This window comes from Streptomyces sp. APSN-46.1, from assembly GCF_022815725.1.
Taxonomy (GTDB): domain Bacteria; phylum Actinomycetota; class Actinomycetes; order Streptomycetales; family Streptomycetaceae; genus Streptomyces.
Window position 1 is genome coordinate 1 of record NZ_JALGRF010000017.1, and the last position, 57,023, is coordinate 57,023.

Below are 57,023 nucleotides of genomic sequence, written 5' to 3' on the forward strand. Positions count from 1 at the left end.
CCCCCGAACCCCGGCTCCGCCGGGCACCGGGCTCCGCCCGGACCCGCGCCTCAAACGCCGGCGAGGCTGGATGTGGCCGGCGAGGCTGGATTTCGGTCGGGCTACGCCGGGGTTTGGCTCTGGAGGGCCACCGAGAGTTCGGCCGCGACGCCCTGGAGGATCGGGACGATCGAGTCGGTCAGGGCCTCGGTCACGCGGCCCGCCGGGCCCGAGATGGAGATCGCGGCGGCGGTCGGCGAGTTCGGCACCGAGACGGCGAGGCAGCGGACTCCTATTTCCTGCTCGTTGTCGTCGACCGCGTAGCCCACCTTGCGGACCTGCTCCAGGGCCTCCAGGAAGCCCTCGGGCGTGGTGATGGTCTTCTCCGTCGCGGCCGGCATCCCGGTGCGCGCCAGGAGCGCCCGTACCTCGTCGGCCGGGGTGTACGCCAGGAGCGCCTTGCCCACACCGGTGGAGTGCGGCAGCACCCGGCGGCCGACCTCGGTGAACATGCGCATGGAGTGCTTGGACGGCACCTGGGCGACGTAGACGATCTCGTCCCCGTCGAGCAGGGCCATGTTCGCCGTCTCGCCGGTCTCCTCGACCAGACGGGCGAGGTAGGGGCGGGCCCAGGTGCCGAGCAGCCGCGACGCCGACTCGCCGAGGCGGATCAGGCGGGGGCCGAGGGAGTACCGTCGGTTGGGCTGCTGGCGGACGTAGCCGCACGCCACGAGGGTGCGCATCAGGCGGTGGATGGTCGGCAGCGGCAGACCGCTGGCGGCGGAGAGCTCGCTGAGGCCGACTTCGCCCCCGGCGTCGGCCATGCGTTCGAGCAGATCGAAGGCGCGCTCAAGGGACTGGACACCACCGCTGGCGGCGGTGGGCTTGGCGGAAGCGTCGGTGGTGCTGGCGCTGGACGTCGGCACGGCGCGGTCCTTTCGGTGCTGGCAGGCAAGGGAGCAGCCTACCGGTCGGTCGGCTTCGGCCCTAGAGCCGGGGCGATGCCGTCCCCGCCGGTCAGAGGGGGTCTGTCCGGGTGGTGGACATCCCGGGGAAGTTACCCTCCCGATCCCCGGTGGTGATAGCTACATTCTGGATAGTGAAATCTTAATTCCATCTCGTGGAAACATCCAATGGCGGTGAGTGCGTGTCAGTGGTCCGTCCGGGCGCTCTTGACTGGCCCCGGATCGGCGTGAAGACTCCGTCAACAGAACGTTGAATTTCGCTCTGTGGAAGTAGATGGGGAGGTTCCGGTGGCCGACGTGGCTGTGGAACTGGTACTGCGCTCGACGCGCGTCATCACCCCCGAGGGGACGCGCGCCGCTTCGGTGGCCGTCGCCGGCGGGAAGATCACGGCCGTGCTCGCCCACGAGGCCGAGGTACCGGCCGGAGCCCGGCTGGAGGACTTCGGCGACGACGTCCTGCTCCCCGGCCTGGTCGACACCCACGTCCACGTGAACGACCCGGGCCGCACCGAGTGGGAGGGCTTCTGGACGGCCACCCGCGCCGCCGCGGCCGGAGGCATCACCACGATCCTCGACATGCCCCTCAACTCCCTGCCGCCGACCACCACGGTCGACCACCTCCGCGTCAAGCAGGAGGTCGCCCGTACCAAGGCGCACGTGGACATCGGCTTCTGGGGCGGCGCGCTGCCGGACAACGTCAAGGACCTGCGCCCGCTGCACGACGCCGGCGTCTACGGCTTCAAGTGCTTCCTGTCGCCGTCGGGCGTGGACGAGTTCCCCCAGCTCGACCAGGAGCAGCTGGCCACCTCCCTCGCCGAGATCACCGGCTTCGGCGGCCTGATGATCGTGCACGCCGAGGACCCGCACCATCTGGAGTCCGCGCCGCAGAATCCGGGCCCCAAGTACGCCGACTTCCTGGCCTCCCGGCCCAAGGACGCCGAGAACACCGCGATCCAGAACCTGATCGACCAGGCCAGGCGGCTGAACGCCCGCGTCCACGTCCTGCACCTGTCGTCCTCCGACGCGCTGCCGCTGATCGCCGCCGCCAAGGCCGAGGGCGTACGGATCACCGTCGAGTCCTGCCCGCACTTCCTCACCCTGACCGCCGAGGAAGTCCCGGACGGCGCCACCGAGTTCAAGTGCTGCCCGCCCATCCGCGAGGCCGCGAACCAGGACCTCCTGTGGGACGCGCTCGCCGACGGCACGATCGACTGCGTCGTGTCCGACCACTCGCCCTCCACCGCGGACCTCAAGACCGGCGACTTCGCCACCGCGTGGGGCGGCATCTCCTCCCTGCAGCTGGGGCTTCCGGCGATCTGGACCGAGGCGAAGCGGCGCGGCCGCACCCTCGAAGACGTCGCCCGCTGGATGTCCGCCGCCCCGGCCGCGCTGGCCGGTCTGGCGCAGAAGGGCGCGATCGAGGTGGGCCGCGACGCCGACTTCGCCGTCCTGGCCCCTGAAGAAACGTTCACTGTGGATCCGGCCGAACTCCACCACCGCAACCAGGTCACGGCGTACGCGGGCAAGACCCTGCACGGCGTCGTGAAGTCCACCTGGCTGCGCGGTACGCAGATCGCCGACCACGGCACCCCGACCGAGCCCACGGGCCTCCTCCTCGAAAGGCAGAACTGACAGTGGCGATTGAATCCTTCACCGGCAACGCGAACCCGTACGGAGGCGGCGACCCGTACGCGGACTACCGTACGGCCGAGTTCCCGTTCACCCAGTACGCGAACCTCGCCGCCCGTGAGCTGGGTGCCGGTGTCATCGCCGCCAACGACGAGTTCTTCGCCCAGCGCGAGAACCTGCTCATCGCCGAGGCCGCGCACTTCGACCCCGAGCACTTCGGCCACAAGGGCAAGGTCATGGACGGCTGGGAGACCCGCCGCCGCCGCGGCGTCTCGGCCACGCAGCCCTGGCCGACCGCCGAGGACCACGACTGGGCGCTCGTACGCCTGGGCGCCCCCGGCGTCATCCGCGGCATCGTCGTCGACACCGCCCACTTCCGCGGCAACATGCCGCAGGCCGTCTCCGTCGAGGGCACGTCCGTCGAGGGCGCCCCGACGCCCGAGGAGCTCCTCGGCGACGACGTGAAGTGGACGACCCTCGTCCCGCGCACCCCCGTCGGCGGCCACGCGGCCAACGGCTTCGAGGTCACCGCCCCGCAGCGGTTCACGCATCTGCGCGTCAACCAGCACCCCGACGGCGGCATTGCCCGCCTGCGCGTCTACGGCGAGGTCCTGCCCGACCCGAAGTGGCTCGACGCCCTCGGCTCGTTCGATGTCGTCGCGCTGGAGAACGGCGGCTCGGTGGAGGACGCGTCCAACCGCTTCTACTCCCCGCCGACCAACACCATCAACCCGGGCCGCTCCCGCAAGATGGACGACGGCTGGGAGACCGCCCGCCGCCGCGACAACGGCAACGACTGGATCCGCTACCAGCTCGTCGCCGAGTCCGAGATCCGCGCCGTCGAGATCGACACCGCCTACCTCAAGGGCAACTCGGCCGGCTGGGCCTCGCTGTCCGTCAAGACGGGCGAGGCGGGCGAGTGGACCGAGTTCCTGCCGCGCACCCGCCTGCAGCCCGACACCAACCACCGCTTCGTGCTGGACGCCCCGGCGGTCGGCACGCACGTCCGGATCGACATCTTCCCGGACGGCGGCTTCTCGCGCCTTCGGCTCTTCGGCTCGCTGACCGAGACCGGCGCGGCCTCGCTCGCCGCCCGCCACCAGGAGCTGGGCGGCTGACGGTCCCCCGCACTCACGCGCCGCAGACTGCCGGCCCCCGGGGCCGACACCTCTGGGGCGCGCGGCCCGAAGGGGCGCACCGCTCGACGGTGCGCCCCTTCGGCGTATGCGGTGACCACCGCTCCCGGCGGAGGCCGGCCCGGGGCGCCGCCCCGGACCCCACCCGCACGCCCGGCGAGGGCTACGCGGCGTGGCCTCCGTCCACCGAGAACTCGGCGCCCGTGATGTAGCCGGCCTCCGATCCCGCCAGGAACGACACCATGGCCGCCACCTCCTCCGGCCGGCCGAAGCGGCCGAGCGCCGTCATCTCGCTCTGCGGGCCCGCGTAGGGGCCGTCGGCCGGGTTCATGTCGGTGTCCACCGGGCCCGGGTGGACGAGGTTCGCGGTGATCCCGCGCCCGCCCAGCTCCCGGGCGAGGGCCTTGGTCAGCCCGCTCAGCGCGGCCTTGCTCATCGCGTACAGGGTGCCGCCGGGACCGGGGACCCGCTGGGTGATGCAGCTGCCGACGGTGACGATCCGGCCGCCGGGGCCCATCCGGCCGGCCGCGGCCTGCGCCGACAGGAACGCGCCCCGGACGTTGACCGCCAGCACCCGGTCCACGTCCGAGAGCCCCAGCCCGTCCAGCGGCCCGAGCACGCCCACCCCGGCGTTGTTGACGAGGACGTCGATCCGCCCGAGGCCGCGTACGGTCTCCTCCACCGCCAGGGCGGCGTCCGCCGGGACGCCCGCGTCCGCCCGTACGGCCAGGCCCCGGCGCCCGAGGGCCTCGACCTTCCCGACCACCTCCGCCGCCGCCCGCGCGTCGTTGACGTAGGTGATCGCGACGTCCACCCCGTCCTGCGCCAGCCGCAGGGCGGTCGCCGCCCCGATGCCGCGGCTGCCGCCCGTCACCAACGCCACTGTGCCGTTCATGGTGTTTCCTCTCGTTGTCCCCGGCAGATCGTTTAGATCGTTGCGAGTTCAATGAAAGCGGGGGCGGTGCAGGGGCGCTGGCGGGAATCGGACGTCGCGTTCGCGCGCGCCGCACCGATGAGTTCGGCCCGGCCCGGGAGTCTGAACCCGTGCAGGCACGATCGCCAAGAAGGAGCGCGGAGCCATGGGCAAGCTGACCCTCACCACTTTCCTGACCCTCGACGGTGTGATGCAGGCCCCGGGCGGGCCGGAGGAGGACCGCAGCGGCGGGTTCGCGTACGGCGGCTGGGTCGTGCCGTACGCCGACGAGGGGATGGGGGAGTTCGTCACCGAGGTCTACAGCCGGACCCAGGCGTTTCTGCTCGGGCGCCGGACGTACGAGATCTTCGCCGGGTACTGGCCGCAGCACGACGACCCCGCCGACCCGGTCGCGGGTGGGCTCAACCGGCTGCCGAAGTACGTCGCCTCGACCACCCTCAAGGAGCCGTCCTGGGGCCCGGCCACCGTCATCGACGGGGAGCAGCTCCAGAGCGAGATCGTGCGGATCAAGGACGCGATGGACGGCGAACTCCAGGTGCACGGCAGCGGGCAGCTGGCCCAGTGGCTGCTGGCCCGGGACCTCATCGACGAGCTGAACCTGCTGGTCTTCCCGGTGTTCCTGGGCGCGGGGCGCAAGCTGTTCCCGACGGGCGGGCTGCCGACGGCCTGCGAGCTGACGGGCCACCGCACCACCTCCAGCGGCATCGCCATCCACACGTACCGCCCGACCGGCCGGGCCACGTTCGGCAGCTTCGCGGACTGACCGGCAAGACCGGCAAGACCGGCAAGATCGTCCTCCGGTACGGTGAGGCCGCACACGTGCGAGCCGCCGATGTCTCCACCTCCCGCTTCCGCCGATGGAGACCCCGGTGACGCCAACCGCCCTCGCCGTCCCGCCCGCTGTCCCGCCCGCCGCCCCGCCGCGCGGCGCATGGGCCGATCTGCCCGTCCTCGCCGTCGCCGTCGTCTGGGGCGGCAGCTACCTCGCCGCCAAGGGCGTCACCACCGCGCACACCGTCATCGCGGTGCTCGTGCTGCGGTTCGGCCTCGTTCTGCCCGTCCTCCTCGTCGCCGGGTGGAAGCAGTTGCGGGCGCTGCGTGCCGCCCAGCTGCGCGGCGCCGCCCTGCTGGGCCTCGTCCTCGGCGGGATCTTCCTCCTGGAGACGTACGGGGTCGTCCACACCTCCGCCACCAACGCCGGGCTGATCATCAGCCTGACCATGATCTTCACCCCGCTCGCCGAGGCCGCCGTGCGCCGGACCCGGCCCTCCGCCGGGTTCCTCGGCGCCGCCGCCGTCTCCGTCGCCGGCGTCGTACTCCTCACCCAGGGCGCCGGGTTCACCGCGCCCGGCTCCGGCGACCTGCTCATCCTCGGCGCCGCCCTCGCCCGCACCCTGAACGTGCTGCTGACCGCCCGGATCAAGGCCGTCCAGGACGCCGACTCCCTCTCCCTCACCACCGTCCAACTCGGCGGCGCCCTTGCCGTCTTCGCCGTACTCGCCGCCCTGCCCGGCACCGGCGACAGCCCCTGGGCCGCCGCGGCCGGTTTCGGACCCGCCGAGTGGGCCGGGCTCGCCTTCCTCTCCGTCTTCTGCACCCTGTTCGCCTTCTTCGTGCAGACGTGGGCCGTACGCCGTACCTCGCCCTCCCGCGTCAGCCTCCTCCTCGGCACCGAACCCCTCTGGGCGGCCGCCGCCGGCATCGCCATCGGCGGCGAACACCTCGGCGCGGCCGGCTTCGCGGGCGCCGCGCTCGTCCTCGGCGGCACCGCCTGGGGCCGCCGCGCCGCGGCCGGATGACCTGAGCGGTCTCGGCACGAGCACGAGTGACCGGAAAACGCCGGTTCCAGCACGGAACCGCCGCCGTAATGTAGCCGCATGCCACAACCGGACATCAGCGCGAACGACGCGGACTTCCACGCCGACCCCTACGCCTTCTACGCCCGGCTGCGCGCGGCGGGTCCGGTGCACCACGTCGAGGTCTCGGCCGCCGAGTACGCCGCACCCACCTTGCTCGTCGTCGGCTACGAAGAGGCCCGCCGGGCGCTCAGCCACCCCGGTCTGTCGAAGGACTGGAACAGCAGCGGAGTCCTGCCGGGCGTGGCGGCCACCGTGGCCAACAGCAACATGCTGGAGACCGACCCGCCGCAGCACACCCGGCTGCGCCGCCTGGTCGCCCGCGAGTTCACCACCCGCCGCGTCCAGGCCATGCGCCCCCGCGTCCAGCAGATCACCGACGAACTGCTCGACGCGATGGCCGCCCGCCCGCAGCGCACCGCCGACCTGATCAAGGCCCTCGCGTTTCCGCTGCCCATGACCGTCATCGGCGAACTCCTCGGCGTGCCCGACCTGGACCGCGAGCGCTTCAGCTACTGGTCCAAGGAGGTACTCGCGCCCACCTCCCTCGCCCCGAGCACCACCGCGCACCAGAAGCTCGGCGACTACCTCGCGGAGCTCGTCGAGGCCAAGGCCAAGGCCCCCGGCGAGGACCTGCTCAGCGCCCTCATCCGGACCAGGGACGAGGACGGCGACGCGCTGTCCTCCAAAGAACTGATCGGGATGGCCTTCCTGCTGCTGATCGCCGGCCACGAGACCACCGTCAACCTCATCTCCAACGGCACGCGCGCCCTGCTCGCCCACCCGGACCAGCTGGCCGCCCTGCGCGCCGACTACGACGGCCTGCTCGACGGGGCGGTCGAGGAGATGCTCCGCTACGACGGCCCGGTGCAGAACACCACCTACCGCTACGCCCGCGAGGACATGGAGCTCGGAGGCACCGCCATCCCGGCCGGAGCCACCGTCCTCGTCTCGCTGGCCGGCGCGGACCGCGACCCCGAGCGGTACGAGAACCCCGAAGCCTTCGACATCCGGCGCGCCCCGCAGGGCCACCTCGCCTTCGGGCACGGACTGCACTTCTGCATCGGCGCCCCGCTCGCCCGGATGGAGGGGCGCATCGCGATCCGCGGCCTGCTGGAGCGCTTCCCGGACCTGGCCGAGGACCCGGCCGGGGGTCCGCCGACCTGGATCGGGGGCAGCCTGATCCGGGGCGTGACCCGGCTGCCGGTGCGCTGGTAGCCGTACCCGATGGCCATGAACGGCAGGCCGGACTCACAGGTCCGGCAGTTCCTCCATCAGGACCCGGCGTCGCTCCCGCCGCGACAGCTCGCAGGCCTCGGCCACGCGGAACGCCGCCAGGGCCTCCCGGCCGTCGCACGGGTTGGGGCCCTCCCCGCGCACCAGCCGGACGAAGGCCGCCAGCTCCGCCCCGTAGGCGGGGGCGAACCGCTCCAGGAAACCCGCCCACGGCTTGCTCGCCGGGGGCGGGCCCTGCGGTTCGGTCGAGGCGATCGGCGTACGGTCGTCCAGCCCGGCGGAGACCTGGTCCAGCTCCCCGGCCAGCTCCATGCGCACGTCGTACCCGGCGCCGTTGCACCGCGTACCGGTACTGGTCACCAGGGTCCCGTCGTCCAGCGTGAGCACGGCGGCGGCCGTGTCGATGTCACCGGTCTCCCGGAACCGCGGCGGACCGGCGTCCGACCCGGCCGCGTACACCTCCGCCACCTCGTGCCCGGTCACCCACCGGACCATGTCGAAGTCGTGGACCAGGCAGTCCCGGTACAGCCCCCCGGACGTCGCCAGATACGCGGCGGGCGGCGGAGCCGGATCGGCCGTCATCGTCCGTACGGTGTGCAGCCGCCCCAGCGCGCCCGAGCGGACCAGCTCCCGCGCCGTCCCGTAGCCCGCGTCGAAGCGGCGCATGAAGCCCAGCTGGAGCACTCCGTCGGCGGCGGCGACCTCGCGCACCACGGCCAGGGTCCGCGCCAGGTCCGGGGCCAGGGGCTTCTCGCAGAACACCGGCAGCCCGCCCCGTACCGCCCGCACGACCAGCTCGGCGTGGGCCTCGGTGGAGCAGGACACGACCACCGCGTCCACGCCCCAGGTGAAGATCTGGTCCACGGAGGGCGCGGCGGTGGCCCCGAGCCGGTCCGCGAGCCGCACCGCCCGCGCCGGATCGGCGTCGGCGAGCAGCAGCGAGCCCGCCTCCGGGTTGCGGGCCAGTGCCGCGGCGTGGAACGAGCCGATCCGGCCCGTTCCGATGAGCCCGATGCGCATGCACTCAACCTGGCCCCGACCGGCGGGCCTGTCAATCTGCCCGGCTGCACCACGTTGGCCGTGTTGGCCGGGGTAGCCGTGTTGGCCGTGTTGGCCGTGTTGGACGTATTGGCCCCGATGAGCTCCCCTGGTCCGCTGTGGCGGATACTGGGCGGCTGGAACCGGAATGACCGCTTTGATATCAGTGGCACGTACAACGAGGGAAAGGCACGGCGACGTGGCTAGGGTTCGGACAGGGGTACGCGTCGTCGGCGCCGTGCTCGCGGCGGTACTGGGAGCCTCCCTCGCGGGATGCAGCAGTACGGGCGGCAAGCGCGCCGAGGAGCGGGCGAAGGCCGCCGAGGCGGGCCGGCCCGCCGTGTCCACCCCGGAATGGACCTTCGCGATGGTCACCCACGCGGGCGATGGGGACACCTTCTGGGACATCGTGCAGAAGGGCGCCAAGGAGGCCTCGGCGAAGGACAACATCAACTTCGTCTACTCCCACGACGACCAGGCACAGCAGCAGGCCCAGTTCGTGCAGAACGCCATCGACCAGAAGGTGGACGGGCTGATCGTCAGCCTCGCCAAGCCCGAGGCCCTCAAGGACGTCATCGCCAAGGCCGTCAAGGCCGGCATCCCGGTGGTCACGGTCAACTCCGGATCCGCCCAGTCCGCCGAGTACGGGGCCCTCACTCACATCGGCCAGGACGAGCAGATCGCCGGCGAGGCCGTCGGCACCGAGCTGACCGGGCGCGGCAGGAAGAAGGCCGTCTGCGTCCTGCACGAGCAGGGCAACGTCGGCCACGAGCAGCGCTGCGCCGGAGCGAAGAAGACTTTCGGCGGCTCCATGGAGAACCTGTACGTCGAGGGCACCAACATGCCCTCGGTCCAGGCGGCCATCCAGGCGAAGCTCCAGGCCGACCCGTCCATCGACGCGATCGTCACCCTCGGTGCCCCGTTCGCCCCGACCGCCATCAAGGCGAAGGACGCGGCGGGCAGCAAGGCCGAGGTGGACACCTTCGACCTCAACGAGTCCGTGGCCCGCGACCTGAAGTCCGGCGCCCTGGGTTTCGCGGTCGACCAGCAGCCCTACCTCCAGGGCTACGAGGCCGTGGACCTGCTCTGGCTCTACCGCTACAACGCCGACACCCTCGGCGGCGGCCGCCCGGTGCTCACGGGGCCGCAGATCGTCACCGGCGCCGAGGCGGCCAAGCTGGAGGAGTTCATCAAGCGGGGCCGGCGATGAGCGCACCCGTCCTCGCCCCGGCGGACGAGCGGCTCGCCCCCACCTCACTGCCGCGGCGCCTCCTCGGCCGCCCCGAGCTGGGCGCGGTCGTCGGCGCGGCCGCCGTGTTCGTCTTCTTCTCCTTCGCCGCCCCCACCTTCCTCCAGGCCTCCAGCCTCAGCACGATCCTCTACTCGGCCTCCACCATCGGGATCATGGCGGTCCCGGTCGCCCTCCTGATGATCGGCGGCGAGTTCGACCTGTCCGCCGGCGTCATGGTCACCAGCTCGGCGCTGCTCAGCTCCATGGTCAGCTACCAGATGACCGCCAACGTCTGGGTCGGCGTCCTGGTGTCCCTGCTGGTCACCCTGGCGATCGGCTTCTTCAACGGGTTCATGCTGACCCGCACCAAACTGCCCAGCTTCATCATCACGCTCGGCACCTTCCTGATGCTGACCGGCCTGAACCTGGGGTTCACCAAGCTGATCAGCGGCTCGGTCTCCACCAAGTCCATCGCCGACATGGAGGGCTTCTCCTCCGCGCGGTCCCTCTTCGCCTCGCAGTGGAACATCGGCTCGGTCACCCTCAAGGTCACCGTCCTGTGGTGGCTGGCCCTGGTCGCCGTCGCCACCTGGATCCTGCTGCGCACCCGCGCCGGCAACTGGATCTTCGCCGTGGGCGGCGGGGCGGACGCGGCCCGCGCGACCGGCGTCCCGGTCGTGAAGACCCGTATCGGCCTCTACATGGGCGTCGCCCTGTGCGCCTGGATCTCCGGGCAGCACATCCTGTTCTCCTTCGACGTCGTCCAGTCCGGCGAGGGCGTCGGCAACGAGTTCCTCTACATCATCGCGGCCGTCATCGGCGGCTGTCTGATGACCGGCGGCTACGGCTCCGCCATCGGCTCGGCCGTGGGAGCCTTCATCTTCGGCATGACCAGCAACGGCATCGTCTACGCCCAGTGGAACCCGGACTGGTTCAAGTTCTTCCTCGGCGGGATGCTGCTGCTGGCCACGCTGCTCAACGCCTGGGTGCGCAAGCGGGCGGAGGCGAAGTGAGCACCGACATGACCGCGAACACGACCGCGGAAGCGACCGCCCTGGTGAAGCTGACCGGGGTCAGCAAGTACTACGGCAACATCCGCGCCCTCCAGGGCGTCTCCCTGGAGGTCTCGTCCGGCGAGATCACCTGCGTCCTCGGCGACAACGGCGCGGGCAAGTCCACCCTCATCAAGATCATCGCGGGGCTGCACCGGCACGACGCCGGCACCTTCGAGATCGAGGGCCGTGAGACCGCGCTCGCCAATCCCCGCGCGGCCCTCGACCACGGCATCGCCACCGTCTACCAGGACCTCGCCGTCGTCCCGCTCATGCCCGTCTGGCGGAACTTCTTCCTCGGCTCCGAGCCCACCAAGGGCCGCGGCCCCTTCCGCCGCCTCGACGTCGAGCTCATGCGCGAGACCACCCGGGCGGAGCTGCTCCGCATGGGCATCGACCTGCGCGACGTGGACCAGCCCATCGGCACCCTGTCCGGCGGCGAGCGGCAGTGCGTGGCCATCGCCCGCGCCGTCCACTTCGGCGCGAAGGTCCTCGTACTGGACGAGCCCACCGCCGCCCTGGGCGTCAAGCAGTCCGGCGTGGTCCTCAAGTACGTCGCCGCGGCGCGCGACGCGGGCCTCGGGGTGGTGCTGATCACCCACAACCCGCACCACGCCTACCTGGTCGGAGACCGGTTCGTGCTCCTCAAGCGCGGCACCATGGCGGGCAGCCACACCCGCGACTCGATCACGCTCGACGAGCTCACCCGCCAGATGGCGGGCGGCTCCGAGCTGGACGAGCTGAGCCACGAACTGGAGCGGGTGGCAGAATCAGGGGACACCCACACCACGGACAGGGACGACAGGACTCGATGAGCGGTTACCGGGACTTCACGCTCGCCCACCGGGGGGCGGCGCGAGGCACCGTCCTGCGGACCGTCGGGACCCGTGAGCGCCGGTCGCACCTGACCGCCCCGCGCGTCCCGACCGTCGGCATCGACATCGGCGGCACCAAGGTGATGGCCGGTGTCGTCGACGCCGACGGCATCATCCTGGAGAAGATCCGCGCCGAGACCCCGCACAAGTCCAAGAGCCCAAAGGTGGTCGAGGACACCATCGTGGAGCTGGTGCTGGACCTGTCCGACCGCCACGATGTGCACGCCGTGGGCATCGGCGCGGCCGGCTGGGTGGACGCCGACCGGTCCAGGGTGCTGTTCGCCCCGCACCTGGCCTGGCGCGACGAGCCGCTGCGCGACGCCCTCCAGTCGCGGCTCGCGGTCCCGGTCATGGTGGACAACGACGCCAACACCGCCGCCTGGGCCGAGTGGCGCTTCGGCGCCGGGCGCGGCGAGGACCACCTCGTCATGATCACACTGGGCACCGGCATCGGCGGGGCCATCCTCGAAGGCGGCCAGGTCAAGCGTGGCCGCTACGGGGTGGCCGGTGAGTTCGGCCACATGCAGGTCGTCCCCGGCGGGCACCGCTGCCCCTGCGGCAACCGGGGCTGCTGGGAGCAGTACAGCTCCGGCAACGCCCTGGTCCGCGAGGCCCGCGAACTCGCCGCCGCCGACTCCCCGGTCGCGTACAACATCATCGCCAAGGTAGGCGGCAACGTCTCGGAGATCACCGGGCCGCTCATCACCGAGCTGGCCCGCGAGGGCGACGCCATGTGCGTCGAGCTCCTCCAGGACATCGGCCAGTGGCTCGGCGTCGGCATCGCCAACCTCGCCGCCGCCCTGGATCCGTCGTGCTTCGTCATCGGCGGCGGCGTCAGCGCCGCCGACGACCTGCTGATCGGCCCCGCCCGGGACGCCTTCCGCCGCCACCTCACCGGCCGCGGCTACCGCCCCGAGGCCCGTATCGCCAAGGCCCAGCTCGGCCCGGAGGCCGGCATGGTCGGCGCCGCCGACCTCGCCCGGCTCGTCGCCCGCCGCTTCCGCCGCGCCACGCGCCGGCGCGTCGAGCGGTACGAGCGCTACGCGCGGCTGGGCCGCCGCGACGTGGCCGGCGCCACGGAATCCACGGACGCCAAGGAGCACGACGACCAGTGACCCCGCCCCGACTGCCCCGTCAGGCCTCCGCCCCCGAGGGGGGCGGCACGCCGCCGACCCCGGCCGAGGACCGCGGGCGCGTGGTCCGGCGCCGCTGGATCACCGCGATCATCATCCTGCTGCTCGTCGGCGTCCCGGCGGGCTACCTGCTCGTGTCCGCCCAGCAGAGCCGCGAGAGCGGCCGTGACAAGGCCGCCAAGATCGGCGCCGTCCACGTGCGCCCGGCCTGGCCCTCCGCGGTCCAGCGCAGCATCTACGAGGTCCCGATCCCGGACGAGGCCTGGCGGGTCGGGTACCTGGAGACCAACAACTGGCACACCAGCCGGCTGTTCACGGAGTTCACGGTCACCGCCCGGGATCTGGACGCCTTCCTCGCCGACGTCGGGACGAGCCGCGCCGAGCTGACCCCCGGGGCTCCCGGGGACACCATCTCCGCGCACGACGCGAGGGTCGCGGGCTGGACGTGGCCCCCCGGCACCACCGTGTCCGCCGTCACCCTCGAACAGCCCGATCCGCGCCCCACCCGGGACATCGTGGTCGACTTCAGCGGCCCCAACCCCCGGGTCTACGTGGTCTCCACGGCGACCCCGTAGCCCGCGACCCCGTAGCCCGCGAGGCCGCAGCCCGCGAGGCCGCTTAGCCTGGGATCATGAAGCTCACCAAGCGGCTGCACTCCTGCGTCCAGCTGGAGAAGGACGGGCGCGTGCTCGTCATCGACCCGGGCGCCTTCAGCGAATCCGACGCGGGCCTCGGGGCGGACGCCCTGCTCGTCACGCACGAGCACCCGGACCACTTCGACGAGGGCCGGCTGCGGGCCGCCCTCGACGCGAATCCGGCCACCGAGCTGTGGACCCTGCGCAGCGTCGCCGGGCAGCTGGCCCCGGCCTACCCGGGCCGCGTCCACACCGTCGGCCACGGCGACACCTTCACCGCCGCCGGCTTCGACGTCCAGGTGCACGGCGAGCTGCACGCCGTCATCCACCCGGACATCCCGCGGATCACCAACGTCGGCTACCTCGTCGACGGTTCCCTCTTCCACCCCGGGGACGCGCTGACCGTGCCCGAGGCCCCCGTCGACACCCTGATGCTCCCGGTGCACGCGCCGTGGAACAAGATTGCCGAGGTGATCGACTACCTGCGTGCGGTCAAGCCGCGCCGGGCCATCGACATCCACGACGCCTACCTCTCCGACCTCGCCCGGCCGATCTACGACACGGCCCTGGGCGCCCTGGGCGGCGCCGACCACGGGCGGCTCGCCGCCGGGGGCACCGCCGAGCTCTGACGGCGGCGCCGGGTCGCTGTCAGTGCCGGGCGGTAGGTTGGTAGGCATGCGTATCGCCACGTTCAACGTCAACTCGATCACCGCCCGGCTGCCCCGTCTGCTGGCGTGGCTGGAGAGCACCGGCACCGACGCCGTGTGCATCCAGGAGACCAAGTGCTCCGCGGAGCAGTTCCCGTACGCCGAGCTGCGCGAGCTGGGCTACGAGGCGGCCGTCAACGCCACCGGCCGGTGGAACGGCGTGGCCCTGATCTCCAAGGTCGGCCTGGAGGACGTGGTCACGGGCCTGCCGGGCGGGCCGGACTACGAGGGCGTCCAGGAGCCCCGGGCGATCTCGGCCACCTGCGGCGGGGTGCGCCTCTGGTCGGTGTACGTGCCGAACGGCCGTGAGGTCGAGCACGACCACTACGGCTACAAGCTGGACTGGTTCCGCTCGCTGACCACCGCCGTCGCGCAGGACGCGGCGGGTCCGCGCCCGTTCGCGGTCCTCGGCGACTTCAATGTGGCCCCGACCGACGAGGACGTCTTCGACCCGGCCGTGTTCGCGGGGCTCACCCACGTCACTCCCGCCGAGCGGGCCGCCCTGGAGGCACTGCGGGCCGCCGGGCTCTCCGACGTGATGCCGCGCCCGCTCAAGTACGACCGCCCTTACACGTACTGGGACTACCGCCAGCTCGCCTTCCCCAAGAACCGGGGCATGCGCATCGACCTGGTGTACGGCAACGAGGCCTTCTCCAAGGCCGTCACCGACGCCTACGTGGACCGCGAGGAGCGCAAGGGCAAGGGCGCGTCGGACCACGCCCCGGTCGTCGTGGATCTGGATCTCAGCCGCTGAGACACCGCTAGGACACCCCTGGGCCCAGCGGCCCGGTGGAGGCCGCGCCGGTTCAGGCGCGCCCTGTGGCCAGCGGCGGATCCTGGTGCGAGGCTGGGCGGTATGAACATCCCCTTCCTGGACAACTGGCTGAACCGGCGCGAAACGGAACGGGGTGCGGGGCTGGCCGCCGCCCTCGCAGACGATCCCGAGGGGATCAACGAGTTGTTCTCGGAGTGCGAGATGCTGCGTGCCCAGGCCCGGGCGGCCGGGCTCGAACTCGACGAGAGCCCTGCCTCGTTGGAGGCGCTCGACCAGCTGATGCCCCGCTGGCGGCGGGATCCCGAGGCGGTGCCCTGGCTGGGCAACGACGCCGGTTTCTACCTCGGGACGGTGATCGTCCGGACCATTCCCGGAACCGGCTGGCAGGTGTGGCCGAACGGCCAGCCGGTGATCCGGCTGGCCTCGGGGCGCGAGCTGAACGTGATCGAATCGGGGGTGTCCTGGGCGATGACCGGATCCCCCGAACTCTGTCAGGCCTACGCGGAGGCCTCCGAAGGTTAGGGAGTGTCCCGTGAGGAGGCTTTATATCCCTTTTACGCGTGTCGTCGGGAAGTCCCGTTCCGCGGCTGGATAGTTTGCGCTGACCTCGGCACTCCGACAAGTGGGCAGGGCAGCGCATGGCCGTCGATCCGTTGATCGAGCTGCGGGACGTCAACAAGCACTACGGGGCGTTGCACGTCCTCCAGGACATCAACCTCACCGTCGGCCGCGGCGAGGTGGTGGTGGTCATCGGCCCCTCCGGCTCCGGGAAATCGACCCTCTGCCGGGCCATCAACCGCCTGGAGACCATCGAGTCGGGCACGATCCTGCTCGACGGCAAGCCGCTCCCCGCCGAGGGCAAGGAACTGGCCGCGCTGCGCGCCGAGGTCGGCATGGTCTTCCAGTCCTTCAACCTCTTCGCCCACAAGACCGTCCTCGCCAACGTCTCCCTCGCGCAGATCAAGGTCAGGAATCGGAAGAAGGACGAGGCCGAGAAACGCTCCCGGCAGTTGCTGGAGCGCGTGGGCCTCGCCGACCAGGCCGACAAGTACCCCGCCCAGCTCTCCGGCGGCCAGCAGCAGCGCGTCGCCATCGCCCGGGCCCTGGCCATGAACCCCAAGGCGCTGCTGTTCGACGAGCCCACCTCCGCCCTCGACCCCGAGATGATCAACGAGGTGCTGGAGGTCATGCGGCAGCTCGCCCGTGAGGGCATGACCATGGTCGTGGTCACCCACGAGATGGGCTTCGCCCGCTCCGCCGCCAACCGCGTCGTGTTCATGGCCGACGGGAAGATCGTCGAGGACCGGACCCCGGAGGCCTTCTTCTCCGCCCCCGAGAGCGAACGGGCCAAGGACTTCCTCTCCAAGATCCTCAAGCACTGAGGGGGGGCCCGATGAAGACCGAGGCCGTCGAAGTCGCCCCCGCCGGACGGCGGACGGTGGTGCTGCCGGGCCGGTAGCGGCTCCGCGGAGCCGACCCGCCCGGCAGCAGCCGCGGATCACTGCTCGCGCAGCGGCACCGAGACGTACGAGGGATCGGTGCGCGGCGAGGAGAAGGTCAGCTGCGCGCCGGTGGGGTTGTGCTCGATGTAGAGGGGATCGACGGTGTCGATGACCAGGGCCAGCCGGTGGCCCGCCGGCACGTCGTAGGCGGTGGAGAAGAGGTCCAGGTCCACACCGAAGGCCTGCCCGGGGGTCTTCCCGTGGAAGGTGTACGGGGCGTTGCTGACCAGCTTGCCGATGCCGAGCGGGCCGACGTCGTAGAGGTACGCGACGAAGGTGCCGTCCCCCTTGGTGGGCGTGACGGTGGTGTGCAGCCTGGCCGTGCCCCGGACCCGGCGGGCCTCGTCGTAGCGCTCCGACTGCCAGACGGCGGCGAAGGCGCGGGGGAGGAGCGGGATGGAGGCGATGGGGGGCGCCTTGGCGAACTGGTCGAGGATGCTGGAGAGGAAGATGACGCCGCCGTTGGCGCCGGAGTCGACGTTGGCGAAGAGGTGTTCGCTGTCGGAGAGGGCGAGCCTCTCGGTGCCGGCGGCTCCGACCGACTTCCAGTCGGCGTAGCCCTCGTACCCGTCCTGGCTACGGGACTTGATCTGCACCGGGGACTCGGCGTCCACGCCGTTGCGCTCGCCCTTGAGGTAGCGGTCGAACCAGCGATGGGCGTTGGTCCAGGTGTCGTTGGGCAGGCCGAGCAGGCCGGTGGCCTCGGCGGTGGCGTGGTCGCCGGGCCGGAACTCCAGGCGCTTGGGGCCGGTCAGCTTCTCGTAGAAGGCGGCGTACTGGTTGGGCGGGAAGATGGTGTCCCCCCACGCGTTGCCCAGCATGATCGCGGCGCCGTTGGCGTTGATCCGGTCCACCTGCTCGGCGGCGGAGCGCTTCTTCCCCCAGTCGATCATCTGCTGTTCCCGGTCCAGCTTCGAGCCGAGGAAATCGCTCAGGATCTGCTTGAGTTCGGGGCCGGGCCGGCCGGTGAGGTAGCCGGCGGCGCCGAGCATTCCGGTGGCCTGGAGGTGCTGGGTGCGCCCCGAGTAGATGGAGTCGATGAGGTCGGCCCAGCCGCTGAGGGCGACCACGGCCTTGACGCGCGGCTCGTTCGCCGCTGCCAGCAGGCTGATGCCGGCGCCGTACGAGACCCCGCCGAGGCCGATGCGGTCGGCGTCGGCGGGGGTGGTGGCGAGGGCCCAGTCGATGACGGCGGAGACATCGGCGACGTCGGGCGGGCCGGCCACCTCGATCTCGCCGCCGGAGAGCCAGAAGCCGCGGGAGGTGTAACTGACCACGATGTAACCGGAGTCGGCGAGCTTCTTGGCCTGGGCGATGTATTCGATCTGCGGCATGCCCCAGCTCGTGGGGAGCACGATCAGCGGGTATTTCCGGCCGCTCTCGGCGCCGGCCGGGGTGAAGACATTGCCCTTGAGGGTGATGCCGCCGGAGCCGGGGATGTCGTAGAACCGTAGGTCCGACGAGGCGGATGAGGCGGGCGAGGTGTCGGCGCTGGCCGTGACGGTGCGGGCGGGTGCCGCCTGGGCCTGGTGGGGGGCCAGGCCCAGGGCGGTTGCCGCCAGTACGGTCGCCATGGCGACCGCGGTGCTGGTGGTACGGACCATCAATCGCTCCTCGCGTGCGGCGGTGTCAAAGTGTGCCGACCGTAACGTGAGGGGCTTACCGGAAGTAACCCATCAGTAAGTTACGCGCTGGTAACGATTGACTGAGAGTCAGTCACCGCTCGGAACCCGCTTCACACGCATACGACATGCGCGGGATACCCTCCACCTTCGACGCTCGGTGAAGGGAAGACCCCGATGGACGGATACGCCAACACGGCGCTCCACAAGGCCTTTCAGGCGCATCCGGCCCGCCGGTGACGGCCACCGATACCAGAACGGCCGCTCCCGCCCCGGCCGACGGCGCGCCCGTGGCGCCGGCGAAGACCTCGGTGCTGCGCAGCGGCGCGGTCATGGCGGCCGGCTCGATCGTCTCCCGCGCCACCGGCTTCGTCCGCTCCGCCGTGGTCGTCGCCGCACTGGGTACCGGACTGCTCGGCGACGGCTACGCCGTCGCCAACACGGTCCCGAACATCCTGTACATGCTGCTCGTCGGCGGCGCCCTCAACGCCGTCTTCGTCCCCGAGCTGGTCAAGGCCGCCAAGGAACACAAGGACGGCGGCGCCGCGTACACCGACCGGCTGCTGACCGCCTGCACCGCGGCGCTCCTGGTGCTCACCGCCCTCGCCGTGCTCGCCGCACCGCTGATCATCTCCGCGTACACCCCCTATACCGGGGCCCAGGCGAGCACCACCGTGGCCCTGGCCCGCTACTGCCTCCCGCAGATCCTGTTCTACGGACTGTTCACGCTGCTGGGCCAGGTGCTCGGTGCCCGCGGCCGGTTCGGCGCGATGATGTGGACCCCGGTCCTCAACAACCTCGTCATCATCGGCGTCTTCGGGCTCTTCCTCTACGTCTCGCACGATGCGGCGGCGGACGGCCTCACCGCCGCCGAGACCCGGCTGCTCGGCCTCGGCACCACCGCCGGCATCGTCATCCAGGCCCTCGCACTGATCCCCTCGCTGCGCGCTGCCGGCTTCCGCTGGCGCCCCCGCTTCGACTGGCGCGGCAGCGGCCTCGCCCGCCCGCTGCGCAACGCGGGCTGGCTCGTCATGCTCGTCCTCACCAACCAGATCGGCTACTGGGTCGTGACCCGGCTCTCCACCGCCACCGGGCAGCGCGCCATCGAGGCGGGCCTCGCGTCCGGCGCCGGATACACCGCCTACAGCAACGCCTATCAGCTGTGGATCGTCCCCCAGGGCATCATCACCGTCTCCCTGGTGACGGCCCTGATGCCCCGGATGAGTTCCGCCGCCGCCGACGGCGACCTCGGGGCGGTCCGCCGCGACGTCTCCTACGCGCTGCGCTCCAGCGCCGCCCTGGTCGTCCCCGCGGCCGCGCTCTTCGCCGCCCTCGCCCCCTGGGTGATGGGCGCCGTCTTCGGGTACGGGCGCACCACCGCCGCCGACGTCGGCCTGATGGCCGGCATGCTCATCGCCTTCGCCCCCGGCCTGATCGCCTTCTCCGGCCAGTACGTCCTCTCGCGCGGCTTCTACGCCCTCTCCGACACCCGCACCCCGTTCTTCCTGAACCTGGTCATCGCCACCCTGAACGCCGGGCTCTCGGCGGCCGCCTACCTGCTGCTGCCCGCGCGCTGGGCGGTCACCGGCATGGCCGGCGCCTACTCCGTCGCGCTCTTCGCCGGCACGGCCGTCACCGCGTACGCCCTCTCCCGGCGCCTCGGCCCGCGCGCGGGCACCCGTAGCGAACAGCGGGCCACGGCCGCCGGCACCCATCTGCGGCTCGTGACCGCCTGCCTCCCGGCGGCCGCCGCCGGATACGCCGCCGCCCGCGCCGTCGAGGCCTTCGGCGACTTCGCCGCCGTCGCGGCGGGCACCGCGGCGATCGCCCTCGTCGTCGTTCTCCTCGCCAGGCCGCTGCGCCTGGTGGAAATCACCGATCTGCTGGACTCCCTGCGGCGCGCCGGACCTCGTGACACCGCCCTCGACGGGGCCGGCCGCGACACCCGGAGTTGATCGCGACCCCCTTGCGGCCGGCCCGCGCAGCCGTCACGGTGGCCCCATGGACGACCTCGCCGCGGACCTCCCGGACGTCTTCGACCCCCGCCTCTACGCCGAGGGCATCCCGTACGAACGCTACCGGCGGCTGCGCGACACGCACCCGGTGGCCTGGCAGGAGGAACCGGAGATCCTGGGCTGGCCCGCGGGCCCCGGCTTCTGGGCGGTCACCCGGCACGCCGATGTCGTGCGGGTCCTGCGCGACCACACCACGTACTCCTCCTGGCTCGGCGCCACCCAGATCCGCGACCCCGACCCGGCCGACCTGCCCTTCCTGCGGCGCACCATGCTCAACCAGGACCCGCCCGCCCACGGGCGGCTGCGCCGGCTGATCGCCCGCGCCTTCACGCCCGCCCGCGTCGACGCCTTCGCCGGCCGGGTGCGCGAGCGGGCCCGTACCCTGCTCGCCGCCGCCCGTGACCGGGCCGAGGACGGCGCCGCCGACCTGGTCGCCGCCGTCACCGACGAGTACGCGCTGCTCAACCTGACCGACCTGCTGGGCGTTCCGGCCGCCGACCGGGGCCTGTTGCTGGAGTGGACCGTACGGGTCATCGGCTACCAGGATCCCGAGGACGCGCCCGCGCCCCCGCTCGGCCCCGACGGCAGACCCCTCAACCCGCGCTCCCCGGCGCTGCTGGGCGAGATGTTCGGGTACGCCCGCGAGCTGGCCGCGTACAAGCGGACGCACCCCGGCGACGACGTGATGACCGCCCTCGCCCGGGCCGCACTGGACCCGGAAGAGCTGGAGATGTTCTTCTTCCTGCTCACCGTCGCGGGCAACGACACCGTACGCTCCGCCGCGCCCGGCGGCCTGCTCGCCCTGGCCCGGGACCCGGACGCCTACCGGCGGCTCGCCGACGGCCGGGCCCCGATGGACCGCGCCGTGGACGAACTCCTGCGCGTCCACCCGCCGGTGCTGAGCTTCCGCCGCACCGCCGCCCTCGACACCGAACTCGCCGGGCGGACGATCCGTGCGGGGGACAAGGTGGTGGTCTTCCACGCCTCCGCCAACCACGACGAGCGCGTCTTCACCGACCCCGGGCGCCTCGACCTCGGCCGGGCGCCCAACCCGCACGTCTCCTTCGGTGAGGGGCCGCACGTCTGCCTCGGCGCCCACTTCGCCCGGCTCCAGCTGCGCAGCCTCTACGAGGAGTGGCGCACGGCCATGCCCGTTCCCGAACTCGCCGGTCCGCCACGGCGCTTGGTGTCGAACTTCATCAACGGGATCACGCGGCTTCCGCTACGGGTGTCCGGGCCTGCCGGGTGACGTCCGCCACCAGCTCGGTCACGTCCGGGCCGTATGCGTCGGAGTTGATGACCTTCAGCAGGACGCAGAAGGAATCCCCGCCGTACGTGCGGGCCAGCGCTCGGTGCTGCTTGGCCAGATAACGGGCGGCGGCCTGGTTGCTGATGGCGGTCTGCCCCGACAGGAGGAACACGGGCCGGGTTCCCCGCCCGGTGGTCAGCCGTGCCAGCAGCACGTACTCCACCTGGCCCTTGACCCAGCGGTACGTCTCACCGCCGACGGTGATCGCTCCACGGTCCGGTACGGATTCGCTGTTGAAGATGACCCGCACCCCGGGGAGCATGGACGCGAGGTGCGCCACGGTCCGGGCGTTGGAGGAGGGCCCGCCGACGCAGAACTCGGCGCGCTCGCCGAACCCCTGACGGGCCCCGTCGTGGGTGACGATCTGCACGTTCGCCCCGCAGTCCTTGATCAGGGACGAGATCTCCAGCAGCGCGAACGCGTCGTTGCGGTGCAGCGACGAATCGGTTCCGCCCATCTGCCGGTTGACCACGAACAGGCAGTCCGACCCGGTCGGCAGTCCGAAGAAGGCCTGCTTGCGGCGCAGGGCGCGGCGCCACAGATAGGTCCGGGAGAACCAGCCGAACCCGCCGCTGAAGGCGGTGGCTATCACCCCTAGCACGATGTTGCGCACGTCGTCGTTCACGCTGCGGATGGTAGCCGTCACGCGGCCTTCCTGACGCGGGAGGGGCCGTGAAGTTAGGCTGCGGCTCGCAGGTCTGACAGCCCGTCCAACCGCCGCTGGAGGAACCGGATGCGTGGTCCCGCCGCACGTCAGTTAGCGCTCGTCGCCCTCGCCGGGGCACTCGTCACCACCGGGGCCGCGGCCCCGCCGTCCGGGAGCGCCACCCCGCCCAAGGTCCCCGTCGCCGCCGGGTACGGCGGGGCCGTCGCCAGCGTCGACGCCGACGCCTCGGCCGTCGGGATCGCCGTCCTGCGCTCCGGCGGGAACGCCGTGGACGCCGCCGTCGCCACCGCCGCCGCACTCGGGGTCACCGAGCCGTACTCGGCCGGCATCGGCGGAGGCGGATACTTCGTCTACTACGACGCCTCCTCCCGCCGGGTGCACACCATCGACGGCCGCGAGACCGCGCCGGCTTCGGCCACCGCCACCCTCTTCCAGGAGAACGGCGCCCCCATCCCCTTCGCCGAGGGCCAGACCAGCGGCCGCTCGGTCGGAGTCCCCGGCACGCCCGCCACCTGGACGAGCGCCCTCGACGCGTGGGGCACCCGCCCGCTGCGCGGGCTTCTCAAGCCCGCCGAGAAGCTGGCGCGCGACGGGTTCACCGTCGATGCCACCTTCCGGGCCCAGACCGAGGCCAACGAGGCCCGGTTCAAGGACTTCCCGGACACCGCCGGGCTGTTCCTGCCGGGCGGGGCGCTGCCGGTGGTCGGCTCCACCTTCAAGAACCCGGACCTGGCCGCCACCTATGCCGAACTCGGCCGCAAGGGCACGGGCGCGCTCTACCGGGGCCCGATCGCCGAGGACATCGTCGAGGCCGTCCGCAAGCCCCCGGTGGACCCGGCCGCGACGCGCAACGTCCGCCCCGGCGATCTGACCACCCGCGACCTGCGCGCGTACGAGACCAAGCGGCAGGCTCCGACGCAGGTGAGCTACCGGGGCCTGGACGTCTACAGCATGGCGCCCTCGTCCTCCGGCGGCACCACCGTCGGCGAGGCGCTCAACATCCTGGAACGCACCGACGTGGGCTCCCTGTCCGAGGCGCAGTACCTGCACCGCTTCATCGAGGCCTCGCGGATCTCCTTCGCCGACCGCGGCCGCTGGGTCGGCGACCCCGCCGCCGAGAACGTGCCGACCCGGCAGCTCCTCTCCCAGCGGTACGCGGACTCGCGTGCCTGCCTCATCACGCCCGACCGGGCGCTGACCAGTCCGCTGGCACCCGGTGACCCGCACGACCCCGCGCCCTGCGCCACCACCGGCCAGGCCGCCCCGACCACGTACGAGGGGGAGAACACCACCCATCTGACGGTCGCCGACCGCTGGGGCAACGTGGTCTCGTACACCCTGACCATCGAGTCCACCGGTGGCAGCGCGATCACCGTCCCGGGGCGCGGCTTCCTGCTCAACAACGAGCTGACCGACTTCTCGTTCGCGCCGGCGGCTCCCGGGGTCCCGGACCCGAACCTGCCCGGCCCCGGCAAGCGGCCCCGCTCGTCCATGTCCCCGACGATCGTGCTGGACGATGGCCGGCCGGTCCTGGCCGTCGGGTCCCCGGGCGGCGCCACCATCATCACCACCGTCCTCCAGACCCTGATGGGCCACCTGGACCGGGGCCTGCCGCTGGTCGACGCCATCGCCGCGCCGCGCGCCAGCCAGCGCAACCAGACCACGACCGAGCTGGAGCCGGGCCTGTGGAACAGCCCGGTGCGCGCCGAGCTGGAGGCACTCGGCCAGGGCTTCCGGCAGAACCCGGAGATCGGCGCGGCCACCGGCGTCCAGCGGCTGCCGGACGGCCGCTGGCTGGCCGCGGCGGAGACCAGCCGGCGCGGCGGCGGCTCCGCGATGGTGGTCCGGCCGTACGGGAGGCCGTGACCCTCCGGGAGACCGCTTAGAGAGCGGTGAGGATCCTCGGGCCGTCGGCGGTGATCGCGACCGTGTGCTCCGCGTGCGCGGCGCGGCTGCCGTCGATGGTCCGCAGGGTCCAGCCGTCCGCGTCGCACCGGTAGTCGTCCGTACCGCCCGCGATGACCATCGGCTCGATCGCGAGGACCATGCCGGGGCGCAGCTTCATGCCGCGCCCCGGCGGGCCCTCGTTGGGCACGCCAGGGTCCTCGTGCATGCTGCGGCCGATGCCGTGGCCGCCGAAGCCGTCCGGGATGCCGTATCCGGCGGTGCGGCAGACGGTGCCGACGGCGTGGGCGATGTCGCCGATCCTGTTGCCGGGTACGGCGGCGGCGATCCCGGCCGCGAGGGCCGCCTCGGCGGTCTCGATCAGCCGCAGGTCGGCGGGGCGGGCCCGGCCGACGGTGAAGCTGACGGCCGCGTCGCCGACCCAGCCGCCCAGCTTCGCCCCGAAGTCGATGCTGACGAGGTCGCCGTCGCGCAGCCGGTGGCCGTCGGGGATGCCGTGCACGATCGCGTCGTTGACCGAGACGCAGATGACGGCGGGGAAGGGCACGGGCGCGAACTGCGGCCGGTATCCGAGGAAGGGCGAGCTCGCGCCGGCTTCCCGGAGCACGTCGCGGGCCACCTCGTCCAGGTCCAGCAGGGAGGTCCCGACGCGCGCGGCCCGCCGCGCGGCTGTCAGGGCGCGCGCGACCACCCGGCCCGCGGCGCGCATGTCGTCGATCGCCTGGTCTGTCTTCAGTTCCACCATGCCAATAACTATACCGGTATAACTGTAACGGGATACTTATCGGGTTCAGGGGTAGGATGGGGGCATGGTCCGTACCCCTCTCACCCCCGAAGAGCGCGAGCGCGGCGAGCGGCTGGGCGCGCTGCTGCGCGAGTCCCGCGGCGGCCGCAGCATCGTCGAGGTCGCGGCGAGCGCCGGCCTGTCCCCCGAGACCCTGCGCAAGATCGAGACGGGCCGGGCGCCCACCCCCGCCTTCTTCACCGTCGCCGCCCTCGCCGAGGCGCTCGGCCTCTCGCTCGACGACGTGATGCGGCGCTGCGCCTTCGTGCCCGCCTGAGCCGTACGCGCTCCGGTCCGGCGGCCGAGTGGCCGTCAAGGGCCTGCCGTTCGGGCGGGCCCGGCGCCCGAACGGCCCCATCGGGGGTGCGAGGGCCCGGGATGCGGGGGAAGCGTGAAGGGGTGTCAGCCAAGAACGCAACGAAGCAACTCGGTATCGGACTCGTCGGCGCCCTCCTCGCGGGCGGCCTGCTGCTCGCGGCCTGGGACGCCCCCGAGGGGCGGCCCCGTGCCGGCGAGGAGCGGACCGGCGCGAAACCTCCGTATACGCGAGACCTGGGGGGACGGTGACCGGCTTCGGGCTCACTCACCTAGGGTCGGGGGATGACGCTTGAGGAGCTCGGCAAGGCGCGGTACGTCAGTCTCACAACCTTCCGCAAGGACGGCACGCCGGTGGCGACCCCGGTGTGGGCGGCGGCGGAGGGCGGTGAGCTGTACGTCTGGACGCGCAGCGATTCGTGGAAGGTGAAGCGGATCCGCAACAACGGGCGGGTCACCGTCTCCGCGTGCGATGCGCGGGGGCGGGTGGCGGCGGGGGCGCCCGTGCTGGAAGCGGAGGCGCGGCTGCTGGACGAGGCGGGGCTGAAGCGGGTGCGCGGGCTGATGTCCCGCAAGTACCGCTGGCAGTTCTGGGCGGTGGATCTGCCCGCCGCGCTGGTGCGGCGGGGCGCGCGGCCGCACACGGGCATCGCCGTCAAGCTTTGAGACTCCCGTAGCCCGCCCGTAACACGGGTGCGGTCCAATGCGGTCATGGAGACCGCGACTTCGCTGGCGATCAGTCAATTCTCGGACTACTTACGGGGTTTGACGCGGAGACTGGACCCCGGGGCGGGCTGGTACGGAGAGTTCCTGCGGCGGGACCCGGAGGGGATGCGGGCCTGCCTGAACGGGGTGGCGATGCCGCCGTGGGACGTCGTGGAGTCGCTGCTGCTGGACGCGGGCGCTCAGGCCCCGGAGGCGGAGTACGCGGCCGGGCTGCGGGCGGCGGCCGTCACGGCGTGGGACCTGCGGCCGGGCGGGGTCGAGGAGCTGCGGAACCTGCTGACGGCGGCGGTCGCCGAGCGCGCGGCATCACGGGCGGCCCTGCGGAACCTGACGGCGCGGCTCGCGGTGGCGGCGGACCCGGCAGAGGCGGACGCCCTGGCCCGGGAGCTGCCGTGGGCCCAGGACGACGCGGCCAGGGCTGCCGCCCGCTACGAGGACCTGACCTCCCGCCTCACCGCGACGCCGCACCAGCGGCCATCCCCGCCGAACCAACCACCCCCCGCCCAGCCCGCCCACCCAACCCAGCCCCAGCCCAGCGCCCAGCCCGAACGGCAGCCCGAAGCGCAGGCCGGGCGGCAGGCCGAGGGGCAGGCCGGGCGACAGGCCGAGGGGCAGGCTAGGGCGCAGGCCGGGCGGCCGACCGAGGGGCAGGTTGAGTGGCTGGCCGAAGCGCAGACTGAGTGGCCGACGCAGCAGGCCGGGGCTCGGGCTCAGTGGCCGACCCAGGCGCAGGCTGAGGCACTGGCTGAGTGGCCGGCCCAGGCCCAGGCGCAGGCTGAGGAGCAGTTTCAAGCCGAGCGGCCCACCGAGGGGCAGGTGCGGGGAGCGGGGACGACCAAGGGCCAGGCCCCGGCGCAGGCCGAGGCCGAGCCGCCGGTCGGGCGGGCCGAGGGGCGGTGGCTGCGCGGTGCACGGCGGGCCGGCGGGGCCAGGTACGCGGGCGCGGCGGTCCCGGAAGCCCAGGCGTTCACGCCGCCACCGGGCCACCCGGCCGGTGCCACCGCGGCGGAAGCCGACCTCCCGGCTCCGCGCGGAGCCCGCTTCGCCCTGCCGGAGCCGAAGCATCGCCCGACCGCCGCCACACCCCCGACCCCCGCCATCCCTGCCGCGCCTGAGGCCCCGGGCATGCCCGCAGCCTCCGCCGCGCCTGCGGCCTCCGGCATGCCTGCGGCCCACGGGGCGTCTGCTGCGCCCGGTATGGCCCCGGCCCACGGCGCGTCTGCGGCCCCCGGCATACCCCCGGCCCACGCCGCGCCCGCGGCCCCCGGTATGCCCCCGGCCCACGCCGGGCGTCAGGGCGTTGCCGCGTCGCCGGACGACGGCCCAGCCGGGGTCGGGGTGTGGGGTGGGGCCGTGCGCGGGGAGCGAGGGGGGCCGGCGATCGGGGGGTTTGTCGGGGAGTTGGTCATGCTGCGTGCGCGCGGTCGCAGTGGTGAGGCGCACGTGTTGCTGTGCGAGGCCGCCGCCTGGCCCGCCGAGCGGTGGCCCGGGCTCGCCTCGGAGCTCGGGCGGGCCGGCCTGGCGGCCGACTGGGCCACGCTCCTCTGGGAGGCGGCGGCCTCGCTCCCGCCCGAGCGGCTCGCCGCGGCGGCCGCCGCCCTCGGCGAGGCCGGCCGGGACGCCGACTGCGACACCCTGTTGCGCCAGGGCGTCGCCCGCCCCACCGCCGAGATCGCGGACGCCGCACAGGCCCTCGGCGCCGCCGGCCGTACCCGCGAGGCCGACGCCCTGCTCGGCGCCTTCGTCCGCGTCCGCACCGCGGAAGAGGCGGCCGCCCTCGCCCGCCGCGCCCCGCAGTGGTTCGCCCCGCGCCTGCTCCGGGCCGCCCGGGCGATCTCCGCGAGCAGCCACCGGGATCTGGTGCACGCCCTGCGCGTGGCCGGGATCGGCGCGGCGTAAACCGCCCGCCTCCTGACCGCAAACGACCACGGGACGACGTAACGTGATCGACTACTCCAACCGCGCACGGCGGTCTTGCCCCACGGAGTGACGAGGCCTACCTTCAACTCCCTACGTACTCCGTCTACGTGCGTAGAAGTCGGCGTTCCCGTCGCGAGGAGCAGCTCATGGCCCAAGTCGTCCGCGCCGCGCTGGTCCAGGCCACCTGGACCGGAGACACCGAGTCGATGATCGCCAAACACGAGGAGCACGCCCGCCGGGCCGCCGCCCAGGGCGCGAAGATCATCGGGTTCCAGGAGGTGTTCAACGCCCCCTACTTCTGCCAGGTCCAGGACCCCGAGCACTACCGCTGGGCCGAGCCCGTCCCCGACGGTCCCACCGTCCAGCGGATGCAGGCGCTGGCCCGCGAGACCGGCATGGTGATCGTCGTACCGGTCTTCGAGATCGAGACCGAGGGCTTCTACTACAACACCGCCGCCGTCATCGACGCCGACGGCAGCTACCTCGGCAAGTACCGCAAGCACCACATCCCCCAGGTCAAGGGCTTCTGGGAGAAGTACTACTTCCGCCCGGGCAACCTCGGCTGGCCCGTCTTCGACACCGCCGTCGGCCGGATCGGCGTCTACATCTGCTACGACCGCCACTTCCCCGAGGGATGGCGCCAGCTCGGTCTCGCCGGAGCCCAGCTGGTCTACAACCCCTCCGCGACCCACCGCGGCCTCTCCGCGCACCTGTGGCAGCTGGAACAGCCCGCCTCGGCCGTCGCCAACGAGTACTTCATCGCCGCCATCAACCGGGTCGGCCGGGAGGAGTACGGCGACAACGACTTCTACGGCACCAGCTACTTCGTCGACCCGCGCGGCCAGTTCGTCGGCGACGTCGCCAGCGACAAGGAGGAGGAACTCCTCGTCCGCGACCTCGACTTCGACCTGATCAAGCAGGTCCGCGAGCAGTGGGCCTTCTACCGCGACCGCCGCCCCGACGCCTACGGAGGACTCGTACAGCCGTGACCAACCCGATCCCCCTGCACAGCCGGCACAGCTCCGTCATGCCCGACTGGCTCGCGCTCTACTACGACCGCCCCATCGAGCTCACCCACGGCGAGGGCCGCCACGTCTGGGACGCCGACGGCAACCGCTACCTCGACTTCTTCGGCGGCATCCTCACCACGATGACCGCCCACGCCCTGCCCGAGGTCACCAAGGCCGTCTCCGAACAGGCCGGGCGGCTCATCCACTCCTCCACCCTGTACCTGAACCGGCCGATGATCGAGCTGGCCGAGCGCATCGCGGCCGTCTCCGGCATCCCGGACGCCCGGGTCTTCTTCACCACCTCCGGTACCGAGGCCAACGACACCGCCCTGCTGCTCGCGACCGCGTACCGCCGCTCCAACCAGGTCCTGGCGATGCGCAACAGCTACCACGGCCGGTCCTTCTCCACCGTCTCCATCACCGGCAACCGCGGCTGGTCCCCGACGAGCCTCTCGCCGCTCCAGACGTACTACGTCCACGGCGCGGTGCGCACCCGCGGACCCTTCGCGGCGCTGCCCGACGCCGAGTTCACCGCCGCCGCCGTCGCGGACCTCGAAGACGTCCTCGGCCAGGCCCGCGGGGGAGTGGCCGCCCTCATCGCCGAACCCGTCCAGGGCGTCGGCGGGTTCACCTCCCCGCCCGACGGCCTCTACGGGGCCTTCCGCGAGGTCCTCGACCGGCACGGCATCCTCTGGATCAGCGACGAGGTGCAGACCGGCTGGGGGCGTACCGGCGACCACTTCTGGGGCTGGCAGGCACACGCCCAGAACGGCCCGCCGGACATCCTCACCTTCGCCAAGGGCATCGGCAACGGCATGTCCATCGGCGGCGTCGTGGCCCGCTCCGAGGTGATGAACTGCATCGACTCGAACTCCATCTCCACCTTCGGCGGTTCCCCGGTCACCATGGCGGCCGGCGTCGCGAACCTCGCGTACCTGCTGGAACACGACCTCCAGGGCAACGCCCGCCGCGTCGGCGGCCTGCTGCTGGAGCGGCTGCGCGTCATCGCCGCCACCGTGCCGGCGGTACGGGAGGTCCGCGGCCGGGGCCTGATGGCCGGGCTGGAGCTGACGGAGCCCGGCACCGACCGGGCCGACCCGGAAGCGGCGTCCGCCGTACTGGAGGCCGCCCGGGCGGGGGGCCTGCTGATCGGCAAGGGCGGCGGCCACAACACCAGCGTGCTCCGCATCGCGCCACCGCTCTCCCTCACCGTCGCCGAGGCGGAAGAGGGCGCCGAGATCCTCGAACAGGCCCTGCGCACGGTGTGACACCGGCAGGGCGACCGACCCGATCCGAGCCCCTGGGGGGAGACGCACATGACCATCCGCACCCTGATCCGCGGCGGTCTCGTCATCACGGCCGCCGACGAACTCCACGCCGACGTGCTGATCGAGGACGGCCGCGTCGCCGCCCTCGCGGAGCACGCCTCGGCGGCGGCCGAGGCGTGGACGGCCGACCGTACGATCGACGCGAGCGGGAAGTACGTCATCCCCGGCGGGGTGGACGCGCACACCCACATGGAGCTCCCCTTCGGCGGCACCGCCGCCTCGGACACCTTCGAGACGGGCACCCGGGCGGCCGCCTGGGGCGGCACCACCACCATCGTCGACTTCGCCGTGCAGAGCGTGGGCCGCTCCCTGCGCGAGGGCCTCGACACCTGGTACGACAAGGCCGACGGCCGGTGCGCCATCGACTACGCCTTCCACATGATCCTCTCGGACGTCAATGCGGGGACCCTGAAGGAGATGGACCACCTCGTCGGGGAAGGCGTCACCTCCTTCAAACTGTTCATGGCCTACCCCGGCGTCTTCTACAGCGACGACGGGCAGATCCTGCGCGCCATGCAGCAGGCCTCCGGAAACGGCGGGCTGATCATGATGCACGCCGAGAACGGCATCGCGATCGACGTCCTCGTCGAACAGGCCCTGGCGCGCGGCGAGACCGACCCCCGCCACCACGGCGAAGTGCGCAAGGTGCTGCTGGAGGCCGAGGCCACCCACCGGGCGATCCAGCTCGCACGGGTCGCCGGCTCCCCGCTGTACGTCGTCCACGTCTCGGCGGAGGAGGCGGTGGCCGAACTGGCCGCCGCCCGCGACAAGGGCCTGCCCGTCTTCGGGGAGACCTGCCCGCAGTACCTCTTCCTGTCCACCGACAACCTGGCCGAGCCCGACTTCCAGGGCGCCAAGTACGTCTGCTCCACCCCGCTGCGCCCGCGCGAACACCAGGCGGCGCTCTGGCGGGGCCTGCGGACCAATGACCTCCAGGTGGTCTCCACCGACCACTGCCCGTTCTGCTTCCGCGGCCAGAAGGAGCTCGGCCGGGGCGACTTCTCCAAGATCCCCAACGGGCTGCCGGGGGTGGAGAACCGGATGGACCTCCTCCATCAGGCCGTCCTGGACGGCCACATCAGCCGTCGCCGCTGGATCGAGATCGCCTGCGCGACCCCGGCCCGGATGTTCGGCCTCTACCCCCAGAAGGGCACCATCGCGCCGGGCGCCGACGCCGACATCGTCCTCTACGATCCGCACGCCGAGCAGGTCATCTCCGCCGAGACGCACCACATGAACGTGGACTACTCGGCGTACGAGGGCAAGCGGATCACCGGACGCGTCGACAGCGTGCTCTCGCGCGGCGAACTCGTCATCGACCGGCGCGAGTACACCGGCCGGGCCGGCCACGGGGTCTTCGTCTCCCGCTCCACCTGCCAGTACCTGTAAGGAGTTGTGGTCCCTTGGACTTCGGCCTCGTCCTGCAAACCGACCCGCCCGCCTCGGCGGTCATCAGCCTCATGAAGCGCGCCGAGCGCAACGGCTTCCGCTACGGCTGGACCTTCGACTCCGCCGTGCTGTGGCAGGAGCCGTTCGTCATCTACAGCCAGATCCTGGCCAACACGCAGAAGCTGCACGTCGGCCCGATGGTGACCAACCCGGGCACCCGCACCTGGGAGGTCACCGCCTCCACCTTCGCCACCCTCAACGACATGTACGGCAACCGCACCGTGTGCGGGATCGGGCGCGGCGACTCGGCGATGCGGGTCGCCGGACGCAAACCCAACACCCTGGCCCGGCTCGGCGAGGCCATCGACGTCATCCGGGACCTCGCCGAGGGCCGCGAAGCGCTGGTCGACGGCAACCCGGTCCGCATTCCCTGGATCCGGGAGGGCAAGCTCCCGGTGTGGATGGCCGCGTACGGCCCGAAGGCCCTCGCCCTGGCCGGGCAGAAGGCCGACGGGTTCATCCTCCAGCTCGCCGACCCCTACCTCACCGAATGGATGATCCACGCCGTCCGCGAGGCCGCCGCCGAGGCCGGACGGGACCCGGCCGCGATCACCATCTGCGTGGCGGCCCCGGCGTACGTGGGCGACGACCTGGCCCACGCCCGGGACCAGTGCCGCTGGTTCGGCGGAATGGTCGGCAACCACGTGGCCGACCTGGTCTCCCGCTACGGCGAGCACTCCGGCATGGTTCCGGAGGCCCTCACCGAGTACATCAAGGCCCGTCACGGATACGACTACAGCCACCACGGCCGCGCCGACAATCCGTCCACGGACTTCGTCCCGGACGAGATCGTCGACCGCTTCTGCCTGCTGGGCCCGGTGGAGGCGCACATCGACAAGCTCCGCGCCCTGCGCGACCTGGGGGTCGACCAGTTCGCCGTCTACGACATGCACGACGCGAAGGAGGCCACCATCGACGCCTACGGACAGCACGTCATCCCGGCGGTCAACGGCTGACGTCGCCGGTCAGGAAGTGGAAGCCGGGCCGCGGGTGCATCAGGAAGTCGTGGTGCGAGATGTTCCACGCGTAGGCGCCCGCGAGCCCGAAGGCCACCCGGTCACCGGCCCGCAGGCCGGGTGCGGCCACGTGCCGGGCCAGCAGGTCCTTCGGGGTGCAGAGCTGGCCGGTGAGGGTGACCCGCTCCGCACCGGCGGCCGGCCTCGGCCAGGGGTGGGGCCACTCGCTCACGGGAACGATGCTGGCGGGCTGGTCGTGGCCCTTGGTCGCCGGGGTGCGCAGGTGGTGGGTGCCGCCGCGCACCACGGCGAACTCCTCGCCGTGGCTGTGCTTCACGTCCAGCACCTCGGTGGCGTACCAGCCGCAGTACGCGGTCACCGCGCGCCCCGGTTCGATCCGCAGGGTGAGATCCGGGTGCGCGTCCGCGAGCCTGCCGAGGCCCGCCCCGTACGCCGTCCAGTCGAAGCGGCCCTCCGGGGCCGCGTAGTCGACGCTCATGCCGCCGCCCACGTTGACCTCGGCGAGCCGGATCCGGTGCCGAGCGGCGAGGTCGGCGGCCCAGGCCACGATCGACTCGGCGACCGCGAGCTGCTCCGGGGCGTCGAGGCCGCTGGCCAGGTGGGCGTGCACGCCCAGCAGCTGAAGCTGCGGGTAGGTGCCGTCGGTGAGCAGGCGGACGGCCGTGTCGGCCTCGGCCGGGTCGAGGCCGAAGGGAGTCGGGCGGCCTCCCATGGTCAGCGAGCTGCCTTCGAGGGAGGCGGCGGCCAGGGGGAGGTTGAAGCGGAGCAGGACTCCGGGGCGGGGCGGGCGGCCGGTCGCCCCGGGGGCGGTGCGCGCGGCGAGAGCGGCCAGCATGTGGAGTTCGTGCAGGCTCTCGACGTGGAAGCGCTCCACGCCCAGTTCGAGGGCGGTCGTGAGCTCGGAAGCGGTCTTGCCCGGGCCGCTGAAGGCCAGCGGGCGGCCCGGCATCGCCTTGGCGACGTGGGCGAGTTCGCCGCCGGAGGAGACCTCGTAGCCGTCGACGTACGGGCCGAGGGCGGCCAGGATCTCCGCCTCCGGGTTGGCCTTGGCCGCGTAGTACAGCTCGACCCGCTCCGGGAGGGCGGCCCGTACGGCGGCGGCGTGCTCGCGCAGCGCCGTCAAGTCGTAGAGGTAGGCGGGCAGTTCGGCGCTGTCGAGGGTGAGGAGGCGGTCGCGCGCCGCGGGTGTCGGGTTGGTCATCGGGCGCTCCGGGTGTCACGTGCGTGGTCAAGGTCGCGGTCGTCGTCGGCGTGGTGCCGCAGTACCTGGGACAGCACGTCCTCGGTGAGCGGGGAGGCGAGCCGGACGTAGCCGGCGTCGCGGTCGGCCTTGCGCTCCCAGCGGGTGAGCAGGTTGGCCTTGGCGGGCAGCGGCACCCCCGCGAGCAGGGCGGCCAGGCGCGGCGGGCAGCCGTGCCGGTCGGCGTACGCCTGGAGGGTGGAGCGGACCTGGGCCCACAGGGCGGCCTCGGACTGCGGATGCAGGTCGGCGAGGGCGGCGAGCATCTCGGCGATGTGGTTGACCAGCAGGCAGTACACGACCCGGTCCCAGCCGCGCTGGGCGTCGTACGTCATCGGGTCCGCGACCTCGGCCGGCAGGGCGGCGAGGAGGTCCGCGTGCTGCTCGGGGACCAGCTTGGTGCCCTCCAGGTCGCGGAAGAGGACCTGGGCCGGCATGCCCTCCTGGTCGACGCAGACGACGACGTTCTGCAGGTGCGGTTCGAGTACGAGACCGTGGTCGAAGTACGCGGCCAGGACGGGTGGGACGAGCAGCTTGAGGTACGCCGTCCACCACTCGGCGGCGGTCTGCGCGGAGGCGTCTCCCAGCAGGCGGGAGATGTGGCCGGGGCCGGTGGGGTACTCGTCGGCGACGGCCGCGGCGAGCAGCGGGGTGGTGCCGGGCATGAGCCGGGAGAGCAGGCCCTCGCGGACGATCACACCGAAGCCTTCGAGGAGGGACCGGTCGGGGGCGCCGTCGGGGCCGGGCAGGGCGATGCTGCGGTAGGCGGGCTCGCGGAGCATGGCGGTGCCCGGGAAGCGGGTCTCCAGGTCGGAGAGGACCGGGGCCAGCAGGCGGGTCAGGGCGACCGCGCCCGAGAGTTCGTAGCTCGCGTTCTTACGGAGGCAGTTCGTGATGCGGATGTTCAGGCTGAACTTCAGGAAGGTGTCCCCGTCGTACAGCGTGCGCACCGAGGCGGTGGCGGCGAAGGGCTTGCCGCCGACGCCCAGGTCCAGGATGTCGCCGCGGTCGAACGCCGCGCGCAGCCCCGGGTGGTCGCGCAGCATCTCGTACTGCCACGGGTGCGCGGGCAGCAGCCGGTAGCCCTCGGGCACATCGGCGCGGAGCCGGTCGAGGGCCTGCGCCGCTCCCTCGGCGGCGGTCTCCTGCGCGATCAGGTGCTCGCGGACGGCGAGGTGGCGCAGCGGGAAGGAGGCGCCGGTCTCGGGCGCGTACGCGAGCCAGGAAGCGGTGTCGCCGGTACGGGCCTTGGGGGTGGGGTGGAAGCGGTGGCCGAAGACGAGGGACTGCTCGGACTCCAGGTAGGCGGCGAGCCCGTCGCCGTCCCCGACCGCGGTGTCCGTGGCCGGCCGGTCGGCGCGTACGGCGAGCGCGGCCGACACGGCCTGGTGGCTGGAGGCGATCTGCTCCAGGAACTCCTCGTTGCGCACATCGGTCCGCAGGGCCAGCTCGTCCTGGACGTACGCGGCGAGGCGGCGCCAGCCGACCTCGGCCCAGCCGCCGTCCCGCTGCTCCCGCACCGGGCCGGTGAACCGGTGCGCACCCAGCAGCGACGTCCGGCGCAGGGCGGCACGCAGCAGCACCCCGCGGCGCGGCAGCCACAGCAGGAGGTGGCCGTCCGCCACGGCGGTCTGGTGTTCCGGTCCGGACAGCTCGCGCAGGAGGCAGTTCAGGAGGGTGTGGGCAACCGCCTCGTCAGCCGTGGGCAGCCCGGCCGGGACGGCGGAGGATACGGCGGAGGGGGCGGAGGCGGTACCGATTGCATCGGTCAGAGACATCAACGGCTCCAGCGGGTGCGGAGAGAGCGGGGGGAGCGGAGGTTCAGGGCCGGGAGGGCGGTCGCGCAGACCGTGACCACCGCCACGGCGGTACCGGTCAGCACGGGCGCGGTGGGCCCGTACAGGCTGTTGCCCGCGGCGGCGGCCAGGCCGGCGAAGACCGCGCCGGCCTTGGAGAAGAATTCGATCGAGCCGAACAGCCCGCCGGGGGCGCGGCCCTTGGCGCAGTCGGAGGCCATCACGGCGAGGCAGACGAGGCCGAGGGTGAGGCCGACGCCCAGCAGCAGGCGGACGGCGACCAGGGTGGCGAGCGAGTGGGCCAGTCCGTGCCCGGCCAGCCCGAGGGCTATGCAGGCGAAGCCGAGCGCCACGCCGAGGCGGGGGCGTCGGTGGAAGGCCGAGTGCACCCACATCGCGGCGGCGAGGTAGCACAGGTGGGGCAGGGCGAAGAGGACGCCGGCGACCACCGGGGAGGTGCCGGGAATCCGCTCCTCGATGAGGGAGATCAGGTACGGGAAGGAGATGACCGTGGAGAAGACGAAGGCGAACTCCAGGGCGTACAGGCCGTGCAGGGACGTGACGCGCTCGGTGCGGGCGGCGCCCGCGTCCCGCTTCCCGGCCGCCGGGGCGTCGGCAGCCGCATCGTCGGCCGCCGCCCCACCCGCAGGCCTCCGCCGGGGCTCCGCCCGCACGCCGCGGGATTCCGGCAGCGCGGCGATCAGCAGCGCGGCCGTCAGCGGCAGGACGGCGAGCAGGGCGTACTGGCGGTGCGGTGACATCCAGGGCGAGAGGCTGCCCACCACGATCGGGGCGAAGACCAGGGCGGCTCGGGCGGCGCCCTGCATCAGGGTCAGGGCTCTGGACAGGTCCGGGCCCTCCAGCGCGGCGCCCAGGTAGCCGTTGGAGGCGGCGAAGGTCCCGCCGAGGATGCCCTGGAGCACCAGGGCCACCGTGAAGGCGGCGATCGAGTCGGCCCAGCCGGCCAGCAGGAACGACAGCGCCAGGCCCAACTGGGCGCGCAGCAGCAGTCGTTTGCGGCCGAACCGGTCGGCGAGCCGCCCCCACAGGGGGGCGCCGACGGCCGCGAAGACGGTGGGGACGATGTAGAGCACCCCGGCCCAGCTCGCGTCGCGGTCGCCGAGTTCCGGGAGGATCTCGGTGAGGAAGGGCGGCAGGCCGAGCGCGGCGAAGGAGGCCACGAAGTAGCATCCGGCGACCGCGTGCACCTGCTTGCGGCCGAGGGCCGGGCGGGGCTCGGGGGAGGCAGGCGAGGCCGGGGCGGCCGGGGAGGCCGCCCCGCGCCGCCGCTCCGGGGGTGCGCTCGCGCTCACAGTGAACCCCTCGTGCGCAGCAGGTAGTTGGGGCCGGTGGTGTAGTGCTTGTTGATGTCGGCGGCGCCTGAGCGTTCCTTGCTGAGCAGGGTTCCGGCGCTGACCATGGCCTTGACGGGCAGCTGCGGGGCGTCCAGGACCTGGGCGCGCAGCGTGGCGCCGGGCTCGCCCGGTCCGGTGCCGAGCCGCTCGACGGCCTCGGCGAGCCGGTCGCGTACGAGGTCCAGCAGGGTCCCGGCCTCCGCACGGCCGTGCCGGGCCAGCCCGAAGGCGTACGAACCGGCGCACAGGTGCAGGGTGATCGTGGTGAACATGTCGGTGAGCGGGCGGTCGTCGTCGCACAGGATGCGGGGGTCGTCGAAGCCGAGCGGGGCGTCGGCGCCGAGCGTCGCGCGGACGCGGGCCGCGTTGACGCGCGGGCTGTCGTCGTCCTTGAGTAGCAGCCGCATACGGGTGTCACCGGTCGGTCCGTGGTCCAGGACGAGGGAGATGTTCTGCTGGTGCGACTCCAGGGCGATGCCGTAGCCGAACAGGGTCGTCTGCCAGTCGAGGAGCAGCCGCAGGTAGGCGTCGAGCAGGGCGATCGGGTCGCCGCCGTAGAACCGGTCGGCGAGGTGGTCGATCAGCAGCCGGCCGCCGGGGGCTTCGGCGAGGAGCGCGGCGAGCGGGGTGACGACGGCGTGGTCGAGACCGGCCGGGTAGCGGCGGCAGAGCGCGGCGAGGAGCTCGTGGCCGGCGTGGGCGTGGACCGTCTCGTCGGCGTGCAGGATGACGCCCTGGAAGCGCGGTTCGCGTGCGATGACGGTTTCCAGCAGGCGCTGGCCCGCGACCCCGTCGGCGAGGAATCCGGGCCGGATGATCCGGCGGTTGCGCAGTCCCAGGGTGGCGGTGGCCATCGGGACCTTGATGTGCAGGGTGGGGTCGTCGGTGACGGCGACCGTACGCATGGACAGGGTGGGGACGACGTCCAGGTACGGGCGCTCGGCGAGGACCGCCCGGTCGGCCAGGCCCGCGGCGCTCAGGGCCTCGCGCAGCGGTGCGCCGACGGTGAGCGGGTGCACGGGGAGGGCGAGGTGGGTGCGGTCGAGCTCGGGCAGGCCGAGCGCGGCCGGGGTGGGCCAGGCGGCGGGCAGCGCGGCCGGGCCGCCCGCCACGGTGAGGTCCTGGTGCGGCACGGCGATCCAGCGCAGCGGGAAGCTCGGGTGGAACTCGGGCGCGTAGCCGCGCAGCTGGTCCTCGTCGAGGCCGGAGCGCCCGCGCGCGGTGGGGTACACCGGGTGGTCGAGGCGCGCGGCGAGGGTGTCGTACGCGAGCCCGCCCGCGAGGCCGGTCCAGTCGGCGGGGTCGGCGCCGCGCTGGGAAGCAAGGGTGCCGGAAGCAAGGGTGCCGGTGGCCAGGGTGGCGGCGACCTCGTCCGCGGTGTCGGCGTGCAGCCGCATGGTCGCGAGAGTCTGGCGGCACTCCTCGGCGAAGGCGTCGAAGCCGCCCCGGTCGGCGGGGTCGGCGAGCGCGCCCAGGGCGTCGAGGACCTCGTCGTGCGTGGTCAGTTCGCGGCCGTCCGACTCCCGGGTGAGCAGGGGCAGCCGGGCGGCGTACACGCTCTGGTAGCCGTCCTCGACGACCGGGAGGAGCAGGGCGTCGCCGTCGTCGGCGGGCAGCCGCAGCCAGCGGCCGTCGCCGTGGTCGACGGCGGTGGTGCGGGTGCGCAGGCCGACGACGTCCTCCCGCAGGAGCGCGCCCAGGACGCGGAGCAGGAGTTCCGCTTCGGTGGTGTCGGCGTGCGTGACGGTGGTGGCCTGGGCGGTCGCGGTGGCCGGGGCGGCCGAGGCGGTCGTGCTCACGGGGTGATCTCCCAGCGCTGGGCCGCGAGGTAGTCGGCGGCGACGCGTTCGACGGTCTCCCGGTCCGTGTTCCGGCCGAGCGCGCGCAGCACTCCGATGTAGTCGCGGTTGGTGTGGTACAGCGCGTGCCGCTCGCCCACCGCGCGCAGCGGCCGGTACGTCAGCTCGACACCGTCCACGGTGAGGTCGGCGGCCTCGGGCGCGGCCGTGAGCGTGCCGGCGCTCTGTGCGAGGGGGTAGTCGACGAGGGCGACGCCGTCCGTGCGGGCACCGAGGTCGGCGGGCAGCGGCTCGCCCAGGTGGGTGCGCAGGACGTGCTCGAACAGCGGGATGTCCAGCAGCCGGGCGAGCATCAGGTCGACCTGGTCCCCGATGGCCCGGTAGTTGACCTCGATGATGCGGGCCCGGTCGTCCTTCACCACGAACTCGGTGTGGCAGACGCCGAATCCGACGCCGAGGGCGTCGAGCTGGGCGAGGATCTGCTCGGTCACCGATTCGGGGTGCGCGCTGACGAACGTGCTGCGCTCCTCGATGAAGTACGGGGGTGCGGAGAGCCGGGTGCGGAAGCCGCCCAGCACGTGGCGGACCTGTCCGTCGCCGAGCGTCTCCAGGCTGCACAGGTCGCCGGCCAGGTACTCCTCGACCACCAGCGCCGCCTGCGGCCGGCGGGTCTGGATCTCCTTGCAGCGCAGGACGAGTTCCTCGGGTCCGTCGACCAGCACCACGTCCTCGCTGGCCACGCCTTCGCGGGGCTTGACCACGGACGGGTAGGGCACGTCGAGGGCGGTGAGCCCGGCCGGGTCCTGACCGGCGGCCAGCTCCGTCGACCACACCGCGTCGAGTCCGCTCGCGGCGAGGTGGCGGCGCATCTGGGCCTTGTCCTTGACGCGCAGCGCCGTCCGCCAGTCCTTGGCGGGGAGGTCGAAGTAGTCGGCGGCCAGGGCCGTCTGGGTCTGGAGGTGATCGCTGTTGGTGAACACCGCGTCGGGCGCGCTGTTGGTGAACACCGCGTGGGTCGATATCCGGGTGATGACCGCGCGGAAGTCGCGTACGTCGCACTCCAGGACCTCGATGTCCGGCGCCGACCGGCGGTGGGCCCCGGGCTGGTCGGTGAGGACGGTGACGTCGAGGCCGAGTCGGGCCGCGGCGGGGAGGAACCCCTCGGTGACCGAGTCGGTGGGGTTGAGTGCGAGCAGGTACAACCGCATGGGCTGAGCCCCTTCCGAAATCCTGAGCAGTGGGGGGAGCGGGGTGACAGTTTTCCGGCACGCCTCGGTGCCGACGGATTTCCTTATCCGCCAGCAGAAGTCAGCTTAGGTTAGCCAACCCTTAGTCTCAACTCCGGTTCGAGACGCGAGGTGTGACGTGCTGCCGTGATCATAAATCATTGGGTTAAGGTAAGGCTTACCTACTCTCCCGTAACCGGAGTTTCCGTGCCGCCCATGATCGAGAACCGATGACCGCGGTCCCGCGCATCGCGTCGCCCGCACGTCCGGCCCTGGACGCCGCCGCCACGCTCGCGCGGACCTACGGTCGCCTCGCGGCCGTCTGTGAGGCGCTGGACGTCCGGGTGGCCACCGCCACCGCGATCGCATCCGCCACCGTGACCGCCTCGGCCTCCGCCTCCGCGCAGCCCGGACGCTGGGTCAACGGCGCGGAACTCGCGGCACCGGCCGCGGACCAGGAGGCCCTTGACGCCTTCGTCGCCGCCGAGGCCGCCCGCATCCGGGCGGGGCACGGGCACGATCCGCGCCCGGACGTGGCCGCGTCGCGCGCGCTGCACGACTACCTCTGGTCCGTCAGCCTGCTGATGAGCGGCGCCTGGTACCTGGAGCGGCGCGTACCGCGCATCCGCCCGCGCGAGGTGCGCGTAGACCTCTCGACCGGCGCGTTCGAGATCGTTCCGGGGGCCGGATTCGCGTGCCTGCCCGGCGACCCGGCGGCGCACCTGCCGGGCGCCCGGGTGGTGGCCGACGAGGAGGCGCTGCGCGCCGAGTTGCGAGCGGCCGTCGCCGATCACGTACGGCCGCTGCTGGCCGCCATCGGGCCTCGGGTCCGGCGCCGGGACCGGGCCCTGTGGGGCATGGTCGCCGACGACCTGGTCTCCGGGATCTGGTACCTCGGTCGCGTCCTCGACCGGGAGGACCACGCGGTGCGCGAGGCGACCGAGCTGCTCCCGACCGCCATCGCGCCCTTCCCCGGCGGCGCCGGCTTCCGGCGGCTCGCGGACCGCGCCGGGCGCCCGCACCCGACCCGCACCCGGCTCGGCTGCTGCATGTACTACACCCTGGACGCGGCCCGGGCCTGTGCGACCTGCCCCCGGACCTGCGACGCGGAGCGGCTGCGACGGATCGAAGGCGAAGGCTGAGCGAGCCCCGCACTCTCCCCCGTACACACCCAAAAGGGTCGGCCCCGGCCGCGTACTTCATCAGTACGCGGCCGGGGCCGACCCGTTGGGATGGTGGGGCGCGCCGCCTACTTGGCGGGGTCCACCTGGAAGATCTTCGCCAGGTCGTCGAGGACCAGGTCCGCGCCCTGGAGGGAGACCGAGGTCATCCAGGTGGCGTCCTCGACCTCGTGGACCTGGTTCTTCTGGACCGCGTTCAGGCGCTGCCACAGCGGGTTGGCGAGGAACTTCTTCTTGCGCTCGTCACCGCCCGAGAAGGTGGTCATGAAGATGTGGTCCGCATCGGCCTGCTGGATCTGCTCCTCGCTGATCTCGATGTTGAACTTCACCTCGTCGCGCTGGTTCTCCGGCCGCGTCAGGCCCATGTCGCTCAGGATGATGCCGCTGAACGTCTTGGGCAGCATGATGCGCGTCGGACCGTCGAGGAAGCGGACGATCGAGAAGGTGGGCTTGCCGTTGGCGCCGCCGCCCTTGGCGTTGATCGCGTCACCGATCTTCTTGGCGCGCGTCTGGTACGCCGTCAGCTTGGCCGCGGCCTTCTCCTCCTGACCCAGCGCCTCGCCGAGGAAGGTGATGTTCTCCTTCCAGATCGGGCCGGTGGTCTTCACGAACACGGTCGGCGCGATCTGGCTCAGGCGGTCGTAGAAGTCGGCGTGACGGACCGTCGCGGAGACGATGAGGTCGGGCTTGAGGGCCGCGATCGCCTCGAGGTTCGGGTTGTCGAGCGGGCCGACGTCCTTGGTCTCCTTCACCGCGTCACCGAGGTAGGCCGGGAAGCCCTTCTGGTCACGGTACGATCCGATACCGCCGACCAGCGGCGCGTCCAGCGCGACGACGGCCTCGACCAGGCTGTTGTCCAGCGCCACCACGCGCTTGGGCTTGGCCTTGATCTCGGTCTTGCCCTTGTCGTGGGTGACGGTGCGCGGGAAGCCGGCCGACTCGGCCGCGCCCGCCTTCGACGCGGACGACTCGGCGGCCGGCTTCTTGTCGTCGCTGCTGCCGCCGCAGGCGGCCAGCGACAGGGCCATGGCCGCCGTGAGGACGGCAGCCGCGATCCGGCCCGGCCGGCGACGCTGAGTGAAGGTGCTCATCAGTTCTCAGTTCTCCAGAGGGAACATTTGTTCTTAGGTAAGCCTTGCCTGAGTAAACGCGTTGTGAAGAGTAGCGGCTCTTCGTGGCCAAATCCAGACGGGGGTGTGTGAGAAATTCGGTTAGGCATCCCTTACCTTGTGTGAGTGTCTCTGAAGCCCGTCACCGCCGACGCCACCGCGGTCCCCGCCCCAACCGTTCCGCCACCCCGACGCGTTCTCTCCCGGACCTTCGTCCTCACGGCCCTGTTCGCCACGCTGGCCGCCATGGTCTGCGCCTCGCTCGCGATCGGCACCAAGGCCGTGCCGCTCTCCGACGTGCTCGCCGCGATAGCCGGCAGTGACGACGGCGACGCCGTCGTGGTCCGCGAACTGCGCATGCCCCGCACCTTCCTGGGGCTGCTCGTCGGCCTCGCGCTGGGCGCCGCGGGCGCCGTGGCCCAGGACATCACCCGCAATCCGCTCGGCGACCCCGGTCTGATCGGCATCAGCGCGGGCGGCTCGTTCGCGGTCGCCGCGAGCATCGGCATGCTGGGGCTGACGAGTTCGTACCAGTACATCTGGTTCGCCTTCCTCGGCGGGGCGTTGGCCGGGCTCATCGCCTACGCCGTCGGCGGCACCGGCTACGGCGGCGCCACCCCCGCCAAACTCGCCCTGGCCGGCGCGGCCGTGACCGTACTGCTCGACGCCGGCACCAACACCCTGATCCTGCTCGACGTGAGCACCCTGGACCAGTACCGCTTCTGGGCGGTGGGCTCGCTGGCCGGACGCGACGCGCAGCTGGGCATGGAACTGGTCCCGTTCGTCGTCGTCGGACTCGCCCTCGCCCTCGGCCTGAGCGGCCGGCTCAACGCCCTCGCCCTCGGCGACGACGTGGCCAGCTCGCTCGGCACCCCGGTCAAGTCCACCCGCGCCCTGGGCGCGCTGGCGGTGGTCCTGCTGACCGGCGCGGCCGTCGCCGCGGCCGGTCCCGTGACGTTCGTCGGCCTGGTCGTCCCGCACGTCGTACGGGCCTTCACCGGGCCCGACGCCCGCTGGCTGGTGCCCTGTTCGGCGCTGGGCGGGGCCTCGCTGATGCTCGCGGCCGACGTGGTGGGCCGCATGGTGGCCCGCCCCGGCGAACTGGAGGCGGGCGTGGTGACCGCGCTGCTCGGCGCGCCGTTCCTCGCGCTCCTGGTCAAGCGCGGCAAGCTCAAGGAGCACACCCGATGAGCACGATGAGCCGTCAGAAGACGGTGCGAAGGCCGAGGACCGAGCGCCGGCTGAGGATCGAAGCCGGGCCCGTCGGCGTGGCCGTGCGACCCCGGGTCGCGGTCACGGTGCTCGCCCTCGTCCTGACCGGGTTCGCGGGCCTGATCGCCTCCGTCTCGCTGGGCACGTTCGCCATCCCCGTCGGCGATGTGCTGGGCGCGGTACTGGGCACGGGCTCCGGCGCCGCCGACCTGATCGTCCACCAGCTCCGCCTGCCGCGCGCCCTGACCGCCCTGCTGGTGGGAGCCGCGTTCGGGCTGGCCGGCGCCGTGTTCCAGGCCGTCACCCGCAACCCGCTCGCCAGCCCGGACCTGATCGGCATCGCGGCCGGCGCCGGGGCCGGCGCGGTGAGCGCCATCCTCATCGGCGGGGTCACCGCGGCGGGTGCCGGCACCTTCGGTGCGGTTCCGTTCGGGGCCCTCGCCGGCGCCCTGCTGACCTCGGCCGTCATCTACCTGCTGGCGTACCGCGACGGCACCGTCACCGGCTACCGCTTCGTCCTCGTCGGTCTCGCCGCGAACGGCGCCCTGATCGCGCTGACCCGCTGGATGCTGGCCCGCGCCGACATCGACCAGGCGTCCCGCGCCATGGTGTGGCTGACCGGCAGCCTCAACGGGCGCGGCTACGAACACGTCCAGTGGGCCGGGCTGGCGCTGGCCGTGCTCCTGCCGCTGACCCTGGCGCTGGCCCGCCCGTACCAGCTGCTCCAGTACGACGACGACACCGCGCGGAGCCTGGGCATCCCGCTGCGGCACGCGCGGATCGCGCTGCTGGTCCTCGCCACGTGCCTCACCGCGCTGGCGACCTCGGCGGCCGGGCCGATCTCCTTCATCGCCCTGGGCGCCCCGCAGATCGCGCGGCGGATCACCGGCAGCGCCGGCATCCCGCTGGTCACCAGCGCGCTGACCGGAGCGGTGCTGCTCATCCTCGCCGACCTGGCCGCGCGGCTCGTGCTCGCGCCGACCGAACTGCCCGTCGGCGTGCTCACCGGCGCCGTGGGCGCTCCGTACCTGCTGCTACTCCTCGCCCGTACCAACCGGGCCGGAAAGGGAGGCTGACATGACCGCCCCGCTGACCGAGACCCAGCCCACCGGCATCTCGTCCACCGCGATCCACGGGACCGGCCTGCGCCTGGGCTACGGCGACCGGATCGTCTCCGAGGACCTCGACCTCACCATCCCCGCCGGGCAGGTGACCGCGCTGGTCGGCCCGAACGCCTGCGGCAAGTCCACCGCCCTGCGGGCCCTGGCCCGGCTGCTCAAGCCGGCCGGCGGCGCCGTCCACCTGGACGGCGAGGACATCGCGGCCCTGTCCGCACGGGAGTTCGCCCTGCGGCTCGCCCTGCTCCCGCAGACCCCCAGCGCGCCGGACGGCATCTCCGTACGCGACCTCGTGGCCCGCGGCCGTACCCCGCACCAGCGGTGGTGGCGCCAGTGGTCCTCCTCCGACGAAGCCGCGGTGGACGCCGCGCTGGAGGCGACCGGTTCGGCGGAGCTGGCGACCCGCTCTATCGACGAACTGTCGGGCGGTCAGCGCCAACGCGTGTGGATCGCCATGGCACTGGCCCAGCACACGCCGGCCCTGCTGCTGGACGAACCGACGACCTACCTCGACCTCGCCCACCAGGTCGACGTCCTCGAACTCGTCGCGGACCTCAACCGTACCGAGGGCCGCACCGTGGTCATGGTCCTGCACGAGCTCAACCTCGCCTGCCGCTACGCCGGCCACCTCATCGCCATGCGCGACGGCCGGGTGATCGCCGCCGGCCCGCCGTCCGAGATCGTCACACCGGACCTGGTCCACGAGGTCTTCGGCCTCCGAGCGGCAGTCATCGAATGCCCGGTGGCCGGCACGCCCCTGGTCATCCCGATGGGCGGCCGCCGCGCCGAAATCGCCTGACAGCCGTGCCCGGCGGGACCGGGCCGCGCACCGCCCGTTTCCGGCTCGGCGGGCGGGCGCGTTCACCGGGAGTCCATCCGGTGTCCGGCGGGCCGACCGGGATCGGCGGTGTGGTTCGACGGCGGGTCGTGCTTTGCTGGGTGGCATGATCGATAAATTTCTGGCCCGTGACCTGTCCGCCGTCGAAGAGGCCGTCCGCAAGGCGGCGGCGGTCGAGATCATGCCGAGATTCCGGCAGCTCGCCCAGCACGAGGTGGACGAGAAGACCGGCCCGCACGATCTGGTGACCGTCGCCGACCGCAGGGCGGAGGAGCACCTCACCGCCGCGCTCACCCGGCTGCTGCCCGGCTCGGCGGTGGTCGGCGAGGAGGCCGTGCACGCGGACCCGACGGTGTACGGGGCGCTGCGCGCGGACGCCCCCGTATGGATCGTGGACCCCGTGGACGGCACCCGGCAGTTCGTCGCCGGGGACCCGAATTTCTGCACCCTGGTGGCGCTGGCGCGGCGCGGGGAGATCCTCGCCTCCTGGACCTTCGCCCCGGCGCTCGATGAGGTGGCCACCGCCGTGCGCGGGCAGGGCGCGTACGTCAACGGCGAGCGGATCCACAGCGGTTCGCCGGAGCCGGGCGCCGAGCTGCGCGTGGCGATTGCGCACCCGCTCTACACCAGCGACCACGACAAGCGGACCCTGGCCCGCCTGGACGTGCCCGGCATCGCGGCGCGGCCATGTGGCTCGGCCGGCCTGGAGTACCTGAAGGTGGCGCGGGGCGAGATGGACGGGCTGGCCTTCACCTGGCCCTCGGCCTGGGACCACGCGGCCGGGCTGCTGCTGGTCGGCGAGGCGGGCGGCGCGCACAGCACCGTCGGCGGGGTCCCCTTCCGGGTGGACCGGGACAACGAGCTGCCGTTCGCCGTGGGCCGGGACGAGGCCACGGCCGTACGGATCCGCGAACTGCTGCGCGGCGCGTAGGCCCCGTCCGGGCGGTCTTCGTGGATCAGCGGGCCTGCGAAGATCGCCCCGACGGGCCTCACCGCCCCCCGGGGACCGGGGGTGGGCCCATATCCTGGACATGATGCTGCCGCTGCCGGACGAAGGAGTCGCAAGTGCCGACGATTCTCGATGCGGTCGTGGTGGGGGCGGGGCCCAACGGGCTGACGGCCGCCGTCGAACTGGCCCGGCGCGGCTTCTCGGTGGCCGTCTTCGAGGCGGCCGAGACCGTCGGCGGCGGGGCCCGGACCGAGGAACTCACCCTCCCCGGCTTCCGGCACGACCCCTGCTCGGCCGTGCACCCCCTCGGCGCGGGCTCGCCCGTCTTCGCCACGATGCCGCTGAAGCGGTACGGGCTGGAGTGGCTGCACCCGCCGCTGCCCATGGCGCACCCCTTCGACGACGGCACCGCCGCCGTGCTCTCCCGTTCCGTCGCGGAGACGGCCGCCTCCTTCGGGCCGCGCGACGCGGGCGCGTACCGTCGGCTGGTGGCGCCGTTCCTGGGCAAGTGGGACACCCTGGCACGGGACTTCATGTCGCTGCCGTCCACCGCGCTGCCCCGGGACCCTGTCACGCTCGCCCGCTTCGGACTCACCGGACTGCCGCCCTCCACCTGGCTGCTGCGCCGCTTCCACGACGACCGGGCGCGGGCGCTGTTCGCCGGCCTCGTCGCCCACGTCATCGCCCCGCTGAGCGGGATCGCCACCGGCGCGGTCGGGCTGGTCTTCGCGCTCGCCGCGCACGCGAACGGGTGGCCGATGCCGCGCGGCGGCTCGCAGTCCGTCTCGGACGCCCTCACCGGGTACCTGCGCGACCTCGGCGGGACCGTCCACACGGGTTTCGAGGTCAAGCGCCTCGACGACCTCCCGCCGGCCCGGGCGTACGTCTTCGACACCTCGCCGACCGCGCTCGCCCGGATCGCCCGGCTGGGCCGCGCGTACGACGGCTACCGGTACGGAGCCGGAGTGTTCAAGATCGACTACGCGCTGTCCGGGCCGGTGCCCTGGACCGCCGAGGAACCGCGCCGGGCCGGCACCGTCCAGATCGGCCCGCGCAGCCGCGACATCGACGCCGCCCTGCAACTGGCTTCGGGCGGGCGCGTTCCGCGCAACCCCTTCCTCATCACCGCGCAGCCCAGCCTGGTGGACCCCGGCCGGGCACCCGAGGGCAAGCATGTGTTCTGGGCGTACGGACACGTCCCGGCCGGCTGGGACGGCGACCTCACCGACGCCGTCGAGCGGCAACTGGAGCGCTTCGCCCCCGGCTTCCGCGACCTGGTGCTCGCCCGGGCCACCGCCGGCCCGCCCGAGCTGGCCGCCCGCAACCCCAACTACATCGGCGGGGACATCGCCTGCGGCGCCGCCTCGGGCCTCCAGCTGCTGCTGCGCCCGAAGCTCAGCCTGTCCCCGTACACGACCGCCCATCCGGCGGTGTTCCTCTGCTCCTCGGCGACCCCGCCGGGCCCGGGCGTCCACGGCATGTCGGGCCACAACGCCGCGAAGGCGGTGTGGCGGCACCTGCGCGAGCGGTAGCGGGCGCCCGAAGGCGCCCGCGCGGCCGCGGAGGGACGATGAGAGACGATGCGGACGATCCGACCGGGGGGCGAACCGAGAGGAACGGAAGGCGGCCCACCATGCTGGGAGACAGCAAGGCATTCAGTGGTTACTCGGTGGACAGCATCGAGAGAGCGAAGGAGTTCTACGGCCAGACGCTCGGGCTACGGGTGTCCGACGACGAGGGAATGCTCTACCTGCACCTCGGCGGGGACACCAACGTGCTGCTGTACCCCAAGGACAACCACGAGCCGGCGACCTTCACCGTCCTGAACTTCCCCGTGGACGACATCGACGCGGCCGTCGACGGCCTCGCCGCGCGCGGGGTCACGTTCGAGCAGTACGAGGGATTCGGCCAGGACGCCAAGGGCATCGCACGGGAGAACCCGCCCGGACCCGCCATCGCGTGGTTCAAGGACCCGGCGGGCAACATCCTGTCGGTGCTCCAGGAGGACCAGGCGAAGTAGCCCACGGGCCTACGGGCCCACCTGCTCCGCGAACGCCCCGTACGCCTTCTCGTCGAAGAGGACGAAGCGGACCTCCTCCACGTCCGTGGCCGTCGCGCGGACCGTTTCCACCGCGATGCGGGCGCCGTCGTCCATCGGCCAGCCGTACACGCCCGTGGAGATGGCCGGGAACGCCACCGTACGGGCGCCCAGCTCGTCGGCCACCCGGAGGGACTCGCGGTAGCAGGAGGCGAGCAGCTCCGAGCGGTCCTCGTCCCGGGACCAGACCGGTCCCACCGTGTGGATCACCCACCGCGCCGGGAGGCGGCCCGCCGTGGTGGCGACCGCCCGGCCCGTCGGCAGGCCCTTGCCGTAGTGGGAGGCGCGCAGCGTGCGGCAGGCCGCCAGGATCTCCGGCCCGCCCTTGCGGTGGATGGCCCCGTCCACGCCCCCGCCGCCGAGCAGCGAGGAGTTCGCGGCGTTGACCACCGCGTCCGCCGGCTCGCCGGTGATGTCGCCCAGGACGAGGGTGATGCGGGGCTGCGTGGTCATGGGGGCCTCTCGGATTCGCGGACGCCGTCGGATCGCCGTCGGACCGCCTTCGGCGGCATCGCCCAGGGTAGTTCCGACGCAGCGCCGGGTGCTGATGCCTCGGCTAGGGTGAATCGTTAGGAAACAGGCCCCCCGGGGTGAGGTCGGTGCGTTGGACACTTACCAGTCGACGAGCGAGGTCCCGGACCAGCCGGCAGCGGCTGTCGGGTACGCGGGCGTGCTCCGCGAGCTGCTCCCCATCGCCCTGTGGCGGGAGGACGCCGACGGGCGCATCGTCGAGTGGTCGCTGGCCGCCCAGGACCTCCTGGGCCACCGGCCCGAGGACATCCTCGGCCGCCCCGGCTCCGCCGTACTCGTCCCCGACGCCAACCGCGAGCTGGCCGACCAGCTGACCCGGCGCGTCCAGGCCGGGGAGACCGTGATCGGCACCCTGCCCGTGCGCCACCGCGACGGCCACCGCGTGCCGATGGAGATGTGGATCGTCCCCGCCGCGGACCCGCAGGGGCGCACGGGAGCCCTGCTCGTCGCCGTGGAGACCTCCGCCGTCCTCCACATGCGCGATTCCCTCGCCGCCCTCCAGAGCCTGTTCACCCAGTCGCCCATCGGCCTCGCCACCCTCGGCCCGGACCTCCGCTTCCTGCGGGTGAACGACGCGCTCGCCCGCATGAACGGCGTCTCCGCCGCCGAACACATCGGCAAACGCCTCACCGAAGTGGTCCCCGGTGTCAACGCCGCCGCCCTGGAGGCGACGATGCGGCAGGTCCTGGACCGGGGCACCGCCGTCGTCGACGTCCGCCGCACCGGCCGGACCCCGGCCGACCCCGACCACGACCGGACCTGGTCCTGCTCGTACGCCCCGCTGCTCGACGGCGCCGGGCGGCGGCTCGGCCTGATCGCCTCCCTCATCGACATCACCGAGGGCCAGCGGGCCCAGGCCGAGGCCGAGCGGGCCCAGCGGCGGTTCGCCCTGCTGGCGGAGGCGGGCACCCGGATCGGGACCACCCTGGACCTGCGGCAGACCGCCGAGGAGATCGCGGACGTACTGGTCCCGCAGCTCGCGGACTCGGCCGACGTACAGCTGCTGGAGTCGGTGCTCGACCCCGACGACACCGTCGCGGCCGCGTCGGGCTCCAGCCGGGGCGTGCTGCGCCGGCTCGCGGCCGTGTTCCCCGACCCCTCGGCGCCGACCAAGAAGCTGACCGCCGGACAGACCTTCCACCTCCCGGTGGGCAGCGTGTACGAGCGGGTCATCGCCGAGGGCCGGCCCATGAACCTGTACACGTCCGACATCCCGGCGCTGATCACCGACCCGCGCGCGGAGGCGCTCCGTACCTACCTCGCCACCCTCGGATCGGCCCGCATGGTCCCGCTCGTCGCGCGCGGCCGGGTGCTCGGCGCGGTCGCCGTGACCCGGCTGCGCGAGCGGGAACCCTTCGACGAGCAGGACTGCGTGCTCATCGACGAGCTGGTGGCCCGCGCGGCGCTCAACATCGACAACGCCCGGATGTTCACCACCCAGCGGGCGGCGGCCCTCACCCTCCAGCGCAGCCTCACCAACAGCGCCCTGCCCCAGGTCAACGGCCTCGAACTGACCGGCCGCTACCTGCCCGCCAGCGACCACGACGTCGGCGGCGACTGGTTCGACGTCATCCGGCTGCCCGGCGGCCGGACCGGCCTGGTCATCGGGGACGTCATGGGCCACGGGATCCACGCGGCGGCCGTCATGGGCCAGCTCCGCACGGCGGTACGGACGCTGGCCCGCCACGGTGTGCCGCCGGCGCGGATGCTCAGCTCCCTCGACGCCGTGGTGGCGGACCTGGGGGAGGACGAGATGGCGACCTGCGTCTACGCCGTCCACGACCCGGTCTCCGGCAGCTGCGTCATCGCCCGGGCCGGCCATCCGCCGCCCGCCGTGGTCACGGCCGACGGCGCGGTCACCTTCCTCGACGGCCCGCCCGGCACCCCGTTCGGCACGGGCGGGAGGGACTTCCGCACCGAGGAGGTACGGCTGCCGCCCGGAAGCATGCTCGTGCTGTACACCGACGGGCTGATCGAGGCCCGCGACCGGGACCTCGACGAGGGCATGGGCAGGCTCGCGCAGGCGCTGCGGCAGGCCGGGCAGCCGCTGGAGGCCCTGTGCGACGGCATCCTGGCGCGGCTGCTGCCCGACGCCCCGCAGGACGACGTCGCGGTGCTGCTGGCACGCACGGTGGCGGCCCGGGCGTCCTGAGCGGGGGCGGCCGAGGCGCGCGGGACGGCTACCAGGCCAGATCCTCCAGCGCGTCCAGGTCCAGCACGCCGGCCACCGGTTCGGTGCCCCCGGTCAGCGCCACCTCGGCCCAGATGACCTTGCCGCGCTCCGTGTACCGGGTGCCCCAGCGCTCCGCGTACTGGGCGACGAGGAACAGGCCGCGCCCGCCCTCGTCGGTCGTGGCCGCGTACCGCAGGTGCGGGGAGGTGCTGCTGCCGTCGGAGACCTCGCAGATCAGGCTCCGGTCGCGCAGCAGGCGCACCCGTAGGGGCTCCGATCCGTACCGGATCGCGTTCGTGATGAGCTCGCTCAGGATGAGTTCCGTGGTGAAGGCGATGCCCTCCAGCCCCCAGGCGGCGAGCTGCGCCGAGCCCGCGTTGCGCAGCCGCGCGACGGCCGCCGGGTCGGAGGGCACCTCCCACTCCGCGATCCGGTCCGGCTCCAGCCGCCGGGTGTCGGCGATCAGCAGCGCGATGTCATCGCTCGGCGCCGGGGACAGCAGCGCCGCCAGTACGTCCGAGCACGCCTGGTCGGGGCTGCGGCCGGGCTGCGACAGCGTCTCCTTCAGCACCGCCAGCCCGGTGTCGAAGTCCCGGGCGCGGTCCTCCAGCAGCCCGTCGGTGAACAGGACGAGCCTGCTCCCCTCCGGCAGCGTCAGCGCGGCCGTCTCGAAGGGCATCCCGCCCACCCCCAGCGGCAGCCCGGCGGGCAGCTCGGGGAACTCCACCCGCCCGTCCTGGTGGACCAGGGCCGGCCCGGGATGCCCCGCGCTCGACAGCGTGCAGCGCCCGGTGACCGGGTCGTAGACGGCGTACAGGCAGGTGGCGCCGGTGATGCCGGCCTGCTCGCCGCCGCCGCCGCCCTCCTCCTCGTCGGAGCCGCTCTCGTTCTGGTCGATCCGGTGGATCAGCTCGTCCAGGTGGCCCAGCAGCTCGTCCGGCGGCAGATCCAGCGTGGAGAAGTTGTGCACCGCGGTGCGCAGTCGGCCCATCGTCGCCGCCGCGTGCACCCCGTGGCCGACGACGTCCCCCACGACCAGCGCCACCCGGGCGCCCGTCAGCGGGATCACGTCGAACCAGTCCCCGCCCACTCCGGCCTTCGCCGGCAGGTACCGGAAGGCGACGTCCACGGCGCTCAGGTCGGGCAGCACGCGCGGCAGCAGGCTGCGCTGGAGCGTCACGGCGGTGGCGTGCTCCCGCGTGTAGCGGCGGGCGTTGTCGATGGAGACGGCGGCCCGCGCCCCCAGCTCCTCCGCGAACGACATGTCCTCCTCGTCGAAGGCCTCCGGCGTGTCGGCCCGCCAGAAGTTGGCCATGCCGAGCACCACGCCGCGCGCCTGCAGCGGTACGGAGATCAGTGAGTGCAGCCCGTAATCCAGGGCGACCCGCGTTCCCTCGTGGTCCTGGGCCCGCCAGCCGAAGGCCTGGTTCAGATCGGCCGCGAGCACCGCCCGCCCGGCGTTCAGCGCCGCCGCCATCGGGGCCGTCGGCACGACGAACCGGATGATGTCCCCGACCGGCTGGAGCGGCTGGTCGGGGCGGATCCCGCTCATGGCGGTGCGGCGCATCTCCGTGTACACACCTGAGGCGGAGGGCTCCTCGCCGTGCAGCACCGGCTCCAGCAGCTCCACCGTGACGAAGTCGGCGAAACGCGGAACCGCGACCTCCGAAAGCTCCTCGGCGGTGCGCACCACGTCCAGCGTCGTCCCGATGCTCACCCCGGCCTCGTACAGCAGCTGGAGCCGGCCCCGGGCCACCTCGGCGCGGCCGGAGAGCGCGGCGAGCTCGGTGGTGTCGCGCAGGGTCATGACGCTGCCCGAGTGCATGCCGGCGTACGGCTTGGTGGGGCGTACGTTCACGGCCAGCAGCCGGTCGCCCGCCAGGTGGACCTCGTCCGTCGCGACCCGGCCGGACGCCAGCAGCGCGGCGGTGCGCGGGTCGAGGCCCAGCTCGCTGACGTGCCGCCCCTCGGCGTCGGGCGGCAGGTCCAGCAGCCGCCGTCCCTCGTCGTTGACCAGCAGGATCCGGCGGTCGGAGTCGATGATGATGACGCCCTCGCGCACGGCGTGCAGAACCGCCTCGTGGTGCTCGTTCATCCGGGTCATCTCGGCCTCGCCCAGACCCCGGGTCTGGCGCCGCAGCCGCCGGCTCACCAGCGCGGCGCCGGCGGTGCCGAGCAGCAGCGTGCCGGCCGCGGCGCCGAGCAGCAGCGGGAGCTGGTTCTCGACCACATCGGAGACGTTCGCGACCTCGATGCCGGTGGCGACCAGGCCGACGACGTCGCCGCTCGCGTTCCGCACCGGGACCACGGCGCGGACCGCGTCGCTCGGCGTGCCCATGAAGACCTCGGTGAAGGACACCCCGCGCACGGCTCGGGACAGGTCGCCGGTGGCGCGCTTGCCGATCAGCTCGGGCCGGGAGTCGGTGTAGCGGATCCCGTCGGTCGTCATGACGGCGATGAAATCGACGCCGGAGGCCTGGCGGGCGGCGTCGGCGAGCGGCTGGAGTTCGGCCGTCGGGTTGCTCGTCTTCAGCGCCTCCGGCAGACCCGGGGCGTGCGCGAAGGCCTCGGCTGCGGCGAGCGAGCGGTTGCGGGCGTCGCGCTGGCTGTCGGTGCGCGCCTGATACACGAGGGCCAAGGTGGCCGCGGCGATCAGGACGAGCACCATCACGGCCTGGAGGGCGAACACCTGGCCGGCGACACTGCGCAGCCCCCTGGACAGGCGCGCGGGCAGGATCGCTCGCTGCCCGGCCGACTGGTGGGGCGGTGATTCCGGCGATCCCCTGGTTCGGCCAAAACGTCCTGTCATGAGCCATTTCTAACACTGTCGGGCAGGTTAGGGGATGACGTACTGATCAGGCCTGGTTCGCCCCGGTGACGGCAGGCGGCCGTGGTGGCGATGCGTGGTGGCGGTACCGGGCGGCGGTACCAAGCGGCGGTCCGCGTGGGAATGACGCGGGCCCGGCCCCCCGGCGAACGCCAGGAGGCCGGGCCCAGGGGGTGCCAGGCCGCTTAGAGCACGTCGGCGGCGATGGTGGCCGCGACCCGCTCCAGCAGCGGTCCCGCGTTGGCGATGCACTTCGCCGGGTCCGGCTCGATCTCCGTCAGCGCATAGGCCCGGCGGATACCAGCGGCCTGGAGCGCCTCCGGCTGGAGCAGCAGACGGCCGCAGACCGCCACGACGTCCTTGCCCGCGGCGCGAGCCGCGGCCGCGACACCGGCCGGGGCCTTGCCGTGCAGGGTCTGCTCGTCCAGCGAGCCCTCACCGGTGATGACCAGCGTCGCCCGCTCCAGGGCCGGCGCGAAGCCGAGAACGTCGAGCATCAGCTCGATGCCGGGACGGAAGCTCGCCCCCAGGATCAGCGCGCCGTAGCCGATGCCGCCCGCACCGCCCGCACCCGGAGCGGCGGCCAGCTCGGCCGCCTTCGCGCCGATCGACTTCTCTAGCACCGCCGCGAAGTGCGCCAGCGCCGCGTCCAGCGTCGCCACGTCCTGCGGCGAGGCCCCCTTCTGCGGCCCGTAGACCGCCGGCGCGCCCTTCGGGCCCGTCAGCGGGTTGTCCACGTCGCTCGCCAGGACGAAGTCCACCTCCGCGAAGCGCGGGTCGATCCCGGACAGGTCCGCCGACGCCAGCTCGGCCAGCGCACCGCCGCCCGGGCCGACCGGTTCGCCGTTCGCGTCCAGGAACACCGCACCGAGCGCGGCCAGCATGCCCGCACCGCCGTCCGTGGTGGCGCTGCCGCCCACACCGAAGACGATCGTGCGCGCGCCCGCGTCCAGCGCGGCCTTCAGCAGCTCGCCGGAGCCGTACGTGGTCGCCGTCAGCGGGGCGAAGACACCCGCCGGCAGCAGCTGAAGCCCGGAGGCCTCGGCCATCTCGACCACGGCCGTGCCGTCGCGCAGCGCGAAGGCGGCCGTGACCTGGTCGCCGAGCGGCCCGGTGACCCGTACCTCCCTGCGTTCGAACCCGGCCGCCACGGCGGCCGCGACCGTACCGTCGCCGCCGTCCGCGACGGGGAGGGTCTCGATCTCCACGCCCGGTACGGCCTTGCGAAGGCCGGCCGTCACCCGCTCCGCGACCTGAACGGCCGTGAGCGAGCCCTTGAATTTGTCCGCGGCGATGAGCACGCGCGCGGTCTCAGTTACTGCTCCGTCCGTCACCTTGCTAATCCCTTGCTATCGAACAGTGCAGTCGCGCCCGCCATGAGCCTATCCGGAGGATCCTCCTATGCCCATGCGTGGCCTGGGCCACACCCCGCGCGTCATCACCCTAAATGCGGATAAACACCTGCATAGTGTGGCCATATGAGCACGGAATCGCTGGATGACGGCGATGGTCGGTGACGCCGTCACCGAACGTGGACCGTACGGGGCGTCTGGGTAGGGTTGCCGAGTGACCACCACGGATGACTACGCCACGTACATCGCGAGCCTGCCCCGGGTGCTGGCCGGAGCCGCCGCCCTCTACCGCGACGCCGAGGGCCGGGTGCTGCTCGTCGAGCCGAACTACCGTGAGGGCTGGGCCCTCCCGGGCGGCACGATCGAGTCGGACGAGGGCGAATCCCCCCGTACGGCGGCCCGCCGCGAGAGTGCCGAGGAGATCGGCATCGACCTCCCGCTCGGCCGGCTGCTCGCCGTCGACTGGGTGCTCGGCAGCGCCCGCCCGCCGATCGTCGCGTACGTCTACGACGGCGGCGTACTGGACGAGGCGCAGCTCGCCTCGATCAGGCTCCAGGACGAGGAGCTGATCTCCTGGCGGCTGGTCGAGCCCGCCGAACTCACCTCCTACCTGCCGGGGGCGCTCGGCCTGCGCGCCGAAGAGGCGTACCGGATCCTGACGTCGGGCGAGGGCACCGCCGAACTGGAGAACGGCCGGCGCCCGGCGGCCTCGTAGGACGACCGGCCGCACGGCACACATCGAGAGCAGGACAGAATCAGCACATGATCACCATGTACGCCTGGCCCAGCACCGCCGACGGGCCCGACGCCCTGCCCATGGTCCACTTCACCACCGAGGAGCAGGCCGGCGGTGAGGTCACCCCGGAGGGCACGCCGGTCTGGCTCTTCGACACCGCCATACGCGAGGGCGGCTGGGCCCAGTTCACCGATTTCGACGGCTGGTCCGTGCCCGCCCCCGCCTGGCGGGCCCTCTACCGCCGCGAGGACGACTTCCTCGCCGTCACCGGCCCCGGCTCCTGCGAAGGCTGGTACGAGGGCAACCTCGGAGCCGACGAGGACTGGGTGAAGGCGGCCGCCGCGCAGCAGAGCCTGGTCCTGCTCGCCGCGCCCGTCCAGCACCCCTCGCTCTACGGCTACGCGGTCGAGGCCGGCGCGGCCTTCGCCCTGCTGATCCCGCTGATGGTGGTCTGACGGACTTCTCCGCTCGCCCCACCGGCCCTTAGACGCCCCGGCCCTCGGACTCGAAGGTCAGCAGCCGTACCTTGCGGTCGATCCCGCCGCCGTAGCCGGTCATGCCGCCCGAGGCGCCGATCACGCGGTGGCACGGGACGATGATGCCGACCGGGTTCTTCCCGTTGGCCAGGCCGACCGCGCGCGAGGCGTTCGGCTTGCCGAGCTTGGCCGCGAGCTCCCCGTACGACCAGGTCTCGCCGTACGGGATGCGGACGAGCTGCTCCCAGACACTGCGCTGGAAGGCGGTGCCCTCCAGCCGGACGGGGACGGTGAACT

The 57,023-nt window shown here is 72.8% G+C and carries 51 protein-coding genes (1 of these 51 running past the window's edge); 35 read left to right on the forward strand and 16 right to left on the reverse strand.

Translation table 11 applies throughout. The features are described 5' to 3' along the window. Positions 1-101: 101 nt before the first annotated feature. A complete protein-coding gene (locus tag MTF65_RS28880; protein ID WP_243631939.1) occupies positions 102-905 on the reverse strand; it encodes an IclR family transcriptional regulator in 804 nt (267 codons plus the stop codon). 336 nt (positions 906-1,241) lie between these two features. On the opposite strand from MTF65_RS28880, the gene allB reads away from it, so the two are divergent. Together allB and alc are read left to right on the forward strand one after the other, a co-directional pair. After that, positions 1,242-2,576: an allantoinase AllB gene (gene allB, locus MTF65_RS28885; protein ID WP_374207323.1), complete on the forward strand. Its 1,335-nt coding sequence runs from the start codon at positions 1,242-1,244 to the stop codon at positions 2,574-2,576. Between the two features lie 2 nt (positions 2,577-2,578). Beyond that, entirely contained in the window at positions 2,579-3,691 is a 1,113-nt protein-coding gene (gene alc / locus MTF65_RS28890; protein WP_243631941.1) for an allantoicase, read from the forward strand. A 181-nt stretch (positions 3,692-3,872) separates the two neighbouring features. Here the strand turns inward: alc and MTF65_RS28895 are convergent, their stop codons facing one another. Further along, complete coding sequence (locus MTF65_RS28895) at positions 3,873-4,604, reverse strand: SDR family oxidoreductase (protein WP_243631942.1); 732 nt, start codon at positions 4,602-4,604, stop codon at positions 3,873-3,875. A 184-nt stretch (positions 4,605-4,788) separates the two neighbouring features. On the opposite strand from MTF65_RS28895, the gene MTF65_RS28900 reads away from it, so the two are divergent. The 3 genes from MTF65_RS28900 to MTF65_RS28910 all read left to right on the forward strand — a co-directional run bounded on the left by MTF65_RS28900 (position 4,789) and on the right by MTF65_RS28910 (position 7,717). Beyond that, positions 4,789-5,406 (forward strand): dihydrofolate reductase family protein, encoded by a 618-nt coding sequence (locus MTF65_RS28900; protein WP_243631943.1) that lies wholly within the window; start codon positions 4,789-4,791, stop codon positions 5,404-5,406. A 94-nt stretch (positions 5,407-5,500) separates the two neighbouring features. Beyond that, positions 5,501-6,442 (forward strand): DMT family transporter, encoded by a 942-nt coding sequence (locus MTF65_RS28905; protein WP_243631944.1) that lies wholly within the window; start codon positions 5,501-5,503, stop codon positions 6,440-6,442. Between the two features lie 78 nt (positions 6,443-6,520). Further along, a complete protein-coding gene (locus MTF65_RS28910; RefSeq protein WP_243631945.1) occupies positions 6,521-7,717 on the forward strand; it encodes a cytochrome P450 in 1,197 nt (398 codons plus the stop codon). Between the two features lie 33 nt (positions 7,718-7,750). Here the strand turns inward: MTF65_RS28910 and MTF65_RS28915 are convergent, their stop codons facing one another. Further along, positions 7,751-8,755, reverse strand: coding sequence for a Gfo/Idh/MocA family oxidoreductase (locus tag MTF65_RS28915; protein WP_243631946.1), 1,005 nt, complete (start codon positions 8,753-8,755; stop codon positions 7,751-7,753). Between the two features lie 217 nt (positions 8,756-8,972). Between MTF65_RS28915 and MTF65_RS28920 the strand changes: the two genes are divergently transcribed. From MTF65_RS28920 to MTF65_RS28960, 9 genes are all read left to right on the forward strand, one after another. Then, positions 8,973-9,983: a sugar ABC transporter substrate-binding protein gene (locus MTF65_RS28920; protein WP_243631947.1), complete on the forward strand. Its 1,011-nt coding sequence runs from the start codon at positions 8,973-8,975 to the stop codon at positions 9,981-9,983. Next, on the forward strand, positions 9,980-11,017 hold the full coding sequence (locus tag MTF65_RS28925) for an ABC transporter permease (RefSeq protein WP_243631948.1): 1,038 nt from the start codon (positions 9,980-9,982) through the stop codon (positions 11,015-11,017). The genes MTF65_RS28920 and MTF65_RS28925 overlap by 4 nt, the downstream gene beginning before the upstream one ends. Before the next feature lie 8 nt (positions 11,018-11,025). Then, positions 11,026-11,871: an ATP-binding cassette domain-containing protein gene (locus MTF65_RS28930; RefSeq protein ID WP_243631949.1), complete on the forward strand. Its 846-nt coding sequence runs from the start codon at positions 11,026-11,028 to the stop codon at positions 11,869-11,871. Then, on the forward strand, positions 11,868-13,046 hold the full coding sequence (locus MTF65_RS28935) for an ROK family glucokinase (protein ID WP_243631950.1): 1,179 nt from the start codon (positions 11,868-11,870) through the stop codon (positions 13,044-13,046). The genes MTF65_RS28930 and MTF65_RS28935 overlap by 4 nt, the downstream gene beginning before the upstream one ends. Continuing rightward, on the forward strand, positions 13,043-13,639 hold the full coding sequence (locus tag MTF65_RS28940) for a hypothetical protein (protein WP_243631951.1): 597 nt from the start codon (positions 13,043-13,045) through the stop codon (positions 13,637-13,639). The genes MTF65_RS28935 and MTF65_RS28940 overlap by 4 nt, the downstream gene beginning before the upstream one ends. A gap of 56 nt (positions 13,640-13,695) precedes the next feature. Continuing rightward, positions 13,696-14,328 carry an MBL fold metallo-hydrolase gene (locus MTF65_RS28945; RefSeq protein WP_243631952.1) on the forward strand — a complete coding sequence of 211 codons (633 nt, stop codon included), beginning with the start codon at positions 13,696-13,698 and terminating at the stop codon, positions 14,326-14,328. 46 nt (positions 14,329-14,374) lie between these two features. After that, positions 14,375-15,160 (forward strand): exodeoxyribonuclease III, encoded by a 786-nt coding sequence (locus tag MTF65_RS28950; RefSeq protein WP_243631953.1) that lies wholly within the window; start codon positions 14,375-14,377, stop codon positions 15,158-15,160. Positions 15,161-15,262: 102 nt separating this feature from the next. Continuing rightward, entirely contained in the window at positions 15,263-15,703 is a 441-nt protein-coding gene (locus MTF65_RS28955; protein ID WP_243631954.1) for a DUF6278 family protein, read from the forward strand. Positions 15,704-15,819: 116 nt separating this feature from the next. Further along, a complete protein-coding gene (locus MTF65_RS28960) occupies positions 15,820-16,563 on the forward strand; it encodes an amino acid ABC transporter ATP-binding protein (protein WP_243631955.1) in 744 nt (247 codons plus the stop codon). Positions 16,564-16,679: 116 nt separating this feature from the next. Here the strand turns inward: MTF65_RS28960 and MTF65_RS28965 are convergent, their stop codons facing one another. Then, positions 16,680-18,287 carry a CocE/NonD family hydrolase gene (locus MTF65_RS28965; protein WP_374207319.1) on the reverse strand — a complete coding sequence of 536 codons (1,608 nt, stop codon included), beginning with the start codon at positions 18,285-18,287 and terminating at the stop codon, positions 16,680-16,682. Positions 18,288-18,541: 254 nt separating this feature from the next. On the opposite strand from MTF65_RS28965, the gene murJ reads away from it, so the two are divergent. Together murJ and MTF65_RS28975 are read left to right on the forward strand one after the other, a co-directional pair. Beyond that, a complete protein-coding gene (murJ, locus tag MTF65_RS28970; RefSeq protein ID WP_374207320.1) occupies positions 18,542-20,260 on the forward strand; it encodes a murein biosynthesis integral membrane protein MurJ in 1,719 nt (572 codons plus the stop codon). Between the two features lie 46 nt (positions 20,261-20,306). Beyond that, positions 20,307-21,569, forward strand: a complete 1,263-nt coding sequence (locus tag MTF65_RS28975) for a cytochrome P450 (protein WP_243631956.1) — start codon at positions 20,307-20,309, stop codon at positions 21,567-21,569. Here the strand turns inward: MTF65_RS28975 and MTF65_RS28980 are convergent. Then, positions 21,529-22,254, reverse strand: a complete 726-nt coding sequence (locus MTF65_RS28980) for a hypothetical protein (protein ID WP_243631957.1) — start codon at positions 22,252-22,254, stop codon at positions 21,529-21,531. The two genes, MTF65_RS28975 and MTF65_RS28980, sit on opposite strands and share 41 nt — an antisense overlap. Positions 22,255-22,362: 108 nt before the next feature. On the opposite strand from MTF65_RS28980, the gene ggt reads away from it, so the two are divergent. Then, complete coding sequence (gene ggt / locus MTF65_RS28985; protein ID WP_243631958.1) at positions 22,363-24,162, forward strand: gamma-glutamyltransferase; 1,800 nt, start codon at positions 22,363-22,365, stop codon at positions 24,160-24,162. A 16-nt stretch (positions 24,163-24,178) separates the two neighbouring features. On the opposite strand, the gene map is transcribed toward ggt, so the two are convergent. After that, positions 24,179-24,946 (reverse strand): type I methionyl aminopeptidase, encoded by a 768-nt coding sequence (map, locus tag MTF65_RS28990; protein WP_243631959.1) that lies wholly within the window; start codon positions 24,944-24,946, stop codon positions 24,179-24,181. Positions 24,947-25,010: 64 nt separating this feature from the next. Between map and MTF65_RS28995 the strand changes: the two genes are divergently transcribed. From MTF65_RS28995 to MTF65_RS29030, 8 genes are all read left to right on the forward strand, one after another. Continuing rightward, positions 25,011-25,262, forward strand: a complete 252-nt coding sequence (locus MTF65_RS28995; RefSeq protein WP_243631960.1) for a helix-turn-helix domain-containing protein — start codon at positions 25,011-25,013, stop codon at positions 25,260-25,262. Between the two features lie 122 nt (positions 25,263-25,384). After that, the gene (locus MTF65_RS29000; protein WP_243631961.1) at positions 25,385-25,552 is read left to right on the forward strand and encodes a hypothetical protein; all 168 of its coding nucleotides are present in this window, start codon (positions 25,385-25,387) and stop codon (positions 25,550-25,552) included. 33 nt (positions 25,553-25,585) lie between these two features. Continuing rightward, on the forward strand, positions 25,586-25,966 hold the full coding sequence (locus MTF65_RS29005; protein ID WP_243631962.1) for a PPOX class F420-dependent oxidoreductase: 381 nt from the start codon (positions 25,586-25,588) through the stop codon (positions 25,964-25,966). 99 nt (positions 25,967-26,065) lie between these two features. Beyond that, complete coding sequence (locus MTF65_RS29010; protein WP_243631963.1) at positions 26,066-27,925, forward strand: hypothetical protein; 1,860 nt, start codon at positions 26,066-26,068, stop codon at positions 27,923-27,925. 167 nt (positions 27,926-28,092) lie between these two features. Continuing rightward, a complete protein-coding gene (locus tag MTF65_RS29015) occupies positions 28,093-28,935 on the forward strand; it encodes a nitrilase-related carbon-nitrogen hydrolase (RefSeq protein ID WP_243631964.1) in 843 nt (280 codons plus the stop codon). A 38-nt stretch (positions 28,936-28,973) separates the two neighbouring features. Then, entirely contained in the window at positions 28,974-30,224 is a 1,251-nt protein-coding gene (locus MTF65_RS29020) for an aspartate aminotransferase family protein (protein WP_243632037.1), read from the forward strand. Between the two features lie 48 nt (positions 30,225-30,272). Then, positions 30,273-31,673, forward strand: coding sequence for a dihydropyrimidinase (gene hydA / locus MTF65_RS29025; RefSeq protein WP_243631965.1), 1,401 nt, complete (start codon positions 30,273-30,275; stop codon positions 31,671-31,673). 14 nt (positions 31,674-31,687) lie between these two features. Then, a complete protein-coding gene (locus MTF65_RS29030) occupies positions 31,688-32,689 on the forward strand; it encodes a TIGR03842 family LLM class F420-dependent oxidoreductase (protein ID WP_243631966.1) in 1,002 nt (333 codons plus the stop codon). On the opposite strand, the gene MTF65_RS29035 is transcribed toward MTF65_RS29030, so the two are convergent. The 5 genes from MTF65_RS29035 to MTF65_RS29055 all read right to left on the reverse strand — a co-directional run bounded on the left by MTF65_RS29035 (position 32,679) and on the right by MTF65_RS29055 (position 40,108). Beyond that, positions 32,679-33,911, reverse strand: a complete 1,233-nt coding sequence (locus tag MTF65_RS29035; protein ID WP_243631967.1) for a type III PLP-dependent enzyme — start codon at positions 33,909-33,911, stop codon at positions 32,679-32,681. The genes MTF65_RS29030 and MTF65_RS29035 overlap by 11 nt on opposite strands. Continuing rightward, the gene (locus tag MTF65_RS29040) at positions 33,908-35,728 is read right to left on the reverse strand and encodes an IucA/IucC family siderophore biosynthesis protein (protein ID WP_243631968.1); all 1,821 of its coding nucleotides are present in this window, start codon (positions 35,726-35,728) and stop codon (positions 33,908-33,910) included. Before MTF65_RS29040 ends, MTF65_RS29035 begins: the two co-directional genes overlap by 4 nt. Next, positions 35,728-36,954, reverse strand: a complete 1,227-nt coding sequence (locus tag MTF65_RS29045) for an MFS transporter (protein ID WP_243632038.1) — start codon at positions 36,952-36,954, stop codon at positions 35,728-35,730. The genes MTF65_RS29040 and MTF65_RS29045 overlap by 1 nt, the downstream gene beginning before the upstream one ends. Before the next feature lie 101 nt (positions 36,955-37,055). Further along, positions 37,056-38,900 carry an IucA/IucC family protein gene (locus tag MTF65_RS29050; protein ID WP_374207321.1) on the reverse strand — a complete coding sequence of 615 codons (1,845 nt, stop codon included), beginning with the start codon at positions 38,898-38,900 and terminating at the stop codon, positions 37,056-37,058. Then, a complete protein-coding gene (locus MTF65_RS29055; protein WP_243631969.1) occupies positions 38,897-40,108 on the reverse strand; it encodes an acetyl-CoA carboxylase biotin carboxylase subunit family protein in 1,212 nt (403 codons plus the stop codon). Before MTF65_RS29055 ends, MTF65_RS29050 begins: the two co-directional genes overlap by 4 nt. A gap of 248 nt (positions 40,109-40,356) precedes the next feature. Here MTF65_RS29055 and MTF65_RS29060 point away from each other — a divergent pair, with 248 nt between their 5' ends. Beyond that, positions 40,357-41,268 (forward strand): (2Fe-2S)-binding protein, encoded by a 912-nt coding sequence (locus tag MTF65_RS29060; protein ID WP_243631970.1) that lies wholly within the window; start codon positions 40,357-40,359, stop codon positions 41,266-41,268. Between the two features lie 107 nt (positions 41,269-41,375). Here the strand turns inward: MTF65_RS29060 and MTF65_RS29065 are convergent, their stop codons facing one another. Further along, on the reverse strand, positions 41,376-42,398 hold the full coding sequence (locus MTF65_RS29065; RefSeq protein WP_243631971.1) for an ABC transporter substrate-binding protein: 1,023 nt from the start codon (positions 42,396-42,398) through the stop codon (positions 41,376-41,378). A gap of 150 nt (positions 42,399-42,548) precedes the next feature. Between MTF65_RS29065 and MTF65_RS29070 the strand changes: the two genes are divergently transcribed. From MTF65_RS29070 to MTF65_RS29095, 6 genes are all read left to right on the forward strand, one after another. Then, the gene (locus tag MTF65_RS29070) at positions 42,549-43,607 is read left to right on the forward strand and encodes a FecCD family ABC transporter permease (protein ID WP_374207324.1); all 1,059 of its coding nucleotides are present in this window, start codon (positions 42,549-42,551) and stop codon (positions 43,605-43,607) included. Then, positions 43,604-44,704, forward strand: coding sequence for an iron chelate uptake ABC transporter family permease subunit (locus MTF65_RS29075; RefSeq protein ID WP_243631973.1), 1,101 nt, complete (start codon positions 43,604-43,606; stop codon positions 44,702-44,704). The genes MTF65_RS29070 and MTF65_RS29075 overlap by 4 nt, the downstream gene beginning before the upstream one ends. Before the next feature lies 1 nt (position 44,705). After that, positions 44,706-45,545, forward strand: coding sequence for an ABC transporter ATP-binding protein (locus MTF65_RS29080; protein WP_243631974.1), 840 nt, complete (start codon positions 44,706-44,708; stop codon positions 45,543-45,545). 145 nt (positions 45,546-45,690) lie between these two features. Then, positions 45,691-46,515, forward strand: a complete 825-nt coding sequence (locus MTF65_RS29085) for an inositol monophosphatase family protein (RefSeq protein ID WP_243631975.1) — start codon at positions 45,691-45,693, stop codon at positions 46,513-46,515. 134 nt (positions 46,516-46,649) lie between these two features. Continuing rightward, positions 46,650-48,065, forward strand: coding sequence for an NAD(P)/FAD-dependent oxidoreductase (locus MTF65_RS29090; protein WP_243631976.1), 1,416 nt, complete (start codon positions 46,650-46,652; stop codon positions 48,063-48,065). Positions 48,066-48,166: 101 nt separating this feature from the next. Next, a complete protein-coding gene (locus MTF65_RS29095; RefSeq protein ID WP_243631977.1) occupies positions 48,167-48,553 on the forward strand; it encodes a VOC family protein in 387 nt (128 codons plus the stop codon). Between the two features lie 9 nt (positions 48,554-48,562). On the opposite strand, the gene MTF65_RS29100 is transcribed toward MTF65_RS29095, so the two are convergent. Continuing rightward, entirely contained in the window at positions 48,563-49,084 is a 522-nt protein-coding gene (locus tag MTF65_RS29100) for an O-acetyl-ADP-ribose deacetylase (protein WP_243631978.1), read from the reverse strand. A gap of 151 nt (positions 49,085-49,235) precedes the next feature. Here MTF65_RS29100 and MTF65_RS29105 point away from each other — a divergent pair, with 151 nt between their 5' ends. Beyond that, positions 49,236-51,314 (forward strand): SpoIIE family protein phosphatase, encoded by a 2,079-nt coding sequence (locus tag MTF65_RS29105; RefSeq protein ID WP_243631979.1) that lies wholly within the window; start codon positions 49,236-49,238, stop codon positions 51,312-51,314. A gap of 28 nt (positions 51,315-51,342) precedes the next feature. On the opposite strand, the gene MTF65_RS29110 is transcribed toward MTF65_RS29105, so the two are convergent. After that, positions 51,343-54,144 (reverse strand): SpoIIE family protein phosphatase, encoded by a 2,802-nt coding sequence (locus tag MTF65_RS29110; RefSeq protein WP_374207322.1) that lies wholly within the window; start codon positions 54,142-54,144, stop codon positions 51,343-51,345. Between the two features lie 203 nt (positions 54,145-54,347). Then, positions 54,348-55,496, reverse strand: a complete 1,149-nt coding sequence (locus tag MTF65_RS29115) for a glycerate kinase (RefSeq protein WP_243631980.1) — start codon at positions 55,494-55,496, stop codon at positions 54,348-54,350. Positions 55,497-55,728: 232 nt separating this feature from the next. Between MTF65_RS29115 and MTF65_RS29120 the strand changes: the two genes are divergently transcribed. Together MTF65_RS29120 and MTF65_RS29125 are read left to right on the forward strand one after the other, a co-directional pair. Beyond that, on the forward strand, positions 55,729-56,229 hold the full coding sequence (locus MTF65_RS29120) for an NUDIX hydrolase (protein ID WP_243631981.1): 501 nt from the start codon (positions 55,729-55,731) through the stop codon (positions 56,227-56,229). Between the two features lie 47 nt (positions 56,230-56,276). Continuing rightward, positions 56,277-56,705 carry a hypothetical protein gene (locus tag MTF65_RS29125; protein WP_243631982.1) on the forward strand — a complete coding sequence of 143 codons (429 nt, stop codon included), beginning with the start codon at positions 56,277-56,279 and terminating at the stop codon, positions 56,703-56,705. A 28-nt stretch (positions 56,706-56,733) separates the two neighbouring features. On the opposite strand, the gene MTF65_RS29130 is transcribed toward MTF65_RS29125, so the two are convergent. Next, a protein-coding gene (locus tag MTF65_RS29130) for a methylated-DNA--[protein]-cysteine S-methyltransferase (RefSeq protein ID WP_243631983.1) crosses the window boundary here: on the reverse strand, positions 56,734-57,023 show its 3' portion. It continues 208 nt past the right edge of the window; 290 of the gene's 498 nt are visible here — the last part of the coding sequence; the start codon falls outside the window, past its right edge; its stop codon occupies positions 56,734-56,736.

Bases quoted from the DNA above. Each gene is read 5' to 3' on its own strand.
- MTF65_RS28895 (WP_243631942.1), bottom strand. From the start codon at position 4,604: ATGAACGGCACAGTGGCGTTGGTGACGGGCGGCAGCCGCGGCATCGGG.
- MTF65_RS28900 (WP_243631943.1), top strand. From the start codon at position 4,789: ATGGGCAAGCTGACCCTCACCACTTTCCTGACCCTCGACGGTGTGATG.
- MTF65_RS28905 (WP_243631944.1), top strand. From the start codon at position 5,501: ATGGAGACCCCGGTGACGCCAACCGCCCTCGCCGTCCCGCCCGCTGTC.
- MTF65_RS28910 (WP_243631945.1), top strand. From the start codon at position 6,521: ATGCCACAACCGGACATCAGCGCGAACGACGCGGACTTCCACGCCGAC.
- MTF65_RS28915 (WP_243631946.1), bottom strand. From the start codon at position 8,755: ATGCGCATCGGGCTCATCGGAACGGGCCGGATCGGCTCGTTCCACGCC.
- MTF65_RS28925 (WP_243631948.1), top strand. From the start codon at position 9,980: ATGAGCGCACCCGTCCTCGCCCCGGCGGACGAGCGGCTCGCCCCCACC.
- MTF65_RS28930 (WP_243631949.1), top strand. From the start codon at position 11,026: ATGACCGCGAACACGACCGCGGAAGCGACCGCCCTGGTGAAGCTGACC.
- MTF65_RS28935 (WP_243631950.1), top strand. From the start codon at position 11,868: ATGAGCGGTTACCGGGACTTCACGCTCGCCCACCGGGGGGCGGCGCGA.
- MTF65_RS28945 (WP_243631952.1), top strand. From the start codon at position 13,696: ATGAAGCTCACCAAGCGGCTGCACTCCTGCGTCCAGCTGGAGAAGGAC.
- MTF65_RS28950 (WP_243631953.1), top strand. From the start codon at position 14,375: ATGCGTATCGCCACGTTCAACGTCAACTCGATCACCGCCCGGCTGCCC.
- MTF65_RS28955 (WP_243631954.1), top strand. From the start codon at position 15,263: ATGAACATCCCCTTCCTGGACAACTGGCTGAACCGGCGCGAAACGGAA.
- MTF65_RS28960 (WP_243631955.1), top strand. From the start codon at position 15,820: ATGGCCGTCGATCCGTTGATCGAGCTGCGGGACGTCAACAAGCACTAC.
- MTF65_RS28965 (WP_374207319.1), bottom strand. From the start codon at position 18,287: ATGGTCCGTACCACCAGCACCGCGGTCGCCATGGCGACCGTACTGGCG.
- MTF65_RS28975 (WP_243631956.1), top strand. From the start codon at position 20,307: ATGGACGACCTCGCCGCGGACCTCCCGGACGTCTTCGACCCCCGCCTC.
- ggt (WP_243631958.1), top strand. From the start codon at position 22,363: ATGCGTGGTCCCGCCGCACGTCAGTTAGCGCTCGTCGCCCTCGCCGGG.
- map (WP_243631959.1), bottom strand. From the start codon at position 24,946: ATGGTGGAACTGAAGACAGACCAGGCGATCGACGACATGCGCGCCGCG.
- MTF65_RS28995 (WP_243631960.1), top strand. From the start codon at position 25,011: ATGGTCCGTACCCCTCTCACCCCCGAAGAGCGCGAGCGCGGCGAGCGG.
- MTF65_RS29005 (WP_243631962.1), top strand. From the start codon at position 25,586: ATGACGCTTGAGGAGCTCGGCAAGGCGCGGTACGTCAGTCTCACAACC.
- MTF65_RS29015 (WP_243631964.1), top strand. From the start codon at position 28,093: ATGGCCCAAGTCGTCCGCGCCGCGCTGGTCCAGGCCACCTGGACCGGA.
- MTF65_RS29020 (WP_243632037.1), top strand. From the start codon at position 28,974: ATGCCCGACTGGCTCGCGCTCTACTACGACCGCCCCATCGAGCTCACC.
- hydA (WP_243631965.1), top strand. From the start codon at position 30,273: ATGACCATCCGCACCCTGATCCGCGGCGGTCTCGTCATCACGGCCGCC.
- MTF65_RS29035 (WP_243631967.1), bottom strand. From the start codon at position 33,911: ATGACCAACCCGACACCCGCGGCGCGCGACCGCCTCCTCACCCTCGAC.
- MTF65_RS29040 (WP_243631968.1), bottom strand. From the start codon at position 35,728: ATGTCTCTGACCGATGCAATCGGTACCGCCTCCGCCCCCTCCGCCGTA.
- MTF65_RS29055 (WP_243631969.1), bottom strand. From the start codon at position 40,108: ATGCGGTTGTACCTGCTCGCACTCAACCCCACCGACTCGGTCACCGAG.
- MTF65_RS29060 (WP_243631970.1), top strand. From the start codon at position 40,357: ATGACCGCGGTCCCGCGCATCGCGTCGCCCGCACGTCCGGCCCTGGAC.
- MTF65_RS29065 (WP_243631971.1), bottom strand. From the start codon at position 42,398: ATGAGCACCTTCACTCAGCGTCGCCGGCCGGGCCGGATCGCGGCTGCC.
- MTF65_RS29075 (WP_243631973.1), top strand. From the start codon at position 43,604: ATGAGCACGATGAGCCGTCAGAAGACGGTGCGAAGGCCGAGGACCGAG.
- MTF65_RS29080 (WP_243631974.1), top strand. From the start codon at position 44,706: ATGACCGCCCCGCTGACCGAGACCCAGCCCACCGGCATCTCGTCCACC.
- MTF65_RS29085 (WP_243631975.1), top strand. From the start codon at position 45,691: ATGATCGATAAATTTCTGGCCCGTGACCTGTCCGCCGTCGAAGAGGCC.
- MTF65_RS29095 (WP_243631977.1), top strand. From the start codon at position 48,167: ATGCTGGGAGACAGCAAGGCATTCAGTGGTTACTCGGTGGACAGCATC.
- MTF65_RS29100 (WP_243631978.1), bottom strand. From the start codon at position 49,084: ATGACCACGCAGCCCCGCATCACCCTCGTCCTGGGCGACATCACCGGC.
- MTF65_RS29110 (WP_374207322.1), bottom strand. From the start codon at position 54,144: ATGACAGGACGTTTTGGCCGAACCAGGGGATCGCCGGAATCACCGCCC.
- MTF65_RS29125 (WP_243631982.1), top strand. From the start codon at position 56,277: ATGATCACCATGTACGCCTGGCCCAGCACCGCCGACGGGCCCGACGCC.